The organism is Thermaerobacter litoralis (assembly GCF_054654595.1).
Map to the genome: position 1 here is coordinate 1 of NZ_BAAIES010000006.1, position 57,671 is coordinate 57,671.

The following is a 57,671-nucleotide window of genomic DNA, read 5'->3' on the forward strand; positions in this document are numbered from 1 at the left end:
CCAGGCCACGTCGGAGTCGTAGCGGTGGGGGGCTTGCTCCCGCAGGGCCGGCAGCGCCCGCAGCCCCGCAGGAAGATAGGGATAATTCCCCGGCACCACCAGGCCGTCGATCCGGTCCAGCCAGAGCTCGACCGGGTCGCCCGGCCGCGCCACCGGCAGGATCACCGGCAGGCCCCCCGCCGCCGCCACGGCGTCCACGTAGGTCATGGGCAGGACGGCCACCAGGCGCGGCGCTGCCGGCCCGGCGCCGTCCGGCGGGCCCCCAATCCCCGCCCCACCCCCGGGGTCGTCGCCGGGGCCCACCGGCCTGGGCGGCGGGCCCGCCGGGCCCGTACCCCGGCGGCCCGGTACGGGGAGCCCGCCCGCCGGTGCCGGGTCCCCGCCCCCAGGCACGAGGGCCTCACCCGAAGGCACGGCGCCCCCGCCCGAATCGGCGGGGGCCATCACGTCCACCGACGCCGCGATGCCGATGACGGGCATCGCCATGGCTTCATCATCTCCCGCATCTTCGGCAATCTCCCGCGTCCGCGGCTGCCCCGTCCCCAACCCAGTCCCCAACACCGCCCCCAAGGCCACCTCCAAGGCCGCCCCAAGGCCGCGCCGGAGGGGGCACCTAGACCCGGAGCCTCGGGTCCAGGAGCTCCCGCAACCCGTCGCCCAGGGTGTTGATCGCCAGCACCAGCACCAGCACGGCCAGGCCGGGCAGGGTCGACACCCACCAGGCGCTGGCCAGATAATCCCGCCCCTCCGCCACCATGGACCCCCAGGCCGGCACGTCGGGCGGCACGCCGATGCCCAAAAAGCTCAAGGACGCCTCCATCAGGATCATGTGGCCGGCCCGCAGGGTCGCCACCACCAGGAGGGCGTGGAGGATGTTGGGCAGGATCTCCCGCCCCAGGATCCCGGCGTGGCTGCGGCCGATGGCCTGGGCGGCCTCCACGTAGGGCTTGGCCTTCTCCGCCAGGACCTGTCCCCGGGCCACCCGGAAGAACTCCACCCAGGCCTTGAAGGTCAGGGCCAGGATCAGGTTGCCGATCCCCGGCCCCAGGATCCCCATCATCAGGATGGTGAACAGCAGGTACGGGAAAGCCATGAGCAGGTCCGCCGCCCGGGAGAGCACCTGGTCGAGGACCCCGCCGTAATAGCCCGCCACGGCGCCCAGGACCGAACCGACCAGCCCGGCCACGGTGACGGCCGCCGCCCCCACCAGCAGGGAGACCCGGGCCCCGTAGAGCAGGCGGGTCAGTAGGTCCCGGCCCACCCGGTCGGTCCCCAAAAGGTGCTCCGGGCTGCCCCCGGGCAGGAAGGCCGGCGGCGCCAGCCGGGCGCTGAGGGTGAAGTCCTCCGGGTCGTAGGGGGCCAGCCACGGGGCGGCCACCGCCATCAGGACGAACAGGGCGACCACCACAAGCCCGGCCATCACCTGGGGATGGCGCAGCGCCCGCCGGCCGATGCCGGGGACGGCCACGGCCGCCCCAGGATCACCACCCGAGCCGGGTTCTGGGGCCAGGGGGCCGGGCGGAACCGCCAGCCCCCCGGCACCCTGCGCTGGCTCCCGGGCAGCCGCCGGTTCCTCCCACCCTGCCGCCTGCGGGTCGGCCCTCCATGCGTCCATCGCCGCCCCCCCTTTCCACCGCCCTGCCGCCGGGCCTGGCGGCGCCCCTTGCACGGAGCAGGCCCGCCGGCGCGCCGGCGCCTGGGACGGAGGCCTCACGTGGCCCGGATCCGCGGATCGAGCCAGGTGTAGGCCAGGTCGACCAGAAGGTTCATCACCAGGAAGGTCAGCGCGTAGACCATCACCGCCCCCTGGACCACAGGATAGTCCCGGGCGAAGATGGCCTCCACCACCAGCCGGCCCAGCCCCGGCCAGCTGAAGACGGTCTCCACGATCATGTTGCCGCCCAGCAGGACCCCAGCCTGCAGCCCGACCACGCTGGTCGTGGGGATCAGGGCGTTGCGCAGGGCGTGGACCAGGATCACCCGCCGCTCCGTCAACCCCTTGGCCCGGGCGGTGCGGACGAACTCGGCCCCCATCACCTCCAGCATGCTGGAGCGGGTCACCCGGGCCACCACCGCCGCCAGCTCGGCCCCCAGGGTGACGGCCGGCAGCACCAGGTGGGCCAGGGCCGAGCGGAAGGCGGCCAGGTTGCCGGCCAGCAGGGTGTCGATCAGGAGGAAGCCCGTGTGCCACGGCACCATGCCGGCGTACTGGGAGGCGATGCGGCCCGAGGTGGGAAGCCACCCGGTCCCCACGGCCAGCACCAGCATCAGCACGATGCCGAACCAGAAGGCCGGCATGGAGATGCCCAGGGAGGCCGTGGCCATGACCACCCGGTCCAGCCAGGAGCCGCGGCGGGTGGCGGCCAGCACGCCCAGGGCGACGCCGGCGCCCACGGCAAAGACCAGGGCGGCCAGGGCCAGCTCCACCGTGGCCGGCAGGGTGCCGAGGAGCATCTGGACCACGGGCTGGCGGCTGCGGATGGACTCGCCCAGGTCGCCGTGGACCAGGTCGCCGGCGAAGCGGGCCAGCTGGACGGGCAGCGGCTGGTCGAGCCCCAGCTGCCGGGCCAGGGCCCGGGCCTCGGCCTCGCTGGAGGTGCCGCCGCCCCGCAACATGATGTCGACGGGGTCCCCCGGCATCACCCGCAGGAGGATGAAGCTCACCAGCACGATGCCCACCGCCAGGGGCACCGTCATCGCCACCCGCCGCAGGATCCACCCGCCGCGCATCGCCGCACCTCCCCTTGGGACCCGCGCCGCCGGCCGGCGCCCGCGGCGTCGTTGCGGCCTCGCCACCGGGCGGTGCCGTCACCCGGTGCCCGGTGCCCGGTGCCCGATGCCCGGACCGCCCGCCGCGGCGCCCCGCCGGTCCCGCCGGCCCGGCTCCGGGGGGCCCGGCCGCCCCCCTCCCCCGGCGCCGGGTCCCCGGTGGCGCTGTCAGTCGACCCGGTACCCCGCCTCCCGCAGCAGCTGCTTCGCCTTCTCCGGATCGTACGGATAGGGCTTGAGGCTCTCGTCATAGCCGAAACCGCTGGGCAGCATGGCCGTCGCCACCCGGTGGGCGTGGCCCTGGTAGAGCTCCTGGAGGATGGCATCCCAGTCGATGGCGTAGTTCAGCGCCTGCCGCACCCGCGGATCGGCCAGCTCCTTGTTGTTGAGCTCGATCATGTAGAGCCGCGTGCCCTGGGTGATCTTCACCTGCACGTTGGGGTCCTGTTCCAGCTGGGCCACCATGTCCGGCGGCACCTCCTGGATGATGTGGACCTCCCCGTTCTGCAGGGCGGCGATGCGGGTCGCGGGCTCGGGCATCATGCGGAAGATCACCCGCCGGACCCGGGCCGGCCCCACGGGCGGCAGTTCGGGCGAGCCGCCGTAGTAGTCGTCGAACCGCTCCAGCACGATCTGCCCGTCCAGGCTGCCCTCCACGAAGCGGAAGGGCCCCGCCCCCACGGGCTTCGCCGACAGCCCGGCGCTGCCCACCTCTTCCACGTAGTCCTTGGGCACGATCTGGGTGTGCACCAGCAGCTGGAGGAACGCGGCCGACGGGTTGGCCAGCTTCATCCGCACCGTGTAGTCGTCGACCTTCTCGATGGACTCCAGCGGCTCCACCAGTCCCTTGCGGGGCGACGGCTGGCCGTCCAGGCCGTCCTCCGCCAGGATCCGCTCGAAGGTGAAGACCACGTCGTCGGCCGTCAGCGCCTCGCCGTTGTGGAACTTGACGCCCCGGCGCAGCTTGAAGACGTAGGTGGTCGGGTCGGGCTGCTCCCACGACTCGGCGATCTCCGGCACCACCCGCCCGTCGGGGGTCCGGGTCACCAGCCCGTCGTAGATGTTGCGGATCACCGTCTCCGTGTCCCGGTCCCGGTAGGCGGCGGGGTCCAGGGACAGGATCCGGTCCGCCCGCAGGCCCACCACCAGGGTGTCGCCGCCCTCCAGCTCCACGTCGTGCAGGTTGATCCGGCTGTCCATGGAGGGCTGCCAGTTCTTCACTTTGGCCGAGGCGGCCTCGATGGCGTCCATGTAATAGCCGAAGATCCACGGCGCGTCCTCGTAGATGATCCGCTGGGCCTTCTTCCACGCCTCGGCCGCGGCCGCCTCGTCGGTGGCCGCCGACGCCTGTTTGAACAATTCGTCCAGCTCGGGGTTCGAGTAGAAGGAGTAGTTGCCGCGGCCGCCGGTCTGCAGCTTGGGCACCGCCAGGTCGACCGGGGTGAAGGTGGCGCTGCCCCAGTCGGTGGCGTAGGCCTGGCGCGTGCCCTTCTGGGCCTCGGCCACCAGGGTCTGGTACTCCCAGGTGCGCACCTGGGCGTCGATGCCCACCTGCTTGAGGTACTGGGCGACGACCTGCAGTTCCGCCTCCCGGTTCTTCGCCCCGTCCAGGGTGATCTGCAGCACCTTCCCCTCGGACGAACCGGCCTCGCCGCCGGCTTCCTGGGACCCGCCGCCGGTGCAGCCGGCGGCCCCCAGGGCCAGCGCCAGCGCCAGGACGAGCCCCAGCCACCGGCCGCCACGCCGGCGCCTCGTGTACCCCCCTGCACAGGCCCCGGCCACCGCGACGGCCCGGGCGGCCATGCCTGCGAACGCCCCGGCCCAGGGTGCCATACCCTCGGTCGCCTGGGCCCGGGCTGCCATACGGGCAGCCGCCCCGGCGCCGGGCGCACCGGCCGCCGCTGCACGACGGCCATCACCGCCCATCCTCCCGATCGGCATACGCCTCCCCCTTTCCCCGGAGGCGGGCGGGGGGTGCCCGCCCGCCCCGGGCCCGTTCGCTCACCCGGCGCCGCCGTCGGGTGGGGCCGGTTCCACCTCCAGGTCGAGCAAGGGACCGTACTGCTGGGTCCCGAAGACGTCGGTCTCCCCGGGGCTGCCTGCCGGCTTGCGCCGCCGGACCGTGAACTTGATGGCCCGGGCGGGATCGAAGTGGACGTAACAGTACAGGCGGTCGGGCCCGATGCCCAACAGCCGGCAGAGGGCCTCCGGGGTGAGCACGGGGCTCTGGCAAGCCCGGCGGTACGCCTCCTCCGACGGGAAGAGGATGTCGAAGGTGATCAGGTCGACGCCGGCGTTCTTGCTGCGGATGGTCGTGGCCAGCTCACGCAGGCGCATGGCCCGATCCCTCCCCCCAGACCGCGGCCCGGGAGCCGGCCCCGCGGGCGGCGACCACCGGGCGGCCGCGATCGGCGGCGCGGCCGCCGGCTTCGGCCTTCCCGGGATCCTGGCCATCGTCCGGTTCGCCCACCCACCGCAGGGTCATGGGGAACCAGCTCAAGGGGTCGTCGACGGGGACCACGTGGTTCAGCGTCCAGCGGTAGGCGGGACGGGCCTCCAGGACCTCGTCGGTCATCAGGGCCGCCCGGCCGGCGGTGCCGGTTCGTCCGCCGATGCGGGCGTAGAAGAGCTGCCGGGCCGCCATGGTGCAGATCTCGCGGCCCCGCCCCCGGTCGGGGCAGACCACCTCCACCACCAGCCCCAGCTCATGGCCGGGACGGGGATCGGGCTCCATCTCGCCCATGACGCCGTTGCGGCCGTACACGTGATAATACAGTTCGTATCCCGCGGTGCCGTAGCGCTCGGCCACCTTCCGGCGGGCCCAGGCGATGGCCTCGTCGACCCGGCCGACCAGCTCGGGGTCCCGCAGCCCCGCCAGGGCGAGGAACCGGAAGCCCACGGGCCCCGCCCCTTCCACCTTGACGGCATAGCTGCCGGCGGGGCGGAACCGGAAGCCCGTCACCCGGGTGCGCCGCGGGTCCAGAGCCTCGTAGACGCAGCCGCGCATGTCCAGGACCCCGGCCGGCACGTGCTCGAAGAAGGGCGTCGCCCGCTCGTACAGCGCGTGGCCGGCCAGGGACGCCGGGGTGCAGCGCTGGGCCGGGTGCATGGGCTCCACCACCACCTCGCCGGGCCGGAGGATCCCCAGCACCGACTCCTTGGCCATGTAGGGCTCGGCACAGAAGGAGGCGCACTCCAGCACCTTGCCGGCGTAGTAGGCGGTGGCCGGCGGCATCCCGCACCACAGGGCCGCGGCGGCGAAGATGGCCGCATCGCTGGAGCGGCCGCAGATCACCACGTCGGCGCCTGCGTCCAGGGCGGCCACGATGGGCTCGGCCCCCATCACCGCCACGGCCCGGGCCGTCTGGTCCAGATCGGCGGCGGTCAGGTCGGGCCGGCCGTCCAGCCCCCGGATCGCCACCCCCTGCTCCAGGAGGCGGCGCAGCCGCTCCAGGGGCACGTCGGCGTAGATGCAGGCCAGGCGGAAGGGCCGCAGGCCGTGCCGCTCGGCGATGGCCTCCACCATCTGGGCGAACTGGTCGACCCCGCGCCGGGTGCCCGTGTCCGACGCGGACCCGACGATCAGGGGGATCCCCCGCCGCCGCGTCTCGACCAGCAGGATCTCCAGGTCGTGGTACTGCCAGGCCGGCGGGCTGGCCGGCTCGTCGGCGCCCAGCGGGTAGGGCCCGATGTCGCAGCTGCCCGAGTCGGCCACCACGAAGTCGGGCTCCCGTTCCAGCCCCGCCAGGAAGCTCTCCCTCTCCAGGGGGGTGAACCCCAGATGCCCGGTGGGCGCCAGCAACCGCACCTCATCCCGCGGCCGCCCCCTCTCCCGGCGCACACCGGTCCCGGTGGTCATCCCACGTCACCCCTTGGGACGTTTTCCGTCCGGGTGCGGCCCCGGCGCCCGGCCCGGCGCGGGCCGTGGTACCTCACCCCGTCCCGGACCGTGGCACCCGCCCGCCTCGCCGGTGGCCGGCGTTCACCAGCCACGCCCCTTCCAAGGCCGGTGCGGCGGTCGCGGCCGGTGCACGGCGGCCGAGAAAACAGCAAACCCCGTCCGCGGGCGCTGCGACGGGGAGGCCATGGCCACCATGGGCTTTTGGACGAGACCGCGGGGTGCAAGGGCCATCCCTTTGCGCCGGATGGACCCGGTCTGGCGTTGCCGGCCCGGGGATGCGGGGACGAATCCGGCCCCTGCCGGTTCCTCCGGCGCCGGTTGCGCCAGGGTGCGGCGGCGCCGCGTCACCTCCCTTCCCGCCCCGGCCGAACCCATCCCCGCCGGCCGATGGGCCCGGGCGGGCAGGTTGCGGCCTAGTTCCGGCCGGTGGCACGGGACCTGAAGGGGCCCCGTACTTGACGGCTCCGTGGCCGTTGCCGCCGCCATCCGGCACACCCCCTCCGCTCACCGTGAGGCGTGCGGCCGTACCCGGACCGGCCGGCAGGCCGGGCCACCCCACCCGGCGCCGCCGGCCTCATTCCATCGATACGCGGCCGGCCGGAAAAGTTGCCGTGTCCGGCCAGCGTCCCGTCGCCTTTCGCGCCACGCCGGCGTCAAGCCTCGGTTGTGAAGGAGCACCGGCCTCGGGAACCCCGGCCTCGCCCAGCGGTTGCACCGGGAAAGCGGATCGGGCAGCCCGGGCGGCCCTCAATCGCCGGGGACCTCCGCCCCGGCGGGACGGCTCACCGCAGACCGGGTCGCCCCTTGCTCGGTGGCGAAGAACCGGCGCGTCTCCCGGACCACCACGCCGCTCAACGCCAGCAGGCTGATCAGGTTGGGCACGGCCATGAGCCCGTTCATCACGTCGGCGAAGTCCCAGACGATGCCGAAGGTGGCCACCGAACCGGCGAAGACGGCGACCGTCCACGCCGCCCGATACAGGGTGATGGCGCGGGTGCCGAAGAGGTACTCGAAGCACTTCTCACCGTAATACGCCCAGCCCAGGATGGTCGAGTAGGCGAACAGCACGAGGCCGACCACCACGATGAGACCGCCGGGCCCCGGCAAGGCCGTCTCGAAGGCGTGGGTTGTCAATTGAGCGCCGGTCAGCGCCGCCGGATCGGCCTCTTGCCACGCACCGGTGGCCACCAGCACCAGGCCCGTCACCGAGCACACCACGATCGTGTCGAGGAAGGTGCCCGTCATCGAGACCAGGGCCTGGCGGGCCGGGATGTCGGTCTTGGCCGCGGCGGCGGCGATGGGCGCGCTGCCAAGGCCCGCCTCATTGGAGAACACGCCCCGGGCCACACCCCAGCGGATGGCCTCCCGGACGCCGGCGCCCACGACACCGCCGCCCACGGCTTCGCCGGTGAAGGCATGGGTGAGGATCAGGGCGATGGCGCCCGGCACGGCGTCGATGTGCCGCACCAGGATCAGCAGCCCGCCGAGGACATAAAAGAGCGCCATAAAGGGAACGAGCACCGCCGTGACGCGGCCGATGGACTTGATGCCGCCGAGGATCACCAGCCCCGTCAGCACCGCCATCGCCAGGCCGCTGGCCCACGGGGGGACGCCCCAGTACTGTTCCAGATTGCTCGCGACCTCGTAGGCCTGCACGGTGTTGCCGATCCCAAAACCCGCAATGGCGCCGAAGACGGCGAAGAGCACCGCCAGCCACTTCTGGCGCAGGCCCCGCTCCAGCGCGTACATCGGCCCGCCGGCCATCTCGCCCCGGGCGTTCCTCACCCGGTAGGTGACGGCCAGGATGGCCTCGGCGTACTTGGTCGCCATCCCCACCAGAGCCGTCACCCACATCCAGAAGACGGCACCCGGGCCTCCCAAGGTGACGGCCGCGGCAACCCCGGCGATGTTGCCGGTCCCCACCGTGGCAGCCAGGGCCGTCATCAAGGCTTGAAAATGGTTGACGTCGCCTTCGGAGGCGGTGTCCTGGCGCCGGCTAAAGGCTAAGCGCAACGCGTAACCGAGCCGGCGGAACTGAAGGCCACCCAGACGGACGGTCAGGAAGAGACCGGTTCCCACGATCAACACCAGCATCGGGGGGCCCCAGACGATGTCGCTGGCGGCGTCCAGCGCCGCGGCAAGGCCATCGAGCCACCCCTGCACGCCCATCCCTCCCCACCAGGTCTGCGCGAGCGGCGCCCGCGCGGGCTCTGGCCGCTCGGAGCGAAGCTTCGACGGAATGGAACGGAACGGCAGGACCGTTCACAGGAGCTTGGAGGGGGCCAGAACGAATGCGATACGTAGTAGCTTTTCTTCATTGACGGGGTTCTTCCTGCCGCTTTTCGGGCAATGGAGCGGCCGTTACCGCTCTCTTCTTCCGGTGGAACCGGCTTCCGCCCCGATGGCGCGGGGCGACGCCGGCCGTATAGGCCGCCCCGCCGGGTGCGCGGTGCCCCGGTCCGCCGCCGGCGAGCGCGCTCGGGCCCGCGGGACGAGGGCCGCTCCGCCACCGGCCGGTGGGGCCGGTCCTGCGCCGGTCCGTCACGGGCGTGGAAGCACGGAGGCGGTGTGGGCTTCAGGGTGGGAGCGCGGGGGCGGTGTGGGCTTCAGGGGCGGTGTGGGCTCTAGTGGGCCAGGATGAAGCTCAGGATCATGCCGAGGGCCGTGATCAGCCCGACCACGTTGCCGCCTTCACGATACGCCTCGGGGGTCAGGGTGTCGGCCGCCATGGCCACCACGGCACCGCCCGCCAGGGCCAGGATCACGGCCTCGGTCACCCCTGCCAGCCGTTCCGCCAGGACGAACCCGGCCGCCGCCGCCGGCGCCGCCACCACGGCCACCGCCGCCCAGAGCAGGACGATGAAACGGGGCGCGTAGCCCGCCCGCTTCATGCCCACCGAACCCGAGAGCCCCTCGGGCAAGGTGCTCAGGAAGATCCCCGCCACCAGGGCAAGGCTCACGGCGTGGCCGGCATAGTGGTCGACGCCCAGGGCGAAGGCCTCGGGGATGCCGTCCAGCACGGCGCCCGCCAAGATGGCCCAGGCCGCGCCGGCCCGGGGACCCGAGGCGGCGGGCGGGCCGGGTTCCACCCCGCTGTGCTTGCGGCCCCGGGCGCCCCGCCGGTCGAGGAAGAAGTCGACCAGGGTAAAGACCAGCGCGCCCGCCAGGAAGCCCGCCACGGTGGGGCCCGGCCCGCCCCGCCCGTGGGCCCCGGGCAGCACGTCGAAGGTCACCGCTCCAAGGAGCGTCCCGGCGCCGAAGGCCATGACCGCCGCCAGGACCCGGCGCCCCAGGGGGAGGAACAGGCCCCCCACGCAGCCCAGCAGCCCGCTGCTGGCCGCCAGGAACGCCCAGAGGGCGGCCGCCCCCCAGCCCGGCCAGGTCAAAACCGCCATCCCTCCCGGTTTCACGGTGGGGAGCCGGCGGGCTGCGGCGCCCGTCGCCGCACCGGCCCTTGCCAGGCCAGGTCACCCGGGGGAACTCACCTTGCCGGGCCTCACCCTGGGCGAATGGGCCCCCGTCGGCGTCGCCGGCCCAGTCGCCGGGGCGGGATCATCCCCGGCGGGCCTTGCCCCGTGCCGGCGCCGCCCGACCCGCCGGCCCCTTCCTCAGGATGGCCACCGGCCCGGGACTTCAAAGGGCCCGTCACAGGGCCCGTCACAGGGCCCGCATCATGCCCCCGTCGACGAACACCGCCTGCCCGGTCAGGTAGCGGGCGGCGTCGGAGACCAGGAAGGCGACCACCTGGGCGAACTCCTCGGGCTCCCCGTAGCGGCCCAGGGGGATCTGCCGGTAGTAGTCGCGCCGGACCTCCTCCACCGGCCGGCCGGTGTGGCGGGCCAGATCCTCGTCCAGGCTGCGCACCCGCCCGGTGTCGATGCGCCCCGGCGCCACGGTATGGATGCGGATGTTGCGGGCGGCCAGCTCGGGGACCAGGCTCTTGACCAGGGCGTAGACCCCGGCCCGCATGACGTTGGAGAGGATCAGCCGTGGCAGGGGGACCTTGATGGAGGTCGAGGTGATGGTGACGATGGTGCCGCCGCCGGAGCGCTCCATCAGCGGCACGCAGGAGCGGACCAGCCGGACCACCGACATCAGGTTCTGCTGGAAGGCCTTCTCCCAGTCCGCCTCGCCGACGTCGAAGAAGTCCCCCGGCGGCGGCCCCCCGGCGTTGCAGACCAGCACGTCCAGGCGGCCGAAGGCCTGTTCGACCCGCTGGGCCAGGGACGAAACCTGCTCCGCCACGGCCACGTCGGCCTCCCAGGCCTCCACCCGCACCTCCCGACCGGCCCCGCGGCGGGCGACCTCCTCCGCCGCCGCCCGCACCCGGTCGGCCGACCGGCTGCACAGGGCGACGTGCATCCCCTCTTCCGCCAGCCGCCCGGCGATGGCCCGGCCCAGCCCCTGGCTGGCCGCCGTGACCAGCGCCACCTTGCCCTGCAAGCCCAGGTCCAAAGGCCTCACCCCCGACCCTTCCGGCGGCCGAACCCGCACCGGCGGCACCCTGCCCCGGCCGGCTTCGCACCGGGCCGGAATGGAATTTTGAGAGAAATTCCACCCCACGGCAGGGATTGGTCTCCCCGCGTCCAATTGCTCACAATAACTGCCCCACCATGCGACGGGCGTCCAGGCGGCCACGCCCCTCTTGGTGCCAGCGCACCGGCCGGCCTGTCACCCGGCGTATGGTTCCGATATAAGCCCGCCTTCGCCCTAAGCGGGCTTATATCCTTTTTCGGAGCCATCCGCCTCGCCGCGGCGGGGCCGCCCCCGCCCCGCTGTCCGGACCGCTCGCGCCTTCCGGTCCCCCGCCGGGGATGGCCCCGGGGGCCGGGCACCGGCCAGCACCCGGCCGGCTGCCCCCACCACGGACCGGCCCCGTCCCGCCGGCGCCGGCGGTCCGCCCCACCCGCGGCTGGTCCCGCAGGCTCGCCAGCGCCCGGCCCAGGGACTGCTCGGTGATGGCGCCGTGGGACGCGTGCCAGCGCACGGCGCCCCGGTGCCACAAGAGGACCTGCGGCGATGCGTGGGGCACGCCCAGGCGCCGGGCGATCTCCCCCGAGAGGGCGCGCTGCTCGATCACCTTGACCAGGAAGTAGCGGGCGCCGGCCGGGTGGGCGGCCACGAAGCGGCGGAAGGCCCCATGGGCCGCCGCGCTGATGGGACAGGCCGTGCTGTGCTTGAAGATCATCACCGGCGCCGGCCCCCGCAAGGCCGTCTCCAGCTCCGCCATGGACTGCAAGGGTACGATCACGGGGCCACCTCCTCGGTTGAAAGCGGCTCACGGCGCCGGGGGACCGCCGCCTTCGGCCCCCCGGTCCCCGCCGCGTCCACCGCTGTCGCTCCCATCGCCGGGTCCCGCTGCCGGCGGCGCAGGCGCCCGGCCCGCCCCCGCCGCCCCGCCTTCCCCGTCCCGCCCGCCGTCGTGCCCGGGGTCGCCGGCCACGGCCGCCGCCCCCGGCCCGCCCCGGCCCGGCCGCCCGGCCTTCGCCCGCCGCTTGGCGCCGTACATGGCCTGGTCCGCCAGGCGCAGCAGCTCCGTCCAATCCCGGGCATGGGCAGGATACGCGGCGATGCCGATGCTTGCCCCGACCCCCCGCCCGCCGGGCAGCGCCCGGCGGGCCGGTTCCTCCCGCAAGCGTTCCTGGATGCGGGCGGCCACCGCCATGGCCCCTTCCGGCCCCGTCTCCGGCAGGACGACGACGAACTCGTCGCCCCCGTAGCGCGCGGCGTAATCCACCGAGCGGCAGACCTCCCGGAGGATCCGCCCCAGCCGCACCAGCACCCGGTCGCCGGCGTCGTGGCCGTACCAGTCGTTGACCAGCTTGAGGTCGTCCAGGTCGATGAAGAGCAGCGAGAGGGGGCGCCGGTACCGGGCGGCCCGCTCCCCTTCCTCCCGTAGCCGCTGGATCAGGTAGGTCCGGTTGTAGAGCCCGGTCAGGGAGTCGGTGATGGCCTGTTGCTCGACCCGCTCCATGAGCCGCGCCCGCTCCAGGGCCACGGCCACCTCGTCGGCGATGGCCTGCAGCAGGCGCAGGTCCCGGGGGGTGAAGGCCGCCACCAGGGGCGATTCCACGCTCAGCACCCCGACCACCTGGCCCCCCAGCTGGACGGGGACGGCGATCTGGGAGCGGGCCTCCCGCAGCCCGGGGTAGTAACGGGGGTCCTGGGTCACGTCGTCGACGATGACGGGCTCGCCGGTCTCGGCCACCGCGCTGCAGATCCCCCGTCCCCGGGGCAAAACGAGCCCCTGCACCTCCTCCGGGTACAGGGGCGCCGAGGCCAGCTTGAGGGAGCCGTCGGGCTGGACCAGCAGCAGGGCCAAATAGGGATAGCCCAGCCGCGCCGAGAGCAGGTTGTTGAACTCCCGGATCAGGTCGTCGACGCTGGTCACCTTGTTGAGGGTGTGGGTGCAGGCATAGAGGGCCTGCAGCTCGGACTCGGTCAAATCCTCGCCGGACGAACCGGCCCCGCCGCCTTCGCCTCGCGCCGGGGCACCCTCCGCCCTCCCGGCCGCGGCCCCCACCGGCCGGCGGGCCGCGCCGCCCGCGTCCCTACCCCGCTCGAGGTGCGGCTCGAGGCGCGGCTCGAGGCGGGCCCCCAGCCACGCCCCCGCCAGGGCGAGGACCTGGGCGATCAGCAGGCGCCATCCCATGCGGCCGTCCGGCGGCAAGGCCAACAGCGCCAGCGCCATGGCCAACAGCGCCGCCGCCGCCACCAGCCCGCCCGCCCGCAGGCCCCAGCGCCGGGCCGCCAGGACGCCCGCGGGAGGCGCCAGCACCCAGGCCTCGACCCAGCCGGTCCAGGCGTAGACGGCGAACACCGCGGCCAGCCACGCCAGGATCGCGGCCAGCCAGCCGGCGGCCTGGCCGCCCGGCCAGGAGCCGCCCGCCGGGGTCGCGATGGGACCTGCCCCCCGGGGTCCCATCCCCCCGTTCCCCAGCCTCATGCCCCCCAACTCCCCACCCAACGACCCGCAGCCCGGCCGGGTCCCCCAACCCGCCGTGCCTGCGGCCGGCCCCAAGGCCCTTCCCCTGCCCTACCTCGAATTGACGATGTGTCCTGCCTGCATGCGCCAGCCCGCGCCGGGGTCCCTTGCGCTACAATCCAGGAGAGGTGACCAACGGGACAAACCCGAAAATCAGCATTTGAAAAGGTGAACTTTACCACCCAGATTCGTGATCCCGGCCCGGGCTCCTGCAGGCCGGGTGTGAGGGATGGGATATGGTTCGATCTGGAAGAACCCGCCGCCACGGCCGGCGGCTCCTGGCCTGGGTGGCCGGCCTGGGCCTGCTGTTCGCCGGCCTGGTCGTCGCCTACTTCGCCGGCTATGAGCTGACCGCGCCCCCGGAGCCGGTGGCGCCCGCCCCCGCGCCCCAGGCGGGCGAGCCCCCGGCGGAGGGGCCGGTTCGTCCGGGGCGGATCAACATCCTGCTGCTGGGGATCGACGCCCGGCAGGAAGGCGCCCAGACCCGTTCGGACACGATGATCCTGGTGTCCATCGACCCCACCACCCGGGACGTGGCGATGTTCTCCATCCCCCGCGACAGCCGGGTCGAGATCCCGGGCCGGGGGCTGGACAAGATCACCCACGCCCACGCCTTCGGCGGGGTCGAGCTGGCCACCCGCACCGTGGCGGAGAACTTCGGGATCCCCATCCACCACTGGGCGCGGATCGACATGCCGGGCTTCCTGCAGCTGATCGACGTGCTGGGGCCGGTGGAGGTCGATGTGCCCTACGACCTGCGGCTGCACGACGGGCCCTTCCTCGAGAAGGGCCGCCACACCATGGACAGCCAGCTGGCCCTGGCCTACCTGCGGGAGCGGTATAACGACCCCGACGGCGACTTCGGCCGGGCCGACCGCCAGCAGCAGTTCCTGATCGACGTGGCCAAGCAGCTCAAGGCGCGGATGACCCTGCTCGACGTGCCCCAGACCCTGGCCATCATCAACCGTTACGTGGAGACGGACATGGGGCTGCGCGACGCCGTCGCCCTGGCCCGCCTGGCCTGGGGCACCGACCTGGACGGCATCCGCCGGGGCATGGTCAAGGGCCACGGCATCATGCTCAACGGGATCTACTACTATGAGGTCGACTGGCCGGCCACCAACCAGGTGCTGGTCGACCTGGGCATCAAGGAGGCCGCCGGCACCCAGGCCTCCACCGCCGGAGCGGCCGCCAGCATGACCGGCGGCACCGCCGGGGCCACCACCCCCGGGACGAACCCGGCCGCCACCGCCGGCACGGACGGTACGGCCGCGGCCGCGGGGACGAACGGCCCGGGCCGATCTGGCGATGGCGACTAAGGTGCCCGCAGGCGGCGACGGAGCCGCTCGGGAGAGGCAACGGAGCCGCCCCGCCAGCGCCGCCCACCACGCCGCCCCCACGATTGGGCCACGATGGGGCCCCAAACGGGAGTCCCCAGGCTGGGGTGCCAGCCCTACGGCTTGGGGTCCAGGGACCCCGGCGGCTCGCCCGCCTGGGGGTTCTCCCCCTTGAAGACCGCGAAGAGCAGCCACAGGGACGGGATCAGGATCAGCAGCCCCACCGGCGTCGCCCACAGGGCGAAGCGCAGGATGGGGTCGGGCGCCGCCGCGTTGAAGACCGTCACGTCGGGGTAGATCAGATACGGCCACTGCCCCAGGGCCCAGCCCCAGAGCAGGACCACCACCTCCGCCACCGCCGCGACCCGGGCCAGCAGGAAGTGGCGCCGCCAGACGAGCCAGCCCGAGAGCAGGGCCAGGGCGGCGCCCGTGGCCACCAGCCAGCGGCCGCGCTCGGACACCAGCTCCCACAGGTGGGGCGCCGTCCGGGGCGCCAGCGGCAACAGGACCGCCGCCAGCACGGCCACGGCGATGCCGGCCCCCAGGGCCCGGCGCCGGAAGTCCTCCTGCAGGGCACCGCGGGTCTCAACCGCCAGGTAGACGGCCGCCAGGTAGGCGAAGAGGGCCACCGCCAGCGCCCCCACCAGCAGGGAGAAGGGGCTGAACCAGGCGTGGACCGCGTTGGTCGTTACCATGCCGTCGGCCGCCACCCGGATGCCCCCCGACGAGACGGCGGCCAGGGTCGCCCCCAGCAGAAAGGGCGTGATGGTGCTGGCGGCGCCGAAGACGCTGGCCCAGGCCCGCTGGGGCCCGGCGGCGGTGGCCGCCGGGGCGCGGAAGACGAAGGCCGCGCCCCGCAGCACGATCCCCGCCAGCACCAGGTGAAAGGGGACGAACAAGGCGACCCCCAGGGCGCTGTAGGCCCGGGGGAAGGCGGTGAATAGGAGGACCAGGGCGAAGATCAGCCAGACGTGGTTCGCCTCCCACACGGGGCCCATGGCCCGGGCGATGGCCTGGCGCTGGGCCTCGGCCCGGGGACCGCGGGCCAGCAGGTCCCACACGCCGCCGCCGAAGTCGGCCCCGCCCAGGATGGCGTAGGCCGTCAGCGCCAGCATCAGGACCACGGCCACCACCGTCTCGGGCAACGGATCCCCCGTCACCACCGGCACCGGCCTCACCTGCCCCCGTCAAGCCCCGTGGACCCGCCCGCGTCCTCGCCCACCCCGCGGGCGCTGGCCGCGGGCGCCGCCGGCCTGCCGGTTCCACCGCCGGGGCCGGCCGGCGCCGTCACGCCGGGCACCGGGCCATGGCCGATCCGCCGCAGGAGCCACACCAGGGTGGCGCTCAGCACCACGTAGAGCAATGTAAAGGCGATGAAGGTGGTCACCACCCCGGGAGCCGGCGTGACGGCCTCCGCCGTGCGCATCACGCCGCGGATGATCCACGGCTGGCGGCCCACCTCGGTGACGACCCAGCCGGCCTCCAGGGCGATGATCCCCAGGGGGCCCGCCGCCACCAGCCCGCGCATCAGGCGCCGGTCGGCCAGAACGTCGGTGCCGCTGCCGCGCCGGCGCCAGGTGACCCACCAGTACCAGGCGGAGACCAGGACCATCAGCACCCCTGCCACCACCATCACCTGAAAGGCGATGTGGGTGACGGGCACGTTGGGCCAGAGCTCCCGCGGCACCCGGTCCAGGCCCTCCACCACCGCCCCCGTATCGCCGTAGGCCAGCCAGCTGAGCATCCCGGGGATCTCCACGGCGTAGGCGACGCGCCCCGTCTCCGGATCGGGCAGGCCGCCGATCCGCAGGGGCGCCCCCGCCTCCGTCTCGAACTGGGCCTCCATGGCCGCCAGCTTGACCGGCTGGTTATGGGCGACGAACTTGGCGCTGGCATCACCGGTGATGGGCATGAGGAGCGCCGCCACGGTGCCCAGGGCCATGGCCATGCGCAGGGCGCTGCACCGCATGGGGTCCCGGTAGCCGCGCAGGGCGGCCCAGGCGTAAACCGCCGCCACCATGAAGCCCGTGGCCGCGTAGGTGGCCAGCGTGGAATGGACGGCCATGACGGGCCAGGCCGGGTTGCCGAAGAGGGCCGCCACCGGATCGAAGCGCTGGGGGTCCTGCAACAAGGTCTCCACGGCCACGGGGTTTTGCATCCAGGCGTTGGACGCCACCACCATGACGCTGGAGGCGGCGCTGCTCAGGGCGACGGGGATGCCGGCCAGCCAGTGGGCCCGCGGCGAGAGCCGGTTCCACCCGTAGAGGTAGAGGCCGAGGAAGATGGCCTCGGTGAAGAAGGCGAAGCCCTCCAGGGTGAAGGCCGGGCCGGTGGCCGGTCCGGCCAGCTCCATGAACCGCGGCCAGAGCAGGCCCAGCTCGAAGGACAGGGCCGTGCCGCTGACGGCGCCGATGGCGAAGGTGATGGCCGTCACCTTGGCCCAGGTGCGGGCGAGCTCCAGGTAGCGCGGGTCGCCCCGCCGCAGGTACAGCCCCTCGGCCATGAGCATCAGGACCGGCATGCCCAGGGCCAGCGACGCGAAGATCATGTGGAATCCCAGGGAGATCGCCATCTGCAGGCGGGCTGCGAGAAGGGCATCCACCGTGCGGCCTCCTTTCGGTCCCCGGACCTCGGTCCCCAGGCCGTCTCGCCGGCTGCGGCCCCGGACCTGCCGCCACCCCACCGCCGGACAGGCGCTTCCAATGGCCCCGCCCGTCCGCGGGTCCCCGGCGAACCGTCGCCGGGCCACCGCCGCGGGCGCGGGCCGGCCCGCCGCGGGCCGCCTGCGCAGTCGCCTTCGGCCGCCACGCCGGCGCCCGCCCGGCGCCCACCGCCCTCCGCGGCCCCCTGGCCCGCAAGGGCCGCCGGGCTCCCCTTCTCCCCCTCACCGTATACGCAGGGAGCGGGCGAAACCATTGGGTCGCCATCCCAAAGGATGCGGGTCCGCGCCCGGGCCGGGCCCCCAAACCCGGGGTCGGGCCCGGGCGGGCTTCCACCCCGATCCGCCACCCGGATCCGGTACCGATCCTAGGATTCACCTGCATCGGGGAGCCCAAGCAGCACCTGTGGCCCGAAGGCGGCTGGAGGGAGACAGGCGGGGGCCAGGCCCCACCAACGGCCAACGACGGCCGGCCAACGTCCGGCCCCGGACGACCAACGCCCAACGGGGCCATAGACCAACGAACGGCCAAAGGTGCCCAACGGAGCCAATGACGCCGCCGCCCAAGACGCAAGGGACGCGTACATACAAAGGAAGGGACGCAGGAGGGAGGAAAAAGGGAAAGCCCCGCGGGATCGCCGCGGGGCTTCTTACCAGGTGCCGACGGTCTGTCGCGGCGCCGCACACCGGTGGGTTCCGGGGAGGGCGGGTGTGCGGCGGGCCGGTTGGGTTCCCGGGGAGGGCAGCGGATGGGCAGTTCCGCTCACGTCCGGCCCGCGCGCCGCGCGGCGGGGGTTCCGACCGCCGCACCGTGGCGTTCACCTGGTCAGGATCGAGGCCGGGCGCAACGGGTGGTTGGTGACGATGAACCAGGGCGATGAGGCCATTGCCACCCGGCCGGTCCGGCCAATTCCTACTGTAGTGCGGCGTTGTTGCCGTGCAAGGTCCCCGGCTTTGCAAAAATGTTACCGTTTGTGCCGTCTTTGACAAACAGTTGCAGCAGCTGGGCCAGGGTGCCGCGGGGCGCGCCCGCAGTTCCCGGCTCGCCCTCGTGCAGGACCAGCCCCTCCACCACGTAGACCGCCATCCCCGCGACCCGCGCCGGCGCGATGTCGTCCCGCAGGTCGTTGCCCACCATCAGGCAGCGGCCGGGTTCCACCCCGATGCGCTCGGCCACCTCCAGGTAGTAGTCGGGTTGGGGCTTGCAGGAGTGCATGTTCTCCAGCACGGTCACCAGGTCGAACCGGCCCGGATCGAGCCCGGCCCAGCGCAGCCGCTCGGCGATGGCCACCATGGGGAAGATGGGGCTCGTCGCCAGCACCACCTTCCACCCGCGGGCGCGGGCCGCTTCGACCACCGCGGCCGCTTCGGGCCGCCGCCGCGCCATGAAGTGCAGCTGGGGGAACGCTTCGCGGTAGAACCGCTCAAAGCGCGCCAGGGCCTCGTCGCGCCGCTCCTGCCGCGCGCCCGGGTGGCGCGCCGGATCCAGCCCCGCCCACAGCACGTCCCAGAGCAGGTCGTGGTTCCGCCGGGACCGGTCCCGGTTCTGCATCACGGCCGTGGTGGCGCGCACCAGCTGGCGCAGGAAGTCTTCCGGCTCGAACAGGTCGGCCACCCAGGCCGCCAGCCGCTGCAGGTAGACGGGCAGGAAGCGATCCATGTCCAGCTCGAGCAAGGTGCCGTCCAGGTCGAAGAGCACGGCGGCGATGGGACCGCCGGGACCGCGGAGCCCCTGGTCCGCCAGGTCCCCGGGCGGGACCGCCGGGTCCACCGCATCCGTCAAGGGGCCGTCCTCCTTTCCGTTCTTTCCAGTATAGCCCATGCACCCTTGCCCCGGAGCCCGCATCGCGGCGGCGCATGATCCCCCAGCCCCGCGTCGCGGCGGCGCGAGATCCCGCAGCCCGCCTCGGGGCGGCGCATGGCCCCCTGGGGGCCGGTCCAGACTACCACCGGAAAGGGGCCCCGCGGGCCATCGGCCTGCGCGGGCAGGAGGTCGACCGCCTTGCACGCCGAACCCATCGAAAGTGCCGCCCGTAGGATGGAAGAACCCGGCAGCCGCCCGGCCGGCGGCGGGGCCGCCCCCATCGCGGCCATGGAGGCCCCTGCCGCCCCCCAGGCTCGGCGCCCGGTCCCGGCGGCCCGCCGCTCCGGACCCCAGGGTGCGGCCCCGCAGGCGTCGCCCGCGCCGGCGGGCGCAACCCCCTCGGTACCGGACCCCGGCGGCGCCGCGGAGGCCCGGCTCCCCGGCGAACCTTACACGTTCCCGGGGCACGAGCCCGCCACCCTGCCGCGGCCCGAGGTGGAACCCGATCGCTGGCCGCGGGAGGAGCCCGATACCGTGGTGGCGCCAGCGGAAGTCGTCGAGCCGGCGGTCTACCCGCGCCCCGAGCCGGCCACACCCGCCCAGCCCCGGCGGGAGCCGGACGGGGGCGCGGGCGCGCCGGATCCGGACGCCCGGGACACCGGGCTTACCGGGCTTGATCGAGCGATGGAGACCGGCCGGGCCGGGCAGCCGGGAGCGGCCGCGGCACCGGGCGTGGCGGCCGCAGCCGAGCTGGCCGGCGTGGCCGTTGCAACCGGGCCGGCCGGCACCGCTACTGCAGCCGCGCCGGCGGGCACGGCCCCCGAACCCGCGCCCACCGACATCGCGCCGGCCGGTACCGCCGCCGGGACAATCGCACCGGCCCGTACCGCCGCCGGGCCGGAACCCGGCGAGGTCTTCCTCAGCCGGGTCCGCATCGGCCCCCACGCCTTCGAGCGGATCGTCGTCCGCACCCACTGGTTCCAGCGGGGCGAGGACCTGGCCGCCGTATTGCGCCGGTACCTGGCCCCCCACTTGCGCCCCGGCGACCACGCCATCGTCAGCGAGACGGCCGTCATCGCCGTCCGGGGGCGGATGATCCCCGCCCACCAGGTGCGGCCCGGCGCCCTGGCCACCCTGCTGGCCCGGTACGTCCGGCCCACCGGCTGGGGGCAGGGCCTGTCCGTCCCCCACAAGATGCAGGTGGCCATCGAGGAGACCGGCCGGCTGCGGATCCTGGCGGCGGCCGCTGCCGCCGCGGTGACCCGGCCGCTGGGCATCCGCGGCGTGTTCTACCACGTGGCCGGCACCGGCGCCCGCTCCCTGGACGGCATGCGGGCGGGCAGCCCCTACGAGGGCTACGTCCTGCCGCCCCTGCGCCGGGCCGAGGCCCTGGCCATCGCCCGGGAGCTGGCCGAGGCCCTGGGCGCGCCGGTGCACATCGTCGACATCAACGACAACGGCGGCACCATCCGCGCCAGTTCCCACCCGTTCCCCTGGCGGCTGCTGCTGGCCATCCTGCGGGACAACCCCCTGGGCCAGGGCGACCGCCGCTGCCCCATCGGCCTGATCCGGCCCTGGGAGGGCAGCTTCGGCCTGCTGGGCGACGAGTAGCACCCTCAAAGGGCTGTGATCCCGCCGTCCACCGGCAGGGCGGCACCGGTCACGAAGGAGGCCGCATCGGAACACAGCCAGACGACGGCCTCCGCCACCTCCTCCGGCCGGCCCAGGCGCCGCAGGGCGATGGGCTGCACCAGCTGCTCCCGCACGGCCGGGTTCGTCCCAGCGCCGAAGACCCCTTCGGTCACCAGCCGCGTCTCCGTCCACCCGGGGCAGACCGCGTTGACCCGCACGCCGTAGCGGGCGTACTCCCAGGCCGCCGCCCGGGTCAGGCCCACGACCCCGTGCTTGGAGGCGGTGTAGGCGGGGGCCTTGGGCAGGCCCACCAGGCCCGCCGCCGAGGCGTTGTTGACCACGGCGCCGCCGCCCTGCCGGGCCATGACGGGCAGCTCGTACTTCAGGCAGAGGAACACGCCGGTCAGGTTGACCCGCAGCACCTGCTCCCAGTCGTCCAGCGGGTAGTCGCCCGTCCGCCCCATCACCGCCCCGCCGGTGCCCGCGTTGTTGAAGGCGTAGTCCAGCCGCCCGAAGGCGTCCAGGCATGCCTGGACCATGGCCTCCACCTGGGCCGGATCGCCCACGTCGACCCGGACGAACCGGCCCTCCCCGCCCTCGGCCCGCAGGGCGGCCACGGTCGCCTCGCCCCCCTCCGGATCGAGGTCGGCCACCACGACCCGCACGCCGCGGCGGGCGAAGGCCAGGGCCGTCGCCCGGCCGATGCCCGACCCCGCACCGGTGACCAGGGCCACCTTCCCCTCTCCCATCACCGCACCCCTCCCGCGCAGCCGGCGCGCGCCATCCCCCCAAGGCCCGCGGGCTAGAAGGCCCCCAGGCCCGTCACGTCGCGGCCCACGATCAGCGTGTGGATGTCGTAGGTGCCCTCGTAGGTGTCGACGGTCTCCAGGTTCAGCATGTGGCGGATCGCCGCGTAGCCCAGGGTGATGCCGCTGCCGCCCAGGATCTCCCGCGCCGTGCGGGCCGCCCGCAGCGCCGCCCGCACGTTGCTGCGCTTGGCCAGGGACACCTGGGCGTAGGTCAGCTTGTCCTCGTCCTTGAGCTTGCCGAGCCGCCAGGACATCAAGAGCGCCTGGGTGTGGGCCTCCACCATCTCCACCAGCTTCGCCTGGACCAGCTGCCGCTCGGCGATGGGCCGGCCGAAGGTGACGCGGTGCCGGGCGAACTCCAGGGCCTCGTGGAAGACGGCGTCGATGGCGCCCGCCGCCCCCCAGGTGATGCCGTACCGCGCCTGGGTCAGGCAGCTCAGGGCCGCGCCCAGGCCGCGGGCCTCGGGCAGCATCTGGGCGGCGTCGACCCGCACCTCATCGAGGATGAGCTCCGAGGTCACCGAAGCCCGCAGGCTCATCTTGTGGGGGATCTCCCGCGCCCGGAACCCGGGCGTGTCCGTCGGCACGATGAAGCCCCGGATGACCCCCTCGTCGTCCTTCGCCCAGACCACCGCGATGTGGGCCAGGTTGCCGTTGGTGATCCACATCTTCCGGCCGGTGATCACGTAGGACGAACCGTCCCTGCGGGCGCGGGTCTTCATGGAGCCCGGGTCCGAGCCGCCGTCGGGCTCGGTCAGGCCGAAGCAGCCGATGAGCTCGCCCCGGGCCAGCTTGGGCAGGTATTCCCGCCGCTGTTCCTCCGACCCGTAGCGGTAGATCGGGTACATGACCAGCGAGCTCTGCACGCTGGCGAAGCTGCGCAGCCCGGAGTCGATGCGCTCCAGCTCGTACATGATGAGGCCGTAGGCGATGCTGCTGGCGCCGGCGCCGCCGTACGCCTCCGGCAAGGTGGCGCCCAGCAGGCCCAGCTCCCCGAAACGGGGGATCAGGTGGCGGGGAAAGGTCCCCTCCTCCCACCACCGGGCGATGTGGGGCGCCGCCTCGGCCTCGAGGAAGCGGCGGGTCTCCTCTTGGATCAGGCGTTCCTCGGGGGTGAAGAGATCGGCCACGCGGTAGTAGTCCAGGGCTGGCAAGCTCGATACCTCCCTAAAGACCGGATCCGTTCGAGCGATGCGGAGCGTGACGCTGAACGGAGAGTTCGGTATGGGCGGTGGAGGACCCTGCAGAGGCGTGAGAGCGTTCCACTGCGCTAGCCTGCCATGCGAGGCAAGTTGTGCGCAGCCCAGGCGTCGCCCCCATCGCGCCAGGTTTCGCGTGCTCGTCCCATGATGTCGCATGATATTGCAGTCATCCCACACGACTACTGTTGGACGGCGTCATTGCAGTAAAATAGGAGGTTGATTACAATGGTTCCGGTCAATCAGACAGGGGGGCGACACGCGGTGGCAGTGGTTAGGGTGCAGAGTCGCGGCCAACTGACGCTGCCGGCGTCCTTCCGGAAAGCGGTGGGCATCCGACCCGGTGACGTTCTTTTGCTGGAAGAACGGGGCCCGGGCCACTTTGAGGTGCGTGTTCTTTCCCGGCGGTCGCTTTTGGACTTCCCGCGGATCGACCTCGACCACTTCGACATGAGTTCCGCCCGTGGGCAAATGGAAAGCGAACTGGCCGCGGAAGGCGTCGATGAGCCGGCTGCCCACCAAGCAAACGCCAACAAGGAGACCGCAACCTTTTCATCCATGCCCAGCTTCGTGACGCCCATAGTGAGGCTTGCCGCCGCGTTCTCGCCGCCCTCGAAGCGGGCACCATCGAAGGGTGGGTCGAACCGGCCGTCCTCCACGAAGTGTCCTACGTCCTCACGCGGCGGTTCGGGTGGTCCCGTCATGATGCCGCCGAATACCTGCTCTTGATTCTCAGTGCTCCCGGCGTACGCACCGTGCATCCCGTGGAAGCGCTGGAGCGCGCAGTCATGCTATGGATGCGGTCGGACAAAGCCTTCGTGGATTGCCTGCTGGCCGGCCTGGTGGCCCATGGGGAAGGCGCCGTCTGCAGCGTCGATGCCGACGACATCCTGGCACTGGGCACCGCGGCTGCTAGGCCCGAGGAGGTCGTCTGAGGTTGTGGCACGGGGCCCGGTGACCCGGCCCCCATCCCCCGCCGCGTACCCCCTGCTCACGAATCGTTTTGCGACGTGGGCAGCCCTTCGCCGCTGACGTCCGAGGTATCGACATGCAGTCCCTTTCACCTGCCAGAGAAATCCTGCACCAACCGGAAGAGGGCCAGGTCCTTCTTCTTGGCCTCGACCATCGCATCGACTTCCCCGACGTCCAGACGGGCCAAAACCTCGAGCAGCGGCGCGATGAAGGCTGGGTCGACATAATCGGCATGGGCCCGAGGGTTCTTGCCATCCCGCGGGCTCGACAGGTGGATCTTCGGCGGCCGGTCCCGCCACAGGCGAAAGGTCCGGACCAGAAGGGGTTGCAGCGCCGCCAGGCCCTCCCCGCTCCGGGGGTCGGGAAAGCCAGGCGGCGGGCAGCACACGTGGTGGTGCCAGTCGAAGGCCACGGGCAGGCCGAACCGTTCCGCCAGTTCCAGGGCAGTGGCGATGTCCACCGTCCGGTCGTCGTTCTCCAGGACCAGCCGGGACCGGGCCCACCCGTCCAGCTGCTCCAGGTGGCGGGTGGCCGTCTCGTCGATGGCCCGCGGGCCGGCCCCGGCGCCTCCCCGCCCGACTCCTGCCCCGTCCCCATCCCGTCCCCCGCTTCCGTGCCCATCTCGTCCCCTCGGTCCGGGCGTCGGCAAGTTCCGCCCCCGGCGCCCGCCCACGTGGATCACGATCTTGGCCCGTTCGTCCAATTCCAGGAGGTCGAACAGGCGGCGGTGGTAGTCCAGGTAGGCCCGCAGCCAGCGGAACTGGCTCTCGCTGCCGAGGCCGCAGACCTCGGGCAGGTGGGAGCTCAGCCGGACCCCTGTCTCCCGGGCCGCCCGGCCGATGCGGCGGCCTACGTCCTGAAGGTCCGGTTCGTCCCACCACCGCCAGCCCTCGGTCAGGGGGTGGGTCGCCAGGGGGATCAGGTTGGCGGAGATGCGGTAGAGCCGGATGCCGTGGGCCTTGAGGAAGAACAGGATCCGCAGGGTGTTGTCCAGGTTGCGGCGGGCGATCTCCCGCAGCCGGTAGCGCCGTGCTTCGGCGTCGAGGCGGGAGGCCGCGGTGGCCGTCAGGCTGCCCGCCGGCGAGCAATCCTTCTCCGAAAGGCAGATGGCGACGAACCCCAGGTGCAGGCGAACCGAACCGACCTGGACGCTGGCCCTGGGCTGCTGGGGGCGGGCGGACGGTCCTCCCCCTGGCGCCCGGTCGTGGTCCAAGGCGGACGAACCGGCCCCGGGCGGGGCCGCGGCGAGCCCGCCGCCCGCGGGACGGGCCGCGGCCGGCCGAACGCCGGCGGGCGGGGCCGCGGCAGGTTGAACCCGCCGGGGCCCGAGCCCGGCAGGCCCTCCGGCGACCGCGGCAGCGGCCGCCTTGCCCGGGCGTCCTCGCGCCCGGGGCTGGGGAGGCGGCGGGTCAACCGGCGGCGGTGACGGTCGTCGGGTCATGGCGAGCAGGTAGTATCACCAAAAAAGCAGCAGGACCGCCGCACCCGCGGCTGCATAAAGGTCGCCGCACCTGCGGTCGTATCAAGATCGCCGCACCTGCGGCTGTGCAAAGCCAGTACCACCCGCCCTCCCACGCGAGCCACCGCCGCATCCCCCTCACCTCCCCCGAGGCGACCAAACAGCCGATCCAGCCGTGGGGAGCGGGCGGGACGGGCGTGCCCTTGAACCGGACGCAGGCCCCCACCCGCCATCCGCCTTCTGCGCTAACATGGGGGCGTAAACCGGTTCGATGGAGACCACCGGACCGGCCCGGGGGGCCGGCGATGCCCCGGCGCCCCGGCGCCAGGACGAGGAGGACCCGCGATGGACCCGAACCTGCTCGCCTTCGCCCGCCGCCTGGAAGAGCGGCTGGTCTTCACCCCCGGCCCCACGGAGGTCTCGCCCCGCGTCCGGGAGGCCATGGCCCTGCCCGTGGCCAACTCGGACCTGGACCCGGACTTCGCCGCCCTGTACCGCGCCACCTGCGCCGGGCTGCAGGAGCTCCTGCACACCCGGAGCGACGTGCTGATCCTGGCCGGCGAGGGCCTGCTGGGCCTCGAGGCGGCCATCGCCTCCCTGGTCGAACCCGGCGACCGCGTCCTCGCCCTGGCCAACGGCCTCTACGGCCACGGCTTCGCCGACTTCGCCCGGGACTACGGCGCCGAGGTCACCGTCTTCGAGGCCCCCGACCGCCGGCCCCTGGATCCGGACGCCCTGCGCCGGTTCCTCCGGGACCAGAAGCCCTTCAAGCTGGCGACCCTGGTCCACTGCGAGACGCCGACCGGCCTGACGAACCCCGTGGACCAGATCCTGCCCGTCCTCCACGAGCACGGCATCCTGACGGTGATGGACAGCGTCTCCGCCATCGCCGCCGAGCCCCTGGAGGCCGACGCCTGGCATGCCGACGTGGTCCTGGGCGGCTCGCAGAAGGCCCTCTCCGCCCCGCCCGGCCTGGCCTTCTTGAGCGTCAGCCCCGCCGCCTGGGAGGCCATGGCCCGGCGCCGCACCCCGATCCGCGGCGTGTACCTGAACCTGCGGCTGTGGAAGGACCTGTGGCTGGAGAAGGGCGAGTTCCCCTACACCCCGTCGACCTCTGACGTCTACGCCCTGTATGCGGCCGTCGCGGACGCCCTGGCCGAGGGCGAGGCCGAGCGCCTGGCTCGTCACGAGCGGCTGGCGCGGGCGATCCGCGCCGCAGGCGAGGCGGCCGGTCTCGAGCTGTACCCCGAGCCGCGGGCGGCCGCCCGGGCGGTGACCGCCTGGCTCATCCCGGACGACCTGCGCCCCCGCGAACAGGAGATCCGCCGCTTCATGTGGGAAGAACACGGCGTCCTCATGGCCGGCAGCTGGGGGGACGCCGCCGGCCGCGTCTGGCGGGCCGGCCACATGGGCGAGAACGCCCGGCCCGAGAAGGGCGAGCGGTTCGTCCGTGCGTTGGCCGCGACGCTGCGACAGTTCGGGTGGAACCTGCCGGACGACCCGGTGGCGGCCTACCGGAAAGCGTTGGGGTCGGGCGGCGCACCGGGTGCGGGGAGCGGCGGCTAGCCCGGCCGGTCGCACCCAGCAGCCCGCCGGGTCCCCGCCCTCGACCCAGCCCCCGCGGGCCGGCGGGCCCCCGCCCCCCGGATCGCCGGGTCGCCGGCCCGCGGTGGGGATGGGACGGACGCAACCAAAGGGCGAAACAAAGAGTCTGGTTTGGAAGGGAGCCCCCAACGTGACCACCGATCGCCCTGCCATCACCATCCGGTTGGCCGAGCCCGGCGATTTCGAGGCCGTCACCCGTCTCTTGGAAGAGCTCGGCCGCCCCGCCGTCCCGGCGGAGGCGGAAGCGGCCGCCCGGGCCGTGTACCTCCGGCACATCCAGCGCCCCGACACCGCCTCCCTGGTGGCCGAGCTGGACGGCCGCATCGTCGGCTTCATGTCGTTGGAGTTCCGCGACCGGCTCAACCACGTGAGGCCGCAGGCGTGGATCCCCGACCTGATCGTCACCGCCTCCGCCCGCGGCCTCGGCATCGGCAAGGCCCTCCTCCAGCGGGGCTTCGAGCTCGCGCGAGAGCGGAACTGCTGGAGCGTGACGCTGGAGTCGGGCTATCACCGCCAGGTGGCGCACCAGCTCTACCGCTCCGCCGGCATGCGGGAGGAGGGCCTTTACTTCCGGCTCCACCTTTGATTGGACGAATGATCGGACGAAGGGCCGGCCTCCGTCCCCGCTGGGCTCCGCCCCGGACGAGGCCGTCACCGCCACGCCCCAGCCCGCGGCGTGCCCGAGGCGGCGCATCGGGGACCGAACTTACATGTGCCTCGCGTTCCACAGCTTCCGGAGGACGATGATCTGCCCCATGTGGTGCTGGGCGTGTTCCACCAGGTGGTGCAGGATGAACGCGGCCTCCGCCGGCACCTGCTGGCGGCCCACGGTGCGGGTGGCGGCCAGGTCGGCGTCCGTCAGGCGGAGGATCCGGTCCTGCACCCGGCCCATCTCCTCGTGGAACTGGCGCAGCACCGCAGCCGGCTCGAGCTCCGGCGAAGGCGGCAGCTCCTCCCGCGCCCGGGCCCGGAGCTCATCGGGCACCGGCTCCCCCACCGCGTAGCAGAGGAGCCGCAGGCTCGACCCCGCGATGTGCCGCAAAAGGCCGCCGATGGGGTTCATCGCCGCCCCCGGCACCCACCAGAAGGCGTCGGCCTCCAGATCCCCGGCCCAGCGATCGGCCATCTCCCGGACCTCTTGCAGGCCCCGCCACCAAACCGACGGCAGGAGACCGGCGCCCTCCACCCGTCCCCGGAGAAAGGGCGCCACCGCCGCCCCGTCCTTGCCGTTGCCCGCCATGCCGATCCCTCCCTTTCGCCTTGGGATTCCTTGCGGTGCGCGGGGTCCCTGTCCCCCTGTGAGGTTCCTTCTCACCGCGGCCCCCGCGGCCCCCTGGCGCCGCGGCGTCTCTGCACCTTCACCGGGGGTCCCTTTCGCCCCCGACCCCCTTCGTCCCTGGCCACATTTTCCTGCCCTGGGGAGCCATGTAGACACAGTGGCTACAGGGATCCCGGCCGGTACACCGAAATGATTTCCTTCGGTTGGTGTTCGACAAAACCTGACACGGTTCGACTCTCGGCGTCTCGGCAAAGGGGAGCGAACATGCGCAAGGTAATCCGCGTCATCCTGGAATCCCTTAAAAAGGTTTTCCTGGTGGGCGAGCCGCCCGACTCGCCCCACGAGGCGGCCGTCAACCCGGCCAACTGGGAGCTTTTGCGAGAGACCCTGCTGATGTTGTTCCTTCTCGCCCTGGTGGTGGGGATGGTGCTCGTCGCCTGGTTCACCGGCCAGGTGTGACGGGGAGGGTGACGGAAGCCCCGTCCGGGACCACCTGCTCCCGGTACCAGCGGAAGGTGGCGGCCAGCCCCGCATCCAGGTCCACGGCCGGCGCCCAGCCCAGCAGGCGCCGGGCCCGGTCGTTGGCCAGCACGCTGTGGCGGATGTCGCCCGGCCGCGGCGGACCGTAGCGCAGGGCGGGCGCCCCTTGGACCAGCTGGCAGATCCGCCGGGCCAGGTCGCCCACGGCCGTGGCCATCCCGCCCGCCACGTTGACGGTGATCCCCGCCGGCCCCGTCAGGGCCAGGGCGAAGGCCCGGGCCACGTCGGCGACGTAGACGAAATCCCGCGTCTGCCGCCCGTCGCCGTGGATCACCGGCCCCTCGCCCGTCAGGGCGTCCAGGAAGAACCGGGCCACCACCGGCCCCGTCTCGGGCCGCTGCCCCGGCCCGTAGACGTTGCCCAGCCGCAGGACCACAGCCTCCAGCCCCGCGCCCCGGGCATACTGTTCAACGAGCCACTCCGCCGTCTGCTTCGACCGGCCGTAGACCGAAAGCGGCGCCAGCGGGTGGTCTTCGTCCACGGGCAGCCGCTGGGGGTTGCCGTACACCGCCGCCGACGAGGCGAACACCACGCGCCGCGTCCCTGCCGCCACCGCCGCCCGCAAAAGGTTCAGGGTCCCGTAGACGTTGACGTCCACGTCCAGGTCCGGCCGCTCCAGGGACCGCTCCACGCTGACCTGGGCCGCCAGATGGATCACCGCGTCGGGCCTGAAGTCGCGCAAGACTGCGGCCACGGCGGCCGCGTCGGTGATGTCGAGCCGCTCCACCGACACCCCGGCCACCCGCTCCGTGCGGCCCGCCGAGAAGTCGTCGACGGCCAGCAAGTCGTGGGCGGGGATCGGAACCGCTGGCGGCAAGCCGGCGCCACCCGGTCCTCCGGCACCGGCCCACCCTTCGGCCCCCGGTCCCGCGGCCTCTCCCTGTCCTTCCGCCCGGCCCTCACCCGCGGCGGCCCCGCCCTCACCGCTGGGTTCACCGGCGGCGGCCACGCCCGCCGGTTCGACCGCCGGGGCGGCCGGCGCCGGAAGGGTCGGAGGAACCGGCCACCCTCCCGGCTGCCAGCCGCCAGCCCGCCCCGTCAGGAGGAATTCGACCACATGGGCACCGATAAAGCCCGCCGCACCCGTCACCAGCACCCGCACGCCGCCCGTCCTCCCATCGATTTACATCCACTTGCATCGTACATCCACTTGCGTCCACACATTTTAGACCCACGCCTGTCGCCGGCGCCCCTGCAACCCCCACAACCCCCGCGGCGAGCCCTCACCCGCCTCGGGCAACGCGAGCAACGCGAGGCGGACAGGGCCCTCAGGCTCTACCTGGGAGCTGTGAGCCGCCTTCATCGCCCCGCCACGCCGGGTCGAAGGGCACGGCCGCCGGGTCCAAAGGGCGCGGCCGCCCGGTCTCAGGCGCCGGTGCCCGCCGCTGCCCCCTCCACCTGGGCAAAAGGCACGCGCCCGTCGCCCTCGGACACCGCCGCCGTCCGGCCCGAGGCCGCCCACCGGCCGCGCCCCACGCCTTGATAACGGAACCCCAAAGCCGCCATGCGGGCTGGGTCCAGCGCATTGCGCCCGTCGAACACGTACCGCGGCGCCGCCATCCGGCGGGCCGCTTCCGCCCAGTCAAGGCGGGTGAACGCCTCCCACTCGGTCGCCAGGACGACCGCCTGGGCCCCGTCGAGGGCCTCCAGGGCCGACGGGGTGAGCCGGACGCTGCCGGGCAGCAGGGGCCGGGCCCGTTCCACCGCTTGGGGATCGGCCGCCCGCACGTCGGCCCCCTCCTCGACCAGCAGGGGGATCAGGTCGAGGGCCGGCGCCTCCCGCACGTCGTCGGTGTGGGGCTTGAAGGCCAGGCCCAGCACGGCCACCGAAACCCCCGCCAGGGACCCGAAGACCTCCCGCAGCGCGTACAGGGGAAGCAGCCGCTGCCGGGCGTTGACGGCGATCACCGCCCGCAAGAGCTCGAAGGGGTAGTCGTAGAGCCGGGCCAGGTGGTCCAGGGCCGCCACGTCCTTGGGGAAGCAGGAACCGCCGTAGCCGAGGCCGGCGCGGAGGAACTGGCCGCCGATGCGGGGGTCGAGCCCGATCCCCCGGGCCACCTGCTCCACGTCGGCGCCCACCCGGTCACACATGTTGGCAAGCTCATTGATGAAGGAAATCTTGGTCGCCAAAAAGGCGTTGGCGCCGTACTTGACCATCTCGGCGGTGGTGGTGTCGGTGACCAGGACCGGCGCCCCATAGCCAGCGTACAGGGCCGCCACCTGCTCGGCCGCCGCCCGGTCGTCGCTGCCCACCACGACCCGGTCGGGGTGGAACCAGTCGTGGACGGCACTGCCCTCCCGCAAGAACTCGGGGTTCGACACATAGGAAATCCCGGCGGGACCGAGGTACCGATGCCCGAGCCGCCGGCCCGTACCCGGCGGGACCGTGCTCTTCATCACCACGATGGGGCCGCGGCGGACCCCGTCCCGCTCCGGCGCTTCCAGCCCTTCAGCCCCGTCGTCCCGGAACCCATCAACCCCATCGTCCAGGGCGGCGGCCACCGCCGCCGCCGGCATACCCGCCGCACCCGGCATCACACCGGCCTTTTCCACCACCCAGGCCAGGGCCGCCTCCACCTGGCTCAAGTCTGCCGCCCCCGTGGGCCGGGACGGCGTCCCCACCGCGATGAAGACGAAATCACCCAGCCCGCCCGGTTCCACCTCCTGGGCCAGGGCGAAGCGCAGCCGCCCCGCGGCCACGCCCTGCCGGACCAGCTCCTCGAGCCCCGGCTCGTAGAACGGCACCTCGGCCCGGCGGTACCGGTCGACCTTCGCGGGGTCCACGTCGACCCCCAGCACCTGGTGACCGTCCCGCGCCAGCGCCGCCGCGGCGACGGCGCCGACGTACCCGAGCCCTAACACCGTGATGCGCACCGAACATCGCCCTCCCCGGGAAACAAAAATCCTCTCCCCTGCCCACCCTGCTCCCCGCAACCGAAGCAGGGGCCAGCGTTCACCATTCCGCCTTGCGGTGGATCCCGTCACACCGGCCCATACCGCGGCGACCACCCGGTGGGAAGGAACGAAACGACCAATCCAGTCGAATTGGACCAGCCCAGAACGACTGGAAACATGATACCACAGGATGCCGCTGGGAGGATGACATTCTGCGTCATACCCTTGACCGCGTCCCGCGAAGTCTTCAAGATGAAACTACAGACGAACCTCGAGGTGAACCTCATGCTTAAGCTCATGACCGTCGAGGAAGCACGCCGTGAGCTGGGTCGCCTCCTCGAGGAAGTTCGACGCACAGGTCAGCCCGTGGTGATCACCCGCCGTGGCACGGGCGAGGCCGTCCTGCTCTCCGCCGAGGAATTCCAGCGCCTCAAGAGCATCGAGGAGAACTACGCCCGGCTCGCCTTCGAGCGAGCGCTCGACGCCATCGGCAAGGCGGTCGAGGCCGCTCAGCTCTCCCCCGACGTCATTAACGATGCCATCCGCGCGGCGCGCGACGGGCGTGATCCGCGGTGAGGGTCGTTCTGGACACCAACACCTTGGTTTCAGCGATCGGCTGGGCGGGCCCGCCCCGCGACATTTTTCTGGCGCTGCGGGAAGGCCGCCACCAGTTGATCACCACCGCCGAACTGCTGAGCGAACTCGAACGGGTGTTGGGCGACCCCAAGCTGGCGCCCGTCCGCAACCACCCTTCCCTCCCGCTGGTCCTCGCCTGGCTCTACCGTCCGGAACACCTAGTTGTACCCCAGGAGCGCGTCCACGTCATTCGTGAAGACCCGGCAGACAACCGGGTCCTGGAGGCCGCCGTCGCCGGCCGAGCGGCAGCCGTCGTATCGGGCGACCGCCATCTCCTGGCACTGGAACAGTACCAGGGAGTCGAGATCGTCACCGCGCGGGATTTCTGCACTCGTTACCTCTAACGCGTGACTGCCTAAAGTTTCGGTAGGTGCTGGGAGGTCCAAAAACGAAGGAGAGACCTCACCAGGTTGTCCCACGGGGGACAACGGTTCACCCCGCTCAAGGTGGAGGTGAGGTCTCTCATGTGGGTATTTCGCCAACTGTTTGAGATCACCTTGCGGCTGGCCCAGGTGGTGGAGAAGGCGCTTCGGGAGGCGCCGGACTTTCGGGCGCTGGAATACGAGGTGGCCCAGGGGACGCAGGATGCGGCCCGGCAGCTTCTGGCCACGGCGCTAGAGGCGCTGGATCAGCAGCTGATGGAGCAGCGGGATCGGCAGCGGTGGAAGTCGGTGAACCGGCAGGCACGTAGCCTGCTGACGTGGTTTGGGGAGATCCGGTGGGAGCGGCGGTATTACAAGGACCGGCACAGCGGGGAGCGGCGGTTTTTGCTCGATGAGATGCTGGGGCTGGAGCCGCGCCAGCGGTACTCCCCCCTGGTGCGGGAGTTGGGGACGGAGCTGTGCACCCAGGTGCCGTTTGGGGCCGCGGCGGCATGGCTGGAGCGGGTGACGTGCGGGAGCGTGCGGCTGAGCCCGATGGCCCTGTGGGCGGACGTCCAGGCGGCTGGGGCCCTCGCGGACCGGGAGGCCAAAGCGCAGCGGAACGCGGTTTTTGATCGGGGCGACGTTCCGGCCGGGCGCCGGGCCGCGGCGGCCGTGGACATGGAGTTTGACGAGTTGCTCGTCCGGGGCCGCCGTCGTGGGCCGGATGGGAAGAAAGAGCGGATCGCGCTGATGCATGCCGTGGCGTATGAGGGCAAGGCGACCGATGCGCGCGGGCGGACGGTGCTGAAGAACCGGCGGGTGCACGTGACGGTGGGTGAAGGGACGGCGTCCATCGAGGAGGCGCTGGCGGCCTTTGCAGGGGAGTGGGATTGGTCGCGGGTCGGCCAGTGCACGGTGGGGGGCGACGGGGCACCGTGGATCCGCAAGGTGCTGGAGTACCTTCCGCGGGCTTCGTATCGCCTCGATCCGTTCCACCTGAAACGGGCCATGCGGCGGGGGCTGCGGCACGACGCGGAAGCCCACCAGCAGCTGGCGGAGGCCCTGACCGAGGGCAAGCCGTGGGCCGAGGTGGAGGCGATCCTGAAAGCCGCTGCCCGGCGGGCGCGGGGCGAAGCGCGCGAGCGTGTCCAAGAACTGAAGCAGTACTTGAAGAACCACTGGGACGGCATCGTCGCGAACCCGGAAGCCCGGCGGCTGGGCGCGATCGAGGCGGAGAACTATCACGTGCTCGCTCGGCGGATGAAGCGGCGCGGGGCAGCGTGGAGCGAGCGAGGGGCCCGGCACCTGGCCCGCCTGTTGGCGGCTCGAGCGAACAACGAACTCGACCGCTTTACCCGGCCGGCCTGGCGTCGGCGCCATGGGGGGCCCGCCCCGTCGGCGCCCCAACGCGCGGTCCTCCGCCACCCGCCGTCCCTGGCGGAACTCGAAGAGGCTGCCACGTGGCTGCGAGCCCGGATTCCGGCGCTCTACGGGCCGCACTCGGACCGAGAGTGGGTGCGGGTGCTCCGCCGCCTGGCAAGCCCCTCTGTGGCATAACGGAGAAACCGACCGGGGGATCCGCCTATCGAAGCTTGACGCGGTCCTAACGCGTGGCAACCCTTGACCGCTATAACGATCCGCGCCCCCGTTCGGGGGCGCGCCGTTTCATTCCGGGATCACCGGCAAGATCAAATGCGACGGCCACGCCGGCGTGTGCCACACCCGGTTCTCCGCCACCACCATGCGCGTGGAGGTGGCCAGCGGCTCGCCGTTGTTCAGGTTGCGGTCGTACTTGGGGAAGGCGCTGGAGGCGATCTCCAGGCGAATCCGGTGCCCCGCCTTGAACACCTGGGCCGTGTTCCAGAGGTCGATCTCGAACCGGTAGACCTTGCCCGGCTCCATCAGGACCTCTTTATCCATCCCCTCCCGGAACCGCGCCCGCACCATCCCGTCGCAGAGGCGCTGGCAAAAGCCGTTGGGGTGCACATCGACCAGCTTCGCCATGAAGTCGGTATCCACCGCCGACGAGGAGGCGTACAGCACCAGCTTCACCGGCCCCGTGACCTCCACGTCCCGGTCCAGGGGCGGCGTCGAGTAGACCAGCACGTCGCCCCGGGTCTCGATGGCGGAGTAGTCGTCGGGACCGCCGATCTGGCTGGAGAGCGGGTCGGTGATGAAAGGCACGGGCCGGGCCGGGTCATAGAGGTAGACGTCCGGCGGCTCGTCCGTCGCCGGCGGCTCGGTGGAGAGCACACCGTCGCCGAAGCGGCTGTTGGCCCGGCCGCCGCTGCGCAGGTAGAACTTGGTCCACTGGGTGCGGGCCAGGGGCCACTCGTGCTCGTCCCGCCAGTAGTTGGCGCCCATGATGAACAGGCGCACGGGCGGCTCCTGGCCAATGCCGTTGTCGATGCCCTTTAGCCAATAATCCAGCCACCGGACCTCATACCCATCGAGGTCGATCACCGCGTCGGGCCCGAAGTCCACCTCCCCCAGCTTCCGGCCGGCGTTCACCTGGTGCCCCCAGGGCCCCATGATCAGCTTCTGGCCCCGCCGGGCCCGCTCGCTGGGGGCGTGCTTCACCATGCCGGCGAAGTTGAGGGGCGTGCCGATCTGCTCGTCGTCGTACCAGCCCGAAACGTGGAGGACCGGCAGGTCGATCTCGTGGAACCGGTGCTGGTAGCGCAAGGGCTCCCACCACCCATCCAGCGTGGGGTGGGCGCAGTCCTCCCGCCAGTGCCGGCTCACGAACCCCGCCGCCTCGTCCATGGTCAGCAGCGGCAGGTGCCCGTACACCTTCATCCAGTCGATCTTGTCCACGTACTGAAGAAGCCGGCCGTCGGTCATGCGGTTCCAGCACACGTGCATGGGCCCGGGCGTGCCCGTTGGCCACTCCACATAGGGGTCCGACGGCGTCACGTGGACGATCATGGCCTTGAGGTGCGGCGGCTTCTCCAGGGCGGTGAGCCACTGGATGCGCCCGAGATACGAGCCGCCCCAGGTGGCCACATCACCGGTGGACCACGGCTGGCGGGCCAGCCACTCGATGGCGTCATAGCCGTCCCGGGCGTCGTTGCGGTAGGGGACGAACTCTCCATCCGAGTCCCCCCGCCCCCGCACGTCCATCCAGACGAAGACGTAACCGTACTGGGCAAAGAAGTTCCCGTAATGCCAGGCCCGTTGCGAATTCTTGTTGTAGGGCGTCCGGGCCAGGATCACGGGGAAGCGGCCCGGGACATCGGGACGGTAGATATCCGCCGACAGGGTGATCCCATCCCGCATGGGCACACGGACGTTGAACGCATGGCGGACGGGGTAAACAGGTCGAGATGAATCCCGATTACCGGTGTTGGCGGAAGACCTGCGGGAAGGCCCTGCGGTCGACGATGGCGAGGGTTCGGGCGTGTCACCGAGCCAAGCCAAGGGAATTCCTCCTCTCCCGCTACCGGGGGTGAAACCCAGGCCCCGCCTCAACTCAGGCCAATTTAGATCGTGGGTTCGAATTTATGCGGCAAGCCACAGCGGCTACAGGAGACTGATCTCTTCCCGCGAATAGACGTATTCGGCAATATGCAACAAATTTCGACATTAATAAAAGCAACGGAGGCGACGCTGTTGGCCAAGTTCTTTCGCATCATCGTCAAGGCCCTGCGGCAGCAGCGCTATGACCGCCTGACTCCCGAGGAGGTGCTGTCCAGCTCCGAGCGAGCCTTACTCCGGGAGGTTATTCTCGTTCTCCTCGGAATGAGCGCCGTCGGCGGCATGCTTGCTCTCTTATGGATGGCGCAATCCATCGGACTCCACTGAGGCAGCGCTCCCACACTCCGAGCGGCTTGCGGGCTGAATTCGGGGGCACGGAGCCTGCTCTTCTATTTTTATACTACTTTTCCTCGCGTTGTCACCCGCCCCTTGTTGTGCCGCGTTGGTTGAGGCTCAACACTCAACGCCGCCGGTAGTAGCGCGCGTAATAACCCATCTGCTTAAGCGGCACATCATTGAGGACAACCCCTAGGATGCGAGCACCCACCTTCTCCAAAGCCTCCTTGGCCTTCTGAGACTGGACATAGTCCGAGTTTTCCGCGCTGACCACTAGAATCACACCATCTACTTGGGGTGCCAGGACCAAGGGATCGGCCACCATGACCGGCGGCGGGGTGTCATAGATTACAACGTCATAGTCGCTGGCGAGACTGGCAAACAGCTCCCTGGCGCGCCGGGAGCCAAGCAACTCCGCCGGGTTCGGCGGAGGCGGACCAGCAGGCAGAACCCAGAGGTTCTTCGAGCGCGGCACCTGCTGCAATGCCTCGTCAAGAGTGCAGGACCCCGCAAGGACGGCCGACAGCCCGTAGACGTTGGGCAAGCCAAACAGAGATGACTGCACCGGCCGCCGCATGTCGGCATCAACGAGAACCGTGGCCTTGCTGGCGTTTGCAAAACTTAGGGCAAGGTTGGCCGCAGTGAGGGACTTGCCCTCACCAGGCAAGCCGCTCGTGATCATGATACTGCGTAGTGGCTTGTCCACTGCCAGAAACTGCAGGTTCGTCCGCACCAGCCGATAGGCCTCAACGGCCGGCGAGTGGGATTGCATCCCTGTGAGTACCCCGGTTTCATAATATGGATGCGATGGACGGGACCGAGTGGTCCGTTCGGTCCGGTCGCGGCGCCATTCGCGGGCGGTTTCGGGCTCGAATGCCTCCGACAAGACGGGGCCTCCTTCCTCAGGAATCAATGTGAGGAATGACACCAAGGACGGGCAAGCCAAGCCGCCGTTCCACCGCCGCCTCGTCGCGGATTCGCCGATCGAAGACGTCGAGCAGATACGCCACGCCGACCCCCACCATCATTCCCAGCATGATGGCGAGCACGAGCTCCAGGATGATGCGCGGGCTGACGGGCTTTTCAGGGGGAACCGCCGGATCCAAGACTTGCAACCTATCTTCCTGCATCACCTCGGCCGCCACTTGCGTCATGACTCGGGCCGCGCCCGTTGCGATGCGGGCTGCTTCCAGCGGTGAGTCTGCCCGGACGAGTACATCGAGCGTTTGCGCTTTTTCGTTCGGTTTGATCCGGATTCTATCCTCGTACTCATTGTCGGACCACTGCAGCCCCAGTTCTCGGCGGACCGCGTCCATTACGCGCCGACTGGAAAGAACCTCCTCGTAGGTCGGTACCAAATTGCGGTAGAGTTGTAGCGTCTGCAGATCGGTCACAGCCTGGTTGGGCGCCAGCACGATCAAACGTGCCCGGGCCTCGTATTGTGGCGTCGCGACGATAAGGCGCATCACCACCAGGCAGATGGCCGTCATGACGATGGCAACCACTGCCCGCCAACGTCGCATTACGGGCACAACCAAGTCCCTAAGCTCGATCTCATCGACCGAAGGCTCCCGCTCCAACCAGATCAACCCCCATGTCAATAGGCTCCTTTGCCAGAAACGACCACCCACAATGTTCGCGCCAGGATATAAAAGTCGAGCCAGATGGACCAGTTGCGAATGTAGTACGTATCGAGAGCCTCTTGTGCTTTGAGGTCTCCATCACTCCTCGCCGCGACTTGCCAGAGCCCCGTCATCCCGGGAGGCACGCGGCGGCGTAATTCGCGGAATTCGGGCGAGAAAGCCTCGAGATGATAACGGGGAAAAGGCCGGGGCCCCACGAGGCTCATCTCCCCCCGGAGTACGTTCCATAGTTGGGGCAGTTCATCCAAGCTCGTCCGGCGGAGAAAGTGGCCCACCCCGGGCAAAATCCGGGGGTCGTTCTTGAGCTTATAGTACCGTGCCCACTCCTCCCGGGCCTCGGGATTCTCGGCCAGGTAGCGTTCGAGCCGGGCCCCGGCGTCAGGATACATGGTGCGGAGTTTCCAGACGTGGATGATCTTGCCCCCTGCGCCCTCCCGTTCCTGGGTGAAGAACGCCGGCCCGGGACTTACCCGTTTGACCCACAGCGCCAATAGTGCGATTACTGGTAAGCTCGCGAGAAAGAGCGGAATCCCCACACCGTAGTCCACGAGACGTTTGAGGACCCAGTTTCGCCTTCGCAAGAGATTCTTACGGATCTCAAGCCCGAGCAGCCCGCCGAGGTCCCTTGCGTCCACCCAAAGGCTTTCCATTCCGAACAAGTCCGGAACCACGATCACACGGGGAAAGCGCAGATCCCGCACAAGGCGGACAACGCGATCGCGTCCTGCCCCCGGCATGGCCAGTATTGCCAACTGCACCCGGCCTGCCCACTGGCCGATCTTGTCAAGCGTTCCAACGACGGGAACCCCTTCGACGACCCGTCCCTGCTTGGACGGGTCGTCGTCGAACAATGCCACCGGAACGAAACCAAGGCCGGGGTTTCGCCGGAGAAGGCGCGTAACCAGGGCCCCCGTCCGTGCGGCACCAAGGATCACCACTGGCTGCCCCCACACACGAAGCCGTACTAGCCCTTCACGAACCAGGGCCTCGAACAAGGGAACGAGAATCAAGGCGTATCCGGTCGCGAACAGCAGCATTCCGCAGGACAGGCTCCCATAGTACACCAGATAGTCCCAGGCCGCCAGGGCGGCAAAGAAGCTCAGGATAGCATAACTCCGCTCGCGCAGCCGCGTTACGGGTCCCGTTCCGTAGCCGGGATACATGCCCCATACGGCCTGGATCGGGGGGAGAAGGAGAACGGCCAGAGCGACAGTCTCAAACTGCTCCGGCTCGACCCTGATGGGCATCCAACGGCCGAACACCAGCCGTGTGATCCCACCCAACAACAGTGCACATTGGAGCGCCACCGCGTCAGCGATGGCGATAACCAGCGGAACCCACCGCCTTGCGAAAAAGGGGCTACGACTGGTGATTTCTGGCGTAGTCGACTGGGCATACTTCGTCATCTTGCGATACCGAACAACTCTACTTCCGGTATATCCCGACTCACGAAGCTTGTGCGATCTTCCGAACTTCGTGGAAATTCAGAAGTGGCAGCTCCCCGGCCCGTTGGATATAACGAGGTGGGAAGGCAACACACAGGGGGCACCCCCTCTTGTTATCGTATCATGTCCATTCCCTCAGCGAAAGAACCGTGGAGAAGCCGGCCTGCCGGCATAGCTGGCCCAGCCGACCGGTCGGCGCACCGTCTTGGCAAGGAGTGGGACCCAAACCCGACGACGCGACTCGAGAGAACTGCGTCTACTTTCAGGAGGTGGTGGTTTGAGCCTCCGGGCTCAGGTTCTACAGGGAGGCGTATACCTGGCCGTCCGCCAGGGGTTGGGGATGGCTCTTTCCCTCATGACGGTGCTCCTGGTGACCCGGACGATCGGCCCCGGACCCTATGGAACCTACGCGGCTGCGGTGGGGGTAGCCACCTTTGCCTATAACCTGGGCCAGCTGGGGATCGGGGTCTACCTAATCCGACGCGCGGAGCAACCCGAGATTGGGGACTATCACCAAGCCTTCACGCTCCTACTGTGCACCTCGTTATTTGCAGCCCTCCTTGCCATGCCCCTGGCCCCTCTCCTGGCCAGGTGGACATCGATCGTGGACCTGGCCCCAGTGGCTCGTGTCGTCTTTCTGGCATTGCCCCTTCAGCTGCTTGCACTGGTGCCCCTGGCCCAGTTGGAACGGGATCTGGCTTATCGTACCGTGGCCACGGTCGAGCTTTTGGGCCAGGCGGGGTTCATAGTGGTGGCGGTGCCGTTGGCTCTCCTGGGGGTAGGAGTGTGGGCCCCGGTGGCGGGCTGGTGGGCGCAGCACGGGCTAATCTTTGCCCTCCTTTACCGATTTGCCGGTTATCGTCCCCGTCTGCTTCTAGATTCCGTCCGCGTCCGAGCCATACTGGGGTACAGTCTTAGTTATTCGGCTTCCATCTGGATCTGGCAGCTACGGCCCCTGGTCAACCCCCTCGTGGTGGGCCGTTTTGCTGGGGCGGAGGCGGTGGGGTTGGTGGCCCTGGCGATGCGGCTCGTGGAGATGCTCTCCTTCGTCAAGTCGGTTACTTGGCGGCTTTCCATTGCAGGCCTGGCCCGGCTACAGGCGGACCGCGCCCGACTCCTTCTAGCCCTTGAGGAAGGGATGCGACTCCAAGTCCTTGCCATGGGGCCGGTGCTGTTTGCCTTTGCCCTGGTAGGGCCCCCCATCTTGGACCGAGTCTTTGGACCGCGCTGGAACGGCGTGATGGAAGTCTATCCGTTCGTGGCTCTCGGAGTTCTAGTGAACGCCCTATTTGCCTTGCACTCCTCAGCGCTTTACGTATACAAGGAGAACTGGGCGGTGGCCTGGTTTCACCTTGTCCACATCGTCTTACTTTTCCTTGCGGCCACATTCTTCGTGCCCCACTTGGGGGTCAAAGGCTACGCATGGGCGGAGATAATGGCGCTAGTCAGCTACACGGTGATTCACTCCCAGTTAGTCCGGCGGATCGGCCGACCCGCTTACGGCCCGGCAGGATTATGGACCCTAGCGTTTGGCATAGGACTGTTCTGGCCGGTCGCGGGGCCGGTCGCCGGCCTGCCAATCGCCTTACTACTTCTCTGCCCACGCACGTGGCATGTCATCAGGGACTACCGGGCAACACTCAGGGGGGCGGCGCATGGATAAACCGTTGGTCAGCATTGTTATTGACAATTACAACTATGGACGTTTTCTGCGGGACGCCATCGAAAGCGCTTTAAACCAGACCTACACCAACGTGGAGGTTGTAGTTGTGGACGATGGATCTACTGACCACTCGCGGGAGATCATCGAGGAATATGCATCACAGGGGAAGGTTATACCAGTATTCAAGGACAACGGTGGACAAGCCTCCGCCTTTAATGCGGGCTTTGCCCGATCATCTGGCGAGATCGTTATTTTCTTAGATTCCGACGATATGTTAACAACAACGACCGTCGAAACGGTTGTAAACTCATTCCGTATGGAGCCCCTTTGTAGCAAGGTTCAATACCTACTAGGTGCGATCGACGAACATAACGTGTCGCTCGCTTACACGATCCCAAGCCAGTCATTACCAAATCATGAGTCGGTGCTACGCGACCTATTGACATGCGGCCGATATATCACACCACCAACTTCCGGCAATGCATATTCGAGGACCTTCCTCATTCAAGTCATGCCTATACCAGAAGAAGATTTCCGCATTTCTGCGGATGGATACCTACTTACACTTTCCCCACTATTCGGCAAGATCATCAGCATCAATCAGGTTTTGGGAATGTACAGGGTTCACGGCAGTAACGCGTGGACGGGGTTACGCCCCGGCCGCCTAAGGTTCTACTTGCTGCATGATCTCCAAAAGGCTAAGTTACTGAAGAACTACTCCCATTTGGCCCACGCCACTATTGTGCCAACCAAGCTCCTATCGCGAAATCCCAATCACTTGGCGGCCCGCTTAGCTAGCATGAAACTCGAACCGACCAATCATCCGTTTAAGGAAGACACACTCCTTAACGTAACGTTGGCTGGATTGAAGGCCGTAAGTTTGAGCGCGCTCCCTATTCCTAGCAAGTTATTTTGGCTTGCATGGTTTATTGTTCTTTCATTCTGTCCAAATCCATGGGCGAAGGACGTTGCTAATTGGCTGTTTCAGCCCCACATGAGACCGAAAGCGATTAGGGGCGTTATCTGGTGTATGAAGAAGCTGTGGAAGGGATGATTTTGCAAAATGTCTTTACGCAAAACGGTGCACTCAATCACCATCTTCGCTCTAATTGTGGCATACGGAAATGCAGTGTTTCCTCTATGGCGTCGCGCTCAGTTGGGCTATTTGTACATTGACCAGGGTGTCCCGATAGAGAGTGATCGAACGCTGGCCTTGGTTCGCATTCTCTTGTTATGCCCAGTCATCCTGTGGTCTATGCTCCTCTTGGCGAAGAAGCCTCGTTATATGGCGCAGCATTATGTTAGCTGGCCAGCTGCTTTCTTCGTGTGGCTGCCTTTTCTTACGGTTGCATGGTCTGTTGATCCTGCGCTAACTGCCAGAAAAGCGCTGGTAGCATTTGTTACCTATTTATGTGCAGTATGGGTGGTACGCCATCGTACTGTGTTAACGTTCAAAATGTCTCTCGCGGCCACAACTGTGATAATGTTTCTCTCGATCATAATCGTAGCAGCGGCTCCCGAATATGGACTGTCCCAATCGATTCATTATGGGTCGTGGCGTGGTGTATTCCTGCACAAGAACGCTCTCGGTAGCTTTGCTGTTCTACACATGACCCTTGTAATCGCTGGGACGGTTACACGAACCGTTCGACCAACACTTTCTGCCATGCTGTTGATGTTAGGTGTTGTTAATGTCCTTGGTTCTGACTCAAAAACGGCCCTTGTTCTTTCTGTGCTACTTCTTGTCCTATTGTGCTTGTTAGCGCTGGTGCGACGAAGGTATGCGGCAACGCTATTTGCTTATTTAGTTATGCTAAGCGCATTGGCGAGTTCATCTTGGGTCATTTGGGTGGCAACATACTTCGACACAGACCTCGATCTAACCATGACAGGAAGGGTACCGCTTTGGTCTTCTAGTATCAGAATATTGCTCGGCACGCGTCCGTTCTTGGGCTTTGGTTATGAGGCATTTTGGACGTCGTTTGCATTGGAGACCGGCGAACGTCTTTTGCCATGGATTCCGTCTCAAGGCCATAACGGTTACATAGATATATTCCTCGCGTATGGTCTAGGGGTAGGCACGATCGTATTGGGATTCTTGATTATGACCTTTATCAAGACGACGCGGCGGTTGATGGCTGGTTTGATATCCGGTGACGTGTGGTCAGTGAGCGACTTTCTTGTCACGACTGTTTTTCTTGTCCATAATATGACGGAAAATATCATATCGGTATCATGGAGTATATGGACGCTGATGATTTTGGCCGTCTGTTTGAGCGTCTGGAACATCAGTCCAAAGGAGAAAAATACCGCCGCAACACAAGATCGAATCACGATTACCCGGACCGGTAGTTTCCTCACTAGCGTAAAGGGTGCGCCTGGCCCCGTGCGCATGAGCAACCTGTTTGGTTGTGGCGACCCTACCGCACGGATTCAGGATTCGATCGCGTTCGGGGTACGCTGCGTTCGCCACCCAACGAGGTCCGGAGACCGATAACTCTACTGATGCGATTCATCCCTGACCCATTCCGAAGACATCAAGGGCGGCCAACGACTCCAGTTCAGAGACGCCTAGGTCGCCATCTTCGGAATGCCGGTATCCCACGCTTCGTACGGGCGACCCCGAGTGAGCCGCCGGGCACCACCCAGAGAGGGGGTTGCGGACCTGATGAAGAAGGCGTAAGTGGTTGGAGTCAAAGCTCCGTGAACTCTTTGAGCCTGCGCGAACCGGCCGCTGGGGTTTGTCCGGATTCACCTTCAGCGCCCACGCCCGCCGGTAGGTCGGAGGTGCTCGGTTTGGCCTTCCTCCACAAGAGTAGCCTGGTGTAGACGTATGTCAACGAGCAACAGTCGGATAACGAACTCACACATGAGGAGAAATGGTGAGGAGACATGCGCATCCTTGCATGGCCCGCATTCAAGAATAGGAAGCACAATCCTTATAACTACTTGCTGTACTCATCACTTCAAAAACTGGGTTGTCACGTTGAAGACCTTGATCGTTGGCGATGTTGGTGGAAAACATATGATATTCTGCACATTCACTGGCCAGAGCAGCCATTGAATAGGTGGAGCATTGTAAGCTATTTGAAGATTGAGGCCTTGTTTTCATTAATCCGATTGCATAGGGCACGCGGCGCAAAAGTTGTGTGGACAGTACATAACCTGGAGCCACACGAGAAACCATCCGACTCAGTCCTCAAGTGGTATTATAGAGAATTTTTGAGGCATGTAGATGCAGCTATTTACTTGTCCGAGATGTCGCTACATTTGGCCCGCTCTAAGTATCCAATGCTTTCCAAGATTCCGAGTTCCGTGATACCTCATGGCCACTATTGGGGAGTTTACCCTGATTACGTTGACAAGAATCAAGCAAGGAATTACCTTGGTTTATCTGCTTCCGACATCGTGCTTGTGTTTTTAGGCCAAATACGTCCATATAAAGGAGTAGAAGCATTAATAGATTCTTTTCGATTCCTTCCCGGCTCTCGTGTGCGTCTGCTAATAGCCGGTAAGCCATTGAATGATAGTTATCTCAAGCACCTACTCAGCCTCGCTCATGGTGATGATCGAATTCGGTTCTTCCCGCGGTTCGTTCCGGATGAGGAGTTGCAATATTATTTGAGAGCAGCCGATTTGATGATTCTGCCGTACACAGAAATCTTGAATTCCGGCTCAGCGTTGCTTGGCCTTTCTTTTGATCTACCTGTACTGGTTCCTAGCATGGGAAGTATGCGAGAGTTGCAGTCTCTTCTGGGGAACCAGTGGGTTCGCCTTTTTGATCCTCCCCTATCAGCTGAAGCGATACAGAACGCACTTGAACAAGGTAAGCCCGCAGGAAGACCTGCACTGGAGAGACTGGATTGGGACGTGATAGCGCGGCGAACAAAAGGTTTTTACGAGATGATTAGAGACACTACTGCATGAGTGTTCGCATGTAGGCGCTCGCATTTGCGCTACATTTGAACGAGCTGCTGGCTTGGCGCTAGACCCTGACGGAATCCAGCACGTCGCCGTTGGAGACGGGATTCCTTACCTCGCGGGGACGGAATTGCAATGTCTTTGTACCGGGGGTTATGAAGGAATGAAGAGGCAACTCGGTTATCTCTCCGGGGCTCCCCGAGTCTCCACGCGTTCCGAAGCCGCCGCTTCCGGGCCGCGAGCGCATGTACTGGGCATCGTGGAAGCATTTGAGCGCTTGGGGTGGGACGTCAAGCGCTTCATCGTGGGGGACCGTGTGCCGCCAAGCTGGGTGAGCCAAGAGGCCGAGCACGCCCTTCACCGGAGCTACCTCAGGCGCCTGGCGGCTGACCTGGTACGCATTGGGATATGCATGGCTAATGGCCGCCGAGCTGTGCGGGAGCTAATGCCAGTTGACTGGGTATACGAGCGTTTTGCCGCGTTTCAAGCATTGGGCAAATGGTTCCGGCGGCAGGGAGTGCCTTGGATTCTCGAAACTAACGGACTGTTTTATAAGGAAGCGGCCTCTGACCGCTTGACACTCGCTCTTCCCCAGGTGGAGCGCTATCTGGAAAAGCAAGCCTACCACGCTGCTGATGTCGTGGTCTGCGTTAGTGAATCCTTGAAGAAGTTACTGATTGAGGAAGTGAACCTGAATCCCGAGAAGATCATCGTTGTTCCCAACGGTGTTGACGTGCAGCGGTTTAATCCTGCTACTGTACGGCCTATAAGAGTATTCCCTTCACCTGTCATTGGGTTCGTGGGAACGCTCCACTCTTGGCAAGGGGTGGACACCCTTATCCGTGCCGTCGCAGAGGTTGAACGCGAAGGCGTGAAGTATAGCGTTGTGATAGTAGGCGATGGGCCCATGCGCGTCGAGTGGGAAAAATTAGCCAGGACTCTAGGCGTAGCTAACAGTGTGCGCTTCATGGGCCGTATGCCCTGGGATCAGATACCCAGCTACATTGCCGGCTTTGACCTGACCTACTCCGGCCACGTGCCACTTACAGTAGGAACAATGTACCACTCGCCCCTAAAGCTATACGAGTACATGGCCATGGGCAAACCCGTGGTTGCTGCGGAATTCACGGATGCTAAGCGGCTCATCCGAGAGAGCGAGACCGGCTACCTGTTCGATCCAGGCAACGTAGATGACCTAAAGCGTACACTTTGGCGGGCCTACGCGGAGCGAGAGGCCTGGCCCAGGATGGGCAAACGGGCTCGGGCAGAAATTGTGGCCAAGCATAGCTGGGAAGCCCGTATATCAGAGATGATTCCCAAAATTGAGGCGATTCTGGAGGACAAGTATGGCACGGCTTACCCTACTAGGCGTACAAGTTGACTTGGTGAGTATTCATGAACTCAATGCACTGATCGCCGCAGCAGTGGCCAAAGGGAGTCGGGTTCTCATTGGCCACCACAACCTGCACAGCGTGTACCTGTATCACCGCGACCCAAAGATGCGTGCTTTTTACGAGCGGGCCACCGCGATTCACATCGACGGCATGCCCCTTGTCTACTGGGGCCGTCTCCTCGGCTACCCCTTGGAGGCCCGGCACCGAGTGACCTACGTGGACTGGGTTCGCCCCCTGATGACAGAAGCGGCAAAGCGGTGCTGGCGGGTATTCCACCTCGGGGGGAAACCGGGCGTAGCGGATCAGGCGGCTCAGGTGCTCCGTAAGGAGTTTCCCGGTTTACAGCTCGAGACCCATCACGGTTACTTTGACATGTACGGCGAAGAAAATGAGCGGGTGTTGGACCTCATTGGCGCGTATGGACCGAATGTGCTTCTGGTGGGTATGGGCATGCCACGGCAGGAGCACTGGGTTCTTGACAACTGGGAGAGAATCAAGGCTAATGCGGTGCTTACCTCGGGAGCCTGCTTTGACTATGTAGCGGGCGCCATCCCCACGCCGCCCCGCTGGATAGGCCCGCTCGGGTTAGAGTGGTTTTACCGGCTTATCTCCGAGCCTCGGCGCCTGTGGCGGCGGTATCTAGTAGAGCCTTGGGGGCTTATCCCGCTCATGGTAGCTGACCTAGCCCGTACACCAAAGAGAAGGAGTCCCTCGAACGAGTAGCCTTACAGCCCGCGTCCAGGCCCGGCCTGACCCTGGGTTAAACGTTTGGCGTGCCACCGATAAGCAGTTTCTATAATACACTCGATTTCCGTATATCTTGGCTCCCAACCTAGCAACGCCTTCGCTTTCTCCACATTTGCTACTAACACCGGAGGATCGCCGGGGCGCCTTGGGGCCTCTCGGACAGCAACCTCCTTTCGACTGACGTGCTCCACCGCCGCAATTACCTCTCGCACCGAATAGGGCTTACCAGTCCCCAAGTTCAGTGCCGTACTCTCTGCACCATCCAACAAATAGTGGAGGGCAAGCACGTGCGCTTCTGCAAGGTCCGCCACGTGAACATAGTCCCGAACTGCAGTGCCATCTCGTGTCGGATAGTCGGTCCCGTAGATCTCAACGTACGGCCTTTGCCCTAAGGCCACCTCGATGACTAGGGGGATCAGGTGGGTCTCGGGGTCGTGAGCTTCGCCCAACTCCCCGTCTGGATCAGCACCGGCAGCGTTGAAGTACCGCAGTGCTGCCCAGCGAAAGCCATAAGCCTCCTGATACCACCGCAGAGCTCGCTCGATGAATAGCTTGGACTCACCATACGGGTTCACAGGCCGCTGCGGATGGTCCTCGGGGATTGGTACAGATTCAGGAACTCCGTAGGTAGCGCAAGTCGACGAGAAGACAATATGTTTGACTCCCGCATCTTGCATCGCATCAAGAAGATTTAGCGTGTTCACTACGTTGTTACGAAAGTACTTTCGCGGGTTTTGCACAGACTCTCCCACGTACGCGCTAGCAGCGAAATGAATAACAGCTTCCACCTGATATGCTTGCAATGTTGCTCTAATGGCTGCCTTATCCGCTAAATCCGCCTCGATAAGGGGCCCCCACTTCACCGCCCAGCGATGCCCTGTGCTCAAGTTATCGAACACTACCGGCTCAAATCCAGACCTTGCCAACGCCTTGGCGGTGTGGCTGCCGATGTAACCGGCTCCCCCGGTAACGAGTACCCGCAAGGTGCCACCTCCAATGTCCGACATGCCCGTCCAGTGACGCAGACTAGAGGTATTCTATCCCATCTGAATGCTTGATCACTCGTGCGTCTAGTTGTAGACACTCTCTTTCATGAGCCTGTTTCACTGATCCTGACGAGATCAGAACTGGGGGAACGTACCGGGTCGATTCGGCCATGTCCCGTGGGCTGACGGTCAGGACGGGGTAGGCCGGCGGCCCGGTCGTTACCCTTCTACGCCAACGCGGCCGCCATCCAACCAAAGGGTGAGGATGCGGACCCCTTCGTTACCTTCCGCCAGAGCTTCAGCAAGTTATGGGTCAGGCAGAGCAGCTTCCACTCGCTGTCACACGCCGCCAGACCCCGACGCAGGAACCGGTCGGCCCCTCGCACGGCCTTGATCTGCCCGAACACCGGCTCCACGGTCTGGCTGCGCTTGGCGTAGATCGCCTGCCCTCGCCGGGTCCGCAGCTTACGTTCCATCCGCTCCCGCAGGCTCAGCCCTTTGGGGATCCGGCCCCGCGGAGGGGGTGCATCCTTCCAGGCTTGGCGCTGCTTCCACTCCTTGCTCGTCGCCAGGAACAGTTCCGGCCCATCCGCCGGTGCCTGCTTCACGTTCGCCTCGCTCCAGTACCCCGCGTCGGCGACGACGGCCCGGATGGGCTTGTCCACGCCCGCGGCCCGCAGGTTGGCTTGCGCCTGCTGGAGCATCGGGTGGAGTTGGCCCACGTCGTTGGCGTCCTGCGTCACCGCCGCGGCCACGATGAGCTGGTCTTCGGTCACCACCGCCTGGGCGTTGTACCCTTGCACAAAGCCCTGCCGGGTCTTCATGATCCGGCTGTCCGGGTCCGTGACGTTCGTCTTCGCCGCCGGATCCACCGAGGGATCCGGCGCCTTCGGCTTGCGCCCCCGCCGCTTCTTGCCGGTCGCCTGCTCCTGCGCCTTCCGCTCCTCGATGCGGGCCTGCTGCCGGGCGGCTTCCCGGGCCGCCTCGTCCTCCAGCCGCCGCTTGCATGCCTTCAGCCGCTCCAGCCGGCTCGCACGGTGGCGCAGCTCCTCCGGCAACTCGTCCCCACGACGCCCGGAGCCGTACCGCTCATCTTCTTCCCGGTCCGTGGCCTCCGCCTCCCGGAGCATCTTCTCCACTTCCTGGCGAATCGCATCGTCGGTTCGGTTGGCCGCCAGCGAGGCGTTGGCCTTGACTTTCGTCCCGTCCAGTGCCACCACGCCGACCTTCACGAGCCCCGCCTCGCGGCACAGCCGCAGCACCTGCGTGAACAGCTCGGCCAGTTCCCGCTCGTGGCGCTGGCGGAAGCGGGCAATGGTCACGTGATCCGGCTTCTGGTTGGCGGTGATCACCCGGAAGGCCACGTCCTCGAGGCACAGTCGCTCGATCCGCCGGCTGGACCGCTCGCCGACGCAGTAGGCGTACAGCAGGAGCGTCACCATCATGGCGGGGTCGTAGCTCTCCCCGCCCCATCCGTCGGCGCGGTACTTGCTCCGAAACGCCCGCAGGTCCATCTGCTCGACGGCGTCGATTAGAAACCAGGCCAGGTGGTCCTCGGGCAGCCAGTCGCGAAGGCTCGGTGGGAGCAGGTACAGTTGGTCACGGTTCACCGGGCGAAAGTTGTAGGCCATAGGGACACCTCGGGCGATGGCGAATGCGAACCAATGGCCTCACTTAAACCCACGTGGGCGCAATCCTGTGGAAATACCTGGGTTCGTGAAACAGGCTCTCATAACACCAGCAAAATAGTCTATCGTTACGCGCAAGCCCTCCTCTAAAGGAGTAATCGGTTCCCAACGCAAAACAATTCTTGCCTTGGTTATGTCCGGGCATCTCTTGCGGGGATCATCGGGAGGAAGGGGTTTGTACACAACATTCAGTTCAACGCCACAAATTTCCGCAATGGTCCTTGCGAACTCCAAAATTGTGCGTTCTTCTGGGTTACCAATATTAAAGACCTCGCCCGTTGTGCCTGGATATGTCATTGCGCGAAAAATGCCTTCGATCTCGTCCTTTACAAAGACAAAGCTACGAGTCTGGGAACCGTCGCCATAGACTGTCAGCGGCTCGCCCCGCAACGCTTGGCAGACAAAGTTCGGCACTACTCGACCATCGTTAATTTGCATGCGTGGACCATATGTATTGAAAATGCGTACGATACGTATGTCAACTCCGTACTGGCGATAGTACTCCATTGATAAGGCCTCAGCAAAGCGTTTACTCTCGTCATAACAGGCACGTTCTCCTATCGGGTTTACATTACCCCAATAGTCCTCCCTTTGAGGGTGGACCTGGGGATCGCCATAGGCCTCAGACGTACTTGCCAAGAGAAACCTAGCCTTGTGGGCTACCGCAAGATCTAACATATTCTTTGTACCAAGGGCGTTGGCCATCATGGTTTGAATGCTTAGCCGACGGTAATCTTTCGGACTTGCCGGGCTAGCGAGATGCCAGATGTAATCATACCGAAGTGGCGGGAGCTCTAACTCCTCCGTAACATCGCCAGTGACAAAGATGAAACGCTCGTCCTTGCCGATAACATGTTCCAAGTTTCTTGCGCTTCCGGTACTGAGGTTATCCACACCGACCACTAGGTGGCCTTCGGCCAACAGCTTGTCCACCAAGTGACTGCCGAGGAACCCTGCTGCGCCCGTGACTAGTGATACTTTCTGGTTATTTTGGTCTACGTGTTCAATCTTGTTGAACAACATCATCCCTCCACGCGCACGCTAGGTTGTGGTAACTGCTAGCACAGGTGTAATTGTACCATAACTTACCGGTAGCTCGCTATCCACAGTCACATCCCTTCGTATTTTCTCCCTTTCCAAGGAGACGTGCTACGTTACGCGACCAACTTTAGAGCACTCTGTACCAGTGGGTTCTGATTCTACGCGCATTCTAGGTAACAGTACCAGGGGTACCGTTCGCAACAGGATCAAGAGATCGCGGTCCGGTCGCCATCCCATTGTGTATCGTAAATCAAGCCGAAGCTTACAATCGGGCTCCGTATGGTACCTGGTCAGAACCTGAGCCAGCCCTGTGATTCCCGGTTTGACGGCTTCCCGTGCCCGAAATAGCGGATTACGCTCGGTGAATTTGGTTACCAGTTCAGGCCGTTCCGGTCGGGGCCCAACCAGGCTCATTTCGCCTCGAAGGACATTAACCAGCTGGGGAAGCTCGTCGAATCGGGTCGAACGCAACACTTGTCCAATTCGGGTGATTCGCAGATCATCCTGCTGAGACCAGACTGGACCCGTCTCCCTCTCAGCGTCCACCACCATTGTACGGAACTTGATCAGGTCGAACAGCTTCCCGTCGCGCCCCACCCTGCACTGCCTGTAGAACACCGGCCCCCTATCCTCAAGCCAGATCAGGAGGGGCACCACCATGAACACTGGGAGGAAGATAAGGAATAACACGATCCCTCCCAGCACATCGATCGCCCGTTTCAGGATTCGCTGCTCCACCGGAAGGAACAGGCGCTGAATCTCCAACAGGGGGATGTCAGTAATCTGGCTGTGCCGGCCTCCGGCCACCAGGACCTCGTATGTGTCCGGTACGAGGTAAGTCTCCGCTTGGTTCTGCATAGCCCAGACGACGATCTGCTCACGATCCTCCACCCGGACGTCGGGTGTGACCATGACCCGCTGGGTTGCCGGTGGTTCCTCAAGGAAGGCCCTTGGGGACATGCACCGGTGAACGATTACGTACGACGGTAACCGCCGTTGCCAAACCTCGGGTTGCGTGGAAATCAGGGCCACCGGCCTCTCCCGCCAGGCGTTCCTGGCCCACCGGGCAAAGGGAACGCGCCACAAGGTCACCAGAGACGCGGCGATCACTCCGGCTGCCAACCAAGCTGAACCTACCGCTAACGGCGGGCTCCCGGGTCTATAGAAGTGGAGCACCGCTGTCGTCAGAGGAACGGACCAAAGACCGGCGGTGAACACATCGCGGCCGAGTTCGAAATACGGGCGGTGCAAGTCCCGGTAACCCCTGTAGAGGACAAGAAAGACGAGGGCCGACATGACCGGGACCACGGCAGCGAACGGGTCCTCCAACCACGGCCTAAGATCGAGACGTACCGGGGTTCCATGCACCAATCCGCCCACGTAGGTCCCCGCGACGTGGCCCGTTAGAACCGAGACTGCATCCCCGATCCCAAGGAGCACGAGCCGCCAGTAGCTGCCAAAAATCGCGCGGAACGTGATCGGCTCGTTCCGGGTAAATGGGGGTAAACCTTGCGGGCCGGCGGTGGCCTCTCGGAAAGGCGTTGCAGACCCCCTCATTCCTGTGACCTCCCCTCTTCGGGTGCTTCCGGCTTTCGCGCCTGCCCGCTCACCGGGAAACCGTGTGTGACCCGGATTTAGGAGAAGTCACCGGGGCGGTGAGAGGTGTAAGCAGGTCACGGTACAGGCGCAGCAACCGCTGCTGCATGATCCGCCACGAGAAGTGCTCGTCATAAATGCGCCGCACCCGGACCGCGAAGGCCCTCCTCTCCTCCCCCGTCCACCCGGCCGCGTCCTGCAACACCGCCTCCAGGCGGCCCGTGTCGCCATACGACACCACGTACCCCAACTCCAAGGCTTTGACCCGCCGGTCGATCCCGGTGCCTTCCGCCACCACGATGGGCTTCCCCAATCGCATGGCCTCAAATAGCTTGTTGGGGCTGGAGTACCGGTAATTGGGGACGGACGGGTCGTAGGTAGCCACCAACACGTCGGCCCGAACGTAGACCTCCATGCAGCGGTGATGGGGCACGCGCCCATGGAAACGAACGTTAGGCAGGGCCGCAGCCGCCTTCCGGATCAGGTATTCCTCCGCCCCGAACCCACCCAGGTCCAGTTCCCACTCCGGGTGCCGGCGCATGACCTCAAGGAGTTCCAGCAGTCCTCGGTCGGCCTGTAGCAGGCCGATGTATGCCAGGCGTAGCCCTCGCCGGGACGGCAGCCCGCGGATGACGTCCTTGGAATCCCAGTCCGGGCTGTTATAGACGATCTCCAGCCGGCGGGGGCGGGCCTTCCCAAGCTGGGGGAGGCGGTTGTCGTCCGCCAGGATCACGGCGTCGGCCCACCTCAGGAGCCAGCGGTCCAGCCGGGCCAGGCAGCGACGCAGGAAACTGGGCAGCCCCCGCACCGTGTCGGCGTACCAGTCGAAGATGTCGTAGACCACCCCCTTGCCCAGGAGGAGCTTCACGAGCAGGGCGGGCACCAGGGTGTCGAAGTCGCAGGAGTGGATGACGGAATAGTGCCGCCGGTGGAACAGGAGCCAGTACACCAGCTGCAGCTGCCACCGCAGTAGGGCCGGCAGGTTGCGGGGGCCCGCCCCGTAGCGGCCCCGGGCCCGGAGGCGCACCACCGGCCCATAGGGGGCCAGCTCCAGTTCCGGAAAGCTGCCTTCCCGGTCCCACCCCACCACCGTCACCCTGAACCCCTCCCGGGCCAGGGTGCGGGCGACCCGCTCCACCCGGGGGTCGGGGGCCACGGGATTGGACCTCAGGATTACCACGCTCTTCGTTCGGGGGGCGACCGTCCGGGTTACGGCCCGGGCCGCGAGGCCTACCGCCCCGCCCAGCATGAGGTACGCCAGGGTCCACTGCAGTGTCGCACCGGGCTCCTTGACGAAGCCGCCCGCGGCGAAAAGGGCACACGCAGCGTAGACCCAGCCGGGTCCACCGGGCAGCACAGGCGGGACGCTGGAGCGCACGGAACTCGCACGGGGCACAGTCAGGCCGTCGCTGGGGTTGGAGCCTGAGGAAACCTCTCTGATCCGGCCGGTCGAAGAGAGCCCGGCTACGTCGGGCATGCCGCAGGCCCGGCGCCCGTCCCGCTGCTGCCCCGGTGGCTCGTCGGGGAGCCCACTTCTCATGGCCCCGCGGCGCCAGAGCCACCGGTCGCCCCCGGCCGCCAGCAGCCCCGCCAGGACCCCTGCCGCGGGCAACGGCCAGGGCCCGAAGTTCAGGTAGACCTCCTGGGATAGGGTCACGTTGAGACCGAAGCGGGTCTTCCAGTAGAAGTGCTTCCATCGGTACTCGTTGAGGAGGTCGGCGGCCGTCCGCCAGCGGGTAGCCTGCCGGGCGGGAGGAGTCAGGAACCGGGCCGGGATGGCGGCCAGGGTCGACCCGCGGCGGAACCCGTGCTCGGCCGCATAGCCCTGGGCCAGGACCCAGACGTCGGCGTGGTCGAAGGTGGCGCCCTTGAGGAGGAGACCTATACCCGAAATAGGATCCTCACCACCGTGCGTGGCAGAACCACGATATCCCGAACCAGTCGCCACCCGGCCACATACCGGAGATCCCAAAGAACCTTCACGGCAGGCAAAGTTTGGTACGACCCCTCGACCTGGGCGAGGCCGGTAAGCCCCGGTTTGACGGCCTCCCGGAGCCGGAAGGCCGGTTCGTCCGCTGCGAACCGGGCGGCCAGCTCAGGGCGCTCGGGCCGGGGGCCCACCAGGCTCATCTCGCCCCGCAGCACATTGACCAGTTGGGGCAATTCGTCGAGATGCGTCGACCGTAACATTCGTCCAATTCGCGTCACCCTTGGGTCGTCCTGCCGGGCCCAGACGGGTCCGGTGGTGCGTTCGGCGTCGACCACCATGGTCCGGAACTTCAGGATGGTGAAGGGGCGGCCGTGGAGGCCCACGCGCGTCTGGCGGTAGAGGACGCGGCCGCGGTCGTCCAGCCAGATCAGCAGGGGGATCAGGGCGAAGGCCCAGGCGAAGAGGACCAGCAGCGCCAGGCTCCCCATCACGTCCAGGATGCGTTTCACCAGGCGGGCGGCGGGGGACGGCGCCAGGGGGCCTACCCGGAGCAGGGGCATGTCGTCCAGCTGGCCCCAGCGGGCGCCGGCCAGGAGCACCTCGTAGGGGTCGGGGATCAGGTCCACGGCCATGCCGTTGCCCAGCGCCCAGAGCAGGACGTGGCGGCGGACGGCCGGAGAGACATGGCGGCCGATGAGGACCCGGGGAACGCGGCCCGGGGTCCGGGGAGCCGGAAGACGGCGCTCGGGCGACCGGGAGACCGGCGGGGAGGAGTCGGGCGGCGGGTTGCTGGACCCTTCGGGTCGGGCGCTTTGATTCGTGGCAACGTCGACGGACAGGTGATTTTGGTCAACATCGACGGACGGGTGATTTGGGGCAACGTCGAGGGACGGGTGGCCCATGCTCGTGTTTGGCCAAGCCAGAGAGTCCACAGGTTCACAGTCCCGCGGCTCGGTGCAATCCAGTCCACTGGTGGTGGAATCCAGTCCACTGGTGGCGCCATCCAATCCAGTGGTGCAACCCCATCCATAGGAGTTGAAGGGTTCGCGCTGCCGGTGCACCTCTTCCTCGTGCACCGTCACCACGTCCCGGTACAGCCGAAGCAGGCGCCGCTCCATCCGGGGCCAGCCCCAGCGACGGCGGTACAGCCGCCGGGCGCGGCGCGAGAAGGCGCGGCGCCGTGCCGGGGTCCACCCCGCAGCCTCGGTCAGGGCGGCCTCCAGCGCCTCGATGCTCCCGTAGGGCACCACCCACCCCAGCCGGTGGCGCCGGACGCGGCGGTCGATGCCCGTCCCCCGGGCCACGATCACCGGCTTCCCCAGGGCCATGGCCTCGAAGACCTTGCTGGGGCTGGCGTAGCGGTGGTTGGGGATGGCGGGATCGTAGAGGGCGGGGATCACGTCGGCCCGGGCGTAAAGCTCGCGGCAGCCGGCGTGGGAGACCCGCCCGTGAAACCGCACGTTGGGTAGGTCCTCCGCCGCCTGGCGGAGGACCGGTTCTTCCGGACCGAAGCCGGCCAGGTCCAGGTGCCATTCGGGGTGACGGGCCAGGACGGCAAGCAGTTCCTGCAGGCCCCGGCCGGGCTGGAGGGTGGCCACGTAGGCGAGGCGCAGGGTAGGCCCTTCCACGGCGGCGCGGCGCGAAATGGGCCTTGCCCTCTGTTCCCGACCCTGAGTCCAATCCCGGCACCCCGCCCCTGCTTCGTCCCGTGGCCCTGGCGCTTCGCCCTCGCCCTGCCGCGGGACCCGTCCCGCCCTCTCGCGCTCGCTCTCCCCCTGCCGCTCCCCCTCCGGCTTCTTCCCCTGGTGGGCTCGGTGGGATGGTGCCCTGGCCGTGGATGGCGTGGTCCCCTGCCTCTTCCCCTCCGGCTGCTCATGGCGCCGCGGCTGCCCCTCGCCCTCCCGCTTCGCCTCCTGCTCCCCCTCCCAGTCCGGGCTGTTGTAGATCACCGCCAGGCGGCGGGGGCGGGCGGCGCCCAGCTGGGGCAGGCGGCGTTCGTCCGCCAGGATAACGGCGTCGGCCAGGGTGAGCAGGAGCCGGTCCAGGGCGGCCAGGAGGCGGCGGGCGGGGCCGGGGAGGCCGGTGACGGTGTCGGCATACCAGTCGAAGATGTCGTAGACCACGGCCTTGGAGCGGGGCGCGGGTCCTTCCCTGCCTCCGCGGAGCCGGCGCCGGGCGGCGGGACGGATCGAAGCCAGCCCCTTGATCGCCAGGGCCGGGAGCAGGGTGTCGAAGTCGCAGGCGTGGATCACATCGATCTGGTGCCGCAGGCGCCAGAGCCGGAGGAACAGCTGCAGCTGCCAGCCCAGCCAGGCGGGCAGGTTCCGCAGGCCCCGGCCGTAGGCGGACCGGTTCCACCCGAGGACATGCACCCGGTAGCCCGCCCGCGAGAGGGTTCGTTCCAGCCGCTCGACCCGAGGGTCAGGGTCCACCGGGTTGGAGCGGCAGATGGCCACGGCGGGGGGCCGCGGGGGCGGGGGCGGGTTCGTCCGGTGGACCCGGCGGGCGGCGCAGCGGCCGGCGGCGGCGTCGATCGCGGCGCCCAGGACCGCGTAAGCGGCGGTCCACACCAGGGTGCTGCCGGGGTCCTTGGTGAAGGCCGCGGCGGCCAGGTGGGCGCAGGCCAGGTAGAGGGTGCGGGGCCGGAGCCGGAGCGGGGGTCGCAGCGGGTCGCGACCGGCCCCGGACGAACCCGCCGAGGCCGGCTCACCCGGCGCACCCGGCGAACGGGGCACCGGGCGGGTTCCGGCGGCTGCCGCCAGCCAGGCGTCGGCCAGGGCGGCCAGGCCCCCAGCCAGGGCGCCGGCCACGGGCACCGCGGCGGCCCCGAAGTTGAGATAGGCCTCCTGGGCCAGGGACACGTTGAAGCCGAAGCCGGTCTGCCAGTAGAACTGGCGCCAGCGGTAGGTGTTGAGCAGGTCGGTGGCCGTCAGGTGGCACGCCTGGCCGCGGGCGGCG

General features: G+C 68.1%; 45 protein-coding genes and 2 pseudogenes (1 of these 47 running past the window's edge). 17 read left to right on the top strand and 30 right to left on the bottom strand.

Translation table 11 applies throughout. The features are described from left to right. From ACYQ02_RS04330 to ACYQ02_RS04380, 11 genes are all read right to left on the bottom strand, one after another. On the bottom strand, positions 1-486 hold a 486-nt coding region (locus ACYQ02_RS04330), incomplete at its 3' end, for a gamma-glutamyl-gamma-aminobutyrate hydrolase family protein (RefSeq protein WP_460039217.1). A gap of 127 nt (positions 487-613) precedes the next feature. Further along, entirely contained in the window at positions 614-1,615 is a 1,002-nt protein-coding gene (locus tag ACYQ02_RS04335) for an ABC transporter permease (RefSeq protein ID WP_460039218.1), read from the bottom strand. 95 nt (positions 1,616-1,710) lie between these two features. After that, positions 1,711-2,730, bottom strand: coding sequence for an ABC transporter permease (locus ACYQ02_RS04340; protein ID WP_460039219.1), 1,020 nt, complete (start codon positions 2,728-2,730; stop codon positions 1,711-1,713). 207 nt (positions 2,731-2,937) lie between these two features. Then, positions 2,938-4,602, bottom strand: a complete 1,665-nt coding sequence (locus tag ACYQ02_RS04345) for an ABC transporter substrate-binding protein (RefSeq protein WP_460039220.1) — start codon at positions 4,600-4,602, stop codon at positions 2,938-2,940. 168 nt (positions 4,603-4,770) lie between these two features. Beyond that, entirely contained in the window at positions 4,771-5,106 is a 336-nt protein-coding gene (locus ACYQ02_RS04350) for a DUF4387 domain-containing protein (protein ID WP_460039221.1), read from the bottom strand. Then, complete coding sequence (locus tag ACYQ02_RS04355; protein ID WP_460039222.1) at positions 5,093-6,628, bottom strand: acyclic terpene utilization AtuA family protein; 1,536 nt, start codon at positions 6,626-6,628, stop codon at positions 5,093-5,095. The genes ACYQ02_RS04350 and ACYQ02_RS04355 overlap by 14 nt, the downstream gene beginning before the upstream one ends. 789 nt (positions 6,629-7,417) lie before the next feature. Beyond that, positions 7,418-8,764, bottom strand: a complete 1,347-nt coding sequence (locus tag ACYQ02_RS04360) for an alanine/glycine:cation symporter family protein (protein ID WP_460039401.1) — start codon at positions 8,762-8,764, stop codon at positions 7,418-7,420. 530 nt (positions 8,765-9,294) lie between these two features. Next, positions 9,295-10,065: a ZIP family metal transporter gene (locus ACYQ02_RS04365; protein WP_460039223.1), complete on the bottom strand. Its 771-nt coding sequence runs from the start codon at positions 10,063-10,065 to the stop codon at positions 9,295-9,297. A gap of 262 nt (positions 10,066-10,327) precedes the next feature. Next, complete coding sequence (locus tag ACYQ02_RS04370; protein ID WP_460039224.1) at positions 10,328-11,134, bottom strand: SDR family oxidoreductase; 807 nt, start codon at positions 11,132-11,134, stop codon at positions 10,328-10,330. 256 nt (positions 11,135-11,390) lie between these two features. Beyond that, complete coding sequence (gene ytxJ, locus ACYQ02_RS04375) at positions 11,391-11,921, bottom strand: bacillithiol system redox-active protein YtxJ (protein ID WP_460039225.1); 531 nt, start codon at positions 11,919-11,921, stop codon at positions 11,391-11,393. Between the two features lie 27 nt (positions 11,922-11,948). Next, positions 11,949-13,616 carry a sensor domain-containing diguanylate cyclase gene (locus ACYQ02_RS04380; protein WP_460039226.1) on the bottom strand — a complete coding sequence of 556 codons (1,668 nt, stop codon included), beginning with the start codon at positions 13,614-13,616 and terminating at the stop codon, positions 11,949-11,951. 275 nt (positions 13,617-13,891) lie between these two features. On the opposite strand from ACYQ02_RS04380, the gene ACYQ02_RS04385 reads away from it, so the two are divergent. Then, positions 13,892-14,974 carry an LCP family protein gene (locus tag ACYQ02_RS04385; protein WP_460039227.1) on the top strand — a complete coding sequence of 361 codons (1,083 nt, stop codon included), beginning with the start codon at positions 13,892-13,894 and terminating at the stop codon, positions 14,972-14,974. Positions 14,975-15,108: 134 nt separating this feature from the next. On the opposite strand, the gene ACYQ02_RS04390 is transcribed toward ACYQ02_RS04385, so the two are convergent. The 3 genes from ACYQ02_RS04390 to ACYQ02_RS04400 form a co-directional block, all read right to left on the bottom strand. Continuing rightward, on the bottom strand, positions 15,109-16,161 hold the full coding sequence (locus ACYQ02_RS04390; RefSeq protein ID WP_460039228.1) for a cytochrome d ubiquinol oxidase subunit II: 1,053 nt from the start codon (positions 16,159-16,161) through the stop codon (positions 15,109-15,111). Between the two features lie 5 nt (positions 16,162-16,166). Beyond that, positions 16,167-17,594 (bottom strand): cytochrome ubiquinol oxidase subunit I, encoded by a 1,428-nt coding sequence (locus ACYQ02_RS04395; protein WP_460039229.1) that lies wholly within the window; start codon positions 17,592-17,594, stop codon positions 16,167-16,169. 970 nt (positions 17,595-18,564) lie between these two features. Beyond that, the gene (locus ACYQ02_RS04400; protein WP_460039230.1) at positions 18,565-19,434 is read right to left on the bottom strand and encodes an HAD family hydrolase; all 870 of its coding nucleotides are present in this window, start codon (positions 19,432-19,434) and stop codon (positions 18,565-18,567) included. A 219-nt stretch (positions 19,435-19,653) separates the two neighbouring features. Here ACYQ02_RS04400 and ACYQ02_RS04405 point away from each other — a divergent pair, with 219 nt between their 5' ends. Then, the gene (locus tag ACYQ02_RS04405; protein WP_460039231.1) at positions 19,654-21,066 is read left to right on the top strand and encodes a hypothetical protein; all 1,413 of its coding nucleotides are present in this window, start codon (positions 19,654-19,656) and stop codon (positions 21,064-21,066) included. Between the two features lie 5 nt (positions 21,067-21,071). Here ACYQ02_RS04405 and ACYQ02_RS04410 read toward each other — a convergent pair whose 3' ends face one another. Next, a complete protein-coding gene (locus ACYQ02_RS04410; RefSeq protein WP_460039232.1) occupies positions 21,072-21,836 on the bottom strand; it encodes a glucose 1-dehydrogenase in 765 nt (254 codons plus the stop codon). A 53-nt stretch (positions 21,837-21,889) separates the two neighbouring features. Continuing rightward, entirely contained in the window at positions 21,890-23,050 is a 1,161-nt protein-coding gene (locus ACYQ02_RS04415; protein WP_460039233.1) for an acyl-CoA dehydrogenase family protein, read from the bottom strand. Positions 23,051-23,323: 273 nt separating this feature from the next. On the opposite strand from ACYQ02_RS04415, the pseudogene ACYQ02_RS04420 reads away from it, so the two are divergent. Then, a pseudogene (locus ACYQ02_RS04420) lies at positions 23,324-23,464 on the top strand (AbrB/MazE/SpoVT family DNA-binding domain-containing protein); the annotation flags it as partial. A gap of 182 nt (positions 23,465-23,646) precedes the next feature. Beyond that, positions 23,647-24,030, top strand: a pseudogene (locus ACYQ02_RS04425) (PIN domain-containing protein); the annotation flags it as partial. Between the two features lie 125 nt (positions 24,031-24,155). On the opposite strand, the gene ACYQ02_RS04430 reads toward ACYQ02_RS04425, so the two are convergent. Continuing rightward, the gene (locus ACYQ02_RS04430; RefSeq protein WP_460039234.1) at positions 24,156-25,280 is read right to left on the bottom strand and encodes a hypothetical protein; all 1,125 of its coding nucleotides are present in this window, start codon (positions 25,278-25,280) and stop codon (positions 24,156-24,158) included. 591 nt (positions 25,281-25,871) lie between these two features. On the opposite strand from ACYQ02_RS04430, the gene ACYQ02_RS04435 reads away from it, so the two are divergent. Together ACYQ02_RS04435 and ACYQ02_RS04440 are read left to right on the top strand one after the other, a co-directional pair. Next, on the top strand, positions 25,872-27,092 hold the full coding sequence (locus tag ACYQ02_RS04435) for a pyridoxal-phosphate-dependent aminotransferase family protein (RefSeq protein WP_460039235.1): 1,221 nt from the start codon (positions 25,872-25,874) through the stop codon (positions 27,090-27,092). A 169-nt stretch (positions 27,093-27,261) separates the two neighbouring features. Continuing rightward, positions 27,262-27,717 (top strand): GNAT family N-acetyltransferase, encoded by a 456-nt coding sequence (locus tag ACYQ02_RS04440; RefSeq protein ID WP_460039236.1) that lies wholly within the window; start codon positions 27,262-27,264, stop codon positions 27,715-27,717. Between the two features lie 120 nt (positions 27,718-27,837). On the opposite strand, the gene ACYQ02_RS04445 is transcribed toward ACYQ02_RS04440, so the two are convergent. Next, positions 27,838-28,371: a DinB family protein gene (locus ACYQ02_RS04445; RefSeq protein ID WP_460039237.1), complete on the bottom strand. Its 534-nt coding sequence runs from the start codon at positions 28,369-28,371 to the stop codon at positions 27,838-27,840. A 303-nt stretch (positions 28,372-28,674) separates the two neighbouring features. Here ACYQ02_RS04445 and ACYQ02_RS04450 point away from each other — a divergent pair, with 303 nt between their 5' ends. Beyond that, positions 28,675-28,869, top strand: coding sequence for a hypothetical protein (locus tag ACYQ02_RS04450; RefSeq protein WP_460039238.1), 195 nt, complete (start codon positions 28,675-28,677; stop codon positions 28,867-28,869). Here ACYQ02_RS04450 and ACYQ02_RS04455 read toward each other — a convergent pair. Together ACYQ02_RS04455 and ACYQ02_RS04460 are read right to left on the bottom strand one after the other, a co-directional pair. After that, on the bottom strand, positions 28,853-30,052 hold the full coding sequence (locus ACYQ02_RS04455; protein WP_460039239.1) for an NAD-dependent epimerase/dehydratase family protein: 1,200 nt from the start codon (positions 30,050-30,052) through the stop codon (positions 28,853-28,855). The two genes, ACYQ02_RS04450 and ACYQ02_RS04455, sit on opposite strands and share 17 nt — an antisense overlap. A gap of 263 nt (positions 30,053-30,315) precedes the next feature. Then, complete coding sequence (locus ACYQ02_RS04460) at positions 30,316-31,824, bottom strand: UDP-glucose dehydrogenase family protein (RefSeq protein ID WP_460039240.1); 1,509 nt, start codon at positions 31,822-31,824, stop codon at positions 30,316-30,318. Between the two features lie 225 nt (positions 31,825-32,049). On the opposite strand from ACYQ02_RS04460, the gene ACYQ02_RS04465 reads away from it, so the two are divergent. The 3 genes from ACYQ02_RS04465 to ACYQ02_RS04475 all read left to right on the top strand — a co-directional run bounded on the left by ACYQ02_RS04465 (position 32,050) and on the right by ACYQ02_RS04475 (position 34,403). Continuing rightward, entirely contained in the window at positions 32,050-32,421 is a 372-nt protein-coding gene (locus ACYQ02_RS04465; RefSeq protein WP_460039241.1) for a type II toxin-antitoxin system Phd/YefM family antitoxin, read from the top strand. Next, a complete protein-coding gene (locus ACYQ02_RS04470) occupies positions 32,418-32,825 on the top strand; it encodes a putative toxin-antitoxin system toxin component, PIN family (protein ID WP_460039242.1) in 408 nt (135 codons plus the stop codon). The genes ACYQ02_RS04465 and ACYQ02_RS04470 overlap by 4 nt, the downstream gene beginning before the upstream one ends. A gap of 120 nt (positions 32,826-32,945) precedes the next feature. Beyond that, the gene (locus ACYQ02_RS04475) at positions 32,946-34,403 is read left to right on the top strand and encodes an ISLre2 family transposase (protein ID WP_460038723.1); all 1,458 of its coding nucleotides are present in this window, start codon (positions 32,946-32,948) and stop codon (positions 34,401-34,403) included. Positions 34,404-34,511: 108 nt separating this feature from the next. Here ACYQ02_RS04475 and ACYQ02_RS04480 read toward each other — a convergent pair whose 3' ends face one another. Further along, positions 34,512-36,125 carry a CocE/NonD family hydrolase gene (locus ACYQ02_RS04480; RefSeq protein ID WP_460039243.1) on the bottom strand — a complete coding sequence of 538 codons (1,614 nt, stop codon included), beginning with the start codon at positions 36,123-36,125 and terminating at the stop codon, positions 34,512-34,514. Positions 36,126-36,458: 333 nt separating this feature from the next. Between ACYQ02_RS04480 and ACYQ02_RS04485 the strand changes: the two genes are divergently transcribed. Further along, complete coding sequence (locus ACYQ02_RS04485; protein ID WP_460039244.1) at positions 36,459-36,650, top strand: hypothetical protein; 192 nt, start codon at positions 36,459-36,461, stop codon at positions 36,648-36,650. Between the two features lie 133 nt (positions 36,651-36,783). Here the strand turns inward: ACYQ02_RS04485 and ACYQ02_RS04490 are convergent, their stop codons facing one another. Genes ACYQ02_RS04490 through wbaP form a run of 3 tightly spaced genes read right to left on the bottom strand, consistent with a single transcriptional unit; the run spans position 36,784 to position 39,708 of the window. Further along, complete coding sequence (locus tag ACYQ02_RS04490) at positions 36,784-37,545, bottom strand: CpsD/CapB family tyrosine-protein kinase (RefSeq protein ID WP_460039245.1); 762 nt, start codon at positions 37,543-37,545, stop codon at positions 36,784-36,786. A 16-nt stretch (positions 37,546-37,561) separates the two neighbouring features. Further along, positions 37,562-38,239: a YveK family protein gene (locus ACYQ02_RS04495; RefSeq protein WP_460039246.1), complete on the bottom strand. Its 678-nt coding sequence runs from the start codon at positions 38,237-38,239 to the stop codon at positions 37,562-37,564. 17 nt (positions 38,240-38,256) lie between these two features. Continuing rightward, positions 38,257-39,708 carry an undecaprenyl-phosphate galactose phosphotransferase WbaP gene (gene wbaP / locus ACYQ02_RS04500; protein WP_460039247.1) on the bottom strand — a complete coding sequence of 484 codons (1,452 nt, stop codon included), beginning with the start codon at positions 39,706-39,708 and terminating at the stop codon, positions 38,257-38,259. A gap of 316 nt (positions 39,709-40,024) precedes the next feature. Here wbaP and ACYQ02_RS04505 point away from each other — a divergent pair, with 316 nt between their 5' ends. The 6 genes from ACYQ02_RS04505 to ACYQ02_RS04530 all read left to right on the top strand — a co-directional run bounded on the left by ACYQ02_RS04505 (position 40,025) and on the right by ACYQ02_RS04530 (position 47,448). Next, entirely contained in the window at positions 40,025-41,410 is a 1,386-nt protein-coding gene (locus tag ACYQ02_RS04505) for an oligosaccharide flippase family protein (RefSeq protein WP_460039248.1), read from the top strand. Next, a complete protein-coding gene (locus tag ACYQ02_RS04510) occupies positions 41,403-42,464 on the top strand; it encodes a glycosyltransferase family 2 protein (RefSeq protein ID WP_460039249.1) in 1,062 nt (353 codons plus the stop codon). Before ACYQ02_RS04505 ends, ACYQ02_RS04510 begins: the two co-directional genes overlap by 8 nt. A 231-nt stretch (positions 42,465-42,695) precedes the next feature. Beyond that, positions 42,696-43,907, top strand: coding sequence for an O-antigen ligase family protein (locus ACYQ02_RS04515; RefSeq protein WP_460039250.1), 1,212 nt, complete (start codon positions 42,696-42,698; stop codon positions 43,905-43,907). Between the two features lie 395 nt (positions 43,908-44,302). Continuing rightward, on the top strand, positions 44,303-45,337 hold the full coding sequence (locus tag ACYQ02_RS04520; RefSeq protein ID WP_460039251.1) for a glycosyltransferase: 1,035 nt from the start codon (positions 44,303-44,305) through the stop codon (positions 45,335-45,337). A gap of 157 nt (positions 45,338-45,494) precedes the next feature. Then, the gene (locus ACYQ02_RS04525; protein WP_460039252.1) at positions 45,495-46,712 is read left to right on the top strand and encodes a glycosyltransferase family 4 protein; all 1,218 of its coding nucleotides are present in this window, start codon (positions 45,495-45,497) and stop codon (positions 46,710-46,712) included. Next, entirely contained in the window at positions 46,678-47,448 is a 771-nt protein-coding gene (locus ACYQ02_RS04530; RefSeq protein WP_460039253.1) for a WecB/TagA/CpsF family glycosyltransferase, read from the top strand. Before ACYQ02_RS04525 ends, ACYQ02_RS04530 begins: the two co-directional genes overlap by 35 nt. Positions 47,449-47,450: 2 nt before the next feature. Here the strand turns inward: ACYQ02_RS04530 and galE are convergent, their stop codons facing one another. The 6 genes from galE to ACYQ02_RS04560 all read right to left on the bottom strand — a co-directional run. Continuing rightward, a complete protein-coding gene (gene galE, locus ACYQ02_RS04535) occupies positions 47,451-48,455 on the bottom strand; it encodes a UDP-glucose 4-epimerase GalE (protein WP_460039254.1) in 1,005 nt (334 codons plus the stop codon). Between the two features lie 230 nt (positions 48,456-48,685). Then, positions 48,686-50,089, bottom strand: a complete 1,404-nt coding sequence (locus tag ACYQ02_RS04540) for an IS1182 family transposase (RefSeq protein ID WP_460039255.1) — start codon at positions 50,087-50,089, stop codon at positions 48,686-48,688. A 39-nt stretch (positions 50,090-50,128) separates the two neighbouring features. Then, positions 50,129-51,166 (bottom strand): UDP-glucuronic acid decarboxylase family protein, encoded by a 1,038-nt coding sequence (locus ACYQ02_RS04545; protein WP_460039256.1) that lies wholly within the window; start codon positions 51,164-51,166, stop codon positions 50,129-50,131. Positions 51,167-51,295: 129 nt separating this feature from the next. Beyond that, a complete protein-coding gene (locus tag ACYQ02_RS04550; protein WP_460039257.1) occupies positions 51,296-52,744 on the bottom strand; it encodes a sugar transferase in 1,449 nt (482 codons plus the stop codon). 49 nt (positions 52,745-52,793) lie between these two features. Next, positions 52,794-54,731 carry a glycosyltransferase family 4 protein gene (locus tag ACYQ02_RS04555; RefSeq protein ID WP_460039258.1) on the bottom strand — a complete coding sequence of 646 codons (1,938 nt, stop codon included), beginning with the start codon at positions 54,729-54,731 and terminating at the stop codon, positions 52,794-52,796. Next, positions 54,665-57,671 carry the 3' portion of a sugar transferase gene (locus ACYQ02_RS04560; RefSeq protein WP_460039259.1) on the bottom strand. Its footprint extends 1,481 nt past the window's final position, so the window shows 3,007 of its 4,488 coding nt (coding positions 1,482-4,488); its start codon lies beyond the right edge, outside the window; it ends in the stop codon at positions 54,665-54,667. Before ACYQ02_RS04560 ends, ACYQ02_RS04555 begins: the two co-directional genes overlap by 67 nt.

Bases quoted from the DNA above. Each gene is read 5' to 3' on its own strand.
- ACYQ02_RS04335 (WP_460039218.1), bottom strand. From the start codon at position 1,615: ATGGACGCATGGAGGGCCGACCCGCAGGCGGCAGGGTGGGAGGAACCG.
- ACYQ02_RS04340 (WP_460039219.1), bottom strand. From the start codon at position 2,730: ATGCGCGGCGGGTGGATCCTGCGGCGGGTGGCGATGACGGTGCCCCTG.
- ACYQ02_RS04345 (WP_460039220.1), bottom strand. From the start codon at position 4,602: ATGGCACCCTGGGCCGGGGCGTTCGCAGGCATGGCCGCCCGGGCCGTC.
- ACYQ02_RS04350 (WP_460039221.1), bottom strand. From the start codon at position 5,106: ATGCGCCTGCGTGAGCTGGCCACGACCATCCGCAGCAAGAACGCCGGC.
- ACYQ02_RS04355 (WP_460039222.1), bottom strand. From the start codon at position 6,628: ATGACCACCGGGACCGGTGTGCGCCGGGAGAGGGGGCGGCCGCGGGAT.
- ACYQ02_RS04360 (WP_460039401.1), bottom strand. From the start codon at position 8,764: ATGCTGGTGTTGATCGTGGGAACCGGTCTCTTCCTGACCGTCCGTCTG.
- ACYQ02_RS04365 (WP_460039223.1), bottom strand. From the start codon at position 10,065: ATGGCGGTTTTGACCTGGCCGGGCTGGGGGGCGGCCGCCCTCTGGGCG.
- ACYQ02_RS04380 (WP_460039226.1), bottom strand. From the start codon at position 13,616: ATGAGGCTGGGGAACGGGGGGATGGGACCCCGGGGGGCAGGTCCCATC.
- ACYQ02_RS04385 (WP_460039227.1), top strand. From the start codon at position 13,892: ATGGTTCGATCTGGAAGAACCCGCCGCCACGGCCGGCGGCTCCTGGCC.
- ACYQ02_RS04410 (WP_460039232.1), bottom strand. From the start codon at position 21,836: ATGGGAGAGGGGAAGGTGGCCCTGGTCACCGGTGCGGGGTCGGGCATC.
- ACYQ02_RS04435 (WP_460039235.1), top strand. From the start codon at position 25,872: ATGGACCCGAACCTGCTCGCCTTCGCCCGCCGCCTGGAAGAGCGGCTG.
- ACYQ02_RS04445 (WP_460039237.1), bottom strand. From the start codon at position 28,371: ATGGCGGGCAACGGCAAGGACGGGGCGGCGGTGGCGCCCTTTCTCCGG.
- ACYQ02_RS04450 (WP_460039238.1), top strand. From the start codon at position 28,675: ATGCGCAAGGTAATCCGCGTCATCCTGGAATCCCTTAAAAAGGTTTTC.
- ACYQ02_RS04465 (WP_460039241.1), top strand. From the start codon at position 32,050: ATGACATTCTGCGTCATACCCTTGACCGCGTCCCGCGAAGTCTTCAAG.
- ACYQ02_RS04475 (WP_460038723.1), top strand. From the start codon at position 32,946: ATGTGGGTATTTCGCCAACTGTTTGAGATCACCTTGCGGCTGGCCCAG.
- ACYQ02_RS04480 (WP_460039243.1), bottom strand. From the start codon at position 36,125: ATGCGGGATGGGATCACCCTGTCGGCGGATATCTACCGTCCCGATGTC.
- wbaP (WP_460039247.1), bottom strand. From the start codon at position 39,708: ATGACGAAGTATGCCCAGTCGACTACGCCAGAAATCACCAGTCGTAGC.
- ACYQ02_RS04510 (WP_460039249.1), top strand. From the start codon at position 41,403: ATGGATAAACCGTTGGTCAGCATTGTTATTGACAATTACAACTATGGA.
- ACYQ02_RS04515 (WP_460039250.1), top strand. From the start codon at position 42,696: ATGGCGCAGCATTATGTTAGCTGGCCAGCTGCTTTCTTCGTGTGGCTG.
- ACYQ02_RS04520 (WP_460039251.1), top strand. From the start codon at position 44,303: ATGCGCATCCTTGCATGGCCCGCATTCAAGAATAGGAAGCACAATCCT.
- ACYQ02_RS04525 (WP_460039252.1), top strand. From the start codon at position 45,495: ATGAAGAGGCAACTCGGTTATCTCTCCGGGGCTCCCCGAGTCTCCACG.
- ACYQ02_RS04530 (WP_460039253.1), top strand. From the start codon at position 46,678: ATGGCACGGCTTACCCTACTAGGCGTACAAGTTGACTTGGTGAGTATT.
- ACYQ02_RS04540 (WP_460039255.1), bottom strand. From the start codon at position 50,089: ATGGCCTACAACTTTCGCCCGGTGAACCGTGACCAACTGTACCTGCTC.
- ACYQ02_RS04550 (WP_460039257.1), bottom strand. From the start codon at position 52,744: ATGAGGGGGTCTGCAACGCCTTTCCGAGAGGCCACCGCCGGCCCGCAA.